The organism is Gordonia crocea (assembly GCF_009932435.1).
Taxonomy (GTDB): Bacteria; Actinomycetota; Actinomycetes; order Mycobacteriales; family Mycobacteriaceae; genus Gordonia; species Gordonia crocea.
Genome location: NZ_BJOU01000001.1, coordinates 1,983,263 through 2,040,689, shown reverse-complemented (window position 1 = coordinate 2,040,689; position 57,427 = coordinate 1,983,263). Strand labels below are relative to the sequence as shown.

Here is a 57,427-nt window from a genome sequence, read left to right as displayed (position 1 = left end):
GTCATGAGGGATCGTCCTTTCGGGCACTCGGCCCGGTCTCGAGGGTGGCCAGGACCGCCTCGACCACGTCGGCGACCGACTGGTCGGCGTCGACGGTGGCCGCGGCCAGCGTGTCGTACAGGGCCGCGCGCTCGTGCAGCAGCGCGGCGTAGGTGCCCCGCGGGTCGTCGCCGGCGAGCAGGGGGCGGTCCGAACCCGCGACCCGCGCGAAACCGGCCGCCGGGGACACCCGCAGGTACACCAGGTGGTGACCGGCGAGTGCGGCACGGATGGCCGGGACCGTCACCGACCCGCCGCCGAGGGCGACGACGCCGTCGAATTCATCGAGCACGCGGGTCACGGTCGCCGCCTCCAGGGCGCGAAAGGCCTGCTCGCCGTCGGTGGCGAAGATGTCGGGGATGCGCCGGCCGGTGTCGCGTTCGAGTTCGACATCGGTGTCGAGGAAGCCGACGCCCAGGCGGTTGGCCACCGTCCGGCCCACCGACGACTTGCCGGCGCCCATGAACCCGGCGAGCACCACGACCGGTCGACGACCGGCGGTGTCCGTCCCGGCGCTCCCGCTCACGGTCGCGGCGGGCGTGCCGCGATCCGCGACTGGTACGCCTGCAGGTTCGCCGCGGTCTCGGTGATCGAGTCGCCGCCGAACTTCTCCAACAGCGCCTGCGCGACCACGAGGGCCACCATCGCCTCGGCGACCACTCCCGCTGCCGGTACCGCGCACACGTCGGATCGTTGGTGGATGGCGCTGGCGGTCTCCCCCGTCGCCATGTCGACGGTGGCCAGCGCCCGCGGGACCGTCGAGATCGGCTTCATCGCCGCGCGCACGCGCAACGACTGACCGTTGGTCATGCCGCCCTCGAGGCCGCCGGCCCGGTTGGTCGAGCGCGTGACGCCGTCTGGTCCGGGCACCATCTCGTCGTGTGCCCGGCTCCCGCGACGGCGGGCGGTGGCGAATCCGTCGCCCACCTCGACGCCCTTGATGGCCTGGATGCCCATGAGTGCGCCGGCCAGGCGGGCGTCGAGCCGCGTCTCCCCGCTGATGTGGGAGCCGAGGCCGATCGGGACGCCGGTGGCGACGACCTCGACGACGCCACCCAACGTGTCGCCGTCCTTCTTGGCCGCCTCGATCTCGGCGATCATCGACGCCTCGGCCGCCTCGCCGAAGGCCCGGACCGGGCTCTCGTCGATCGCGGCGAGGTCGTCGGCGTCGGGGGCCGGTCCGTCGTAGGGGTCGCTGGCACCGATCGAGATGACGTGCGACACGACCTCGATCCCGGCGACCTGCCGCAGGAACTGCCGCGCGACGGTACCCGCGGCGACCCGCGCCGCGGTCTCGCGCGCACTGGCCCGCTCCAGGATCGGGCGCGCGTCGTCGAACCCGTACTTGAGCATGCCGGCGTAATCGGCGTGGCCGGGCCGGGGCCGGGTGAGCGGCGCGTTGCGCGCGCTTTCGGCCAGTTGCTCGTCGTCGACCGGGTCCGACGCCATGACCTGGTCCCACTTGGGCCACTCGGTATTGCCGATCTCGATGGCGATCGGGCTGCCCAGGGTCAGGCCGTGGCGCAGCCCGGCCAACACCGTCACCTCGTCGGCCTCGAATTTCATCCGGGCCCCGCGCCCATAGCCGAGGCGGCGCCGGGCCAATTGCTCGGCGATATCGGCGGTGGTCACCTCCACTCCGGCGACCATTCCCTCCACGAGCGCCACCAAGGCGCGCCCGTGCGATTCTCCTGAGGTGATCCAGCGCAACACGGTTCCCAATTCTTCCATGCGCACCACATCGGGCAGCACTCGGCCGACCCACTCCGGCCCGGCGGCCTCAGCCCGCCACCGCGCAGACCGCGCCGACGGCACACATCGCCGGTCCGTGCGGCTGCCTCCGGCGCCGCGAACCCGCGAATCCGACCAGCGCGACCACTTGGACCAGCACGACGGCGACGGCGGCGAGGACCGGATCGGCGGCGAGGGCGCCGATCACGAAGGCGAGCTTCACATCACCGCCGCCGACCTGCCCCATGAGGTGGGCAATCGCATAGGGAAGCACCGCGACCAGACCCGAGACCAGCACGACCGGGTGAGTCCCACCGACTGCGGCGCCGCCGGCGATCCCCGGCCACAACACCGCGGTCGGCAGCCTGCCGGTCCGACGATCCCCCTCGCCCAACGCGAGCAGCCACAGCGCCACCACCATCCCCATGCGGACCAGCGTGTCGGACTGCGGACCGCAGTCGACGGCGGCAGGCCGGCGCGCACGGCACAACTGGGGACGGCGGCAAACTGTGGACGACGACTCAGGCCAGCGCGGCGGCCATCGCCTCGCGGGGCGCGGCCATCCCGGTGAAGAGTTCGACCTGCCGGTACGCCTGGTTGAGCAGCATGACGAGTCCCCCGGCCACCGTCCCGCCGGTGGCGGTCACGTGGGCCGCCAACGGCGTCGGCCACGGGTCATAGATCGCATCCACCAGGCGCAGCGGGTCGACCACCGCGTCGACGAGGGCGGCTGCGGCCGCCGCCGGCACCGTCGACACCACGGCGGTCGCCTCGGCGAACGGGGCGCGCACCGCCTCGGCGTCGAACGGCACCACGCGCGCGGTCAAGGACAGTGCCGCGGCCAATGCCCTCGCGTCTCGCGCCCGTGCCTCCTCGCGCACGACGATCGCGACCTCGTCCGCCCCGGCCGCGGCCAGCGCCGCCAGCGCCGGGCGCGCCGTTCCGCCGGCGCCAAGCACGACGGCCGTGCCGCCACCGGTGAAATCGGCGCCGACCGCGGCCAACGCGCCGGCCACGCCGTCCACGTCGGTGCAATCAGCAGACCAGCCGTCGACCCCGCGCACCAGTGTGTTGGCCGATCCCACCAGGCGGGCCCGGTCGCTGACCGAAGTGGCGTACGCGAGGGCCTGCGCCTTCCCCGGCATGGTCACCGACAAGCCGACGTACTCCTCGTCGAGCCCGTCGACGATCCCGGCGAGCTCGCCCGCACGGCATTCGATGCGCTCATACGTCCAGCCGGTCAACCCGAGCGCGCGGTACGCGGCCCGGTGGAGATCCGGCGAGCGCGAATGCTCGATCGGGTAGCCGAGCACGGCGGCCCGGCGCAGGCCGCGCGCCTCAGCAGCCGGTCTTGAGGAACTTGTTCGCACAGGCGATCTTGCGGTTGCGCAGGTGTTCCTGGAAGGTTGCGGAGAACTTCGTGGTGCCCTGCTTGTCGACCGTGATGAAGTACAACCAATCTCCCTGCGGCGGGTCCAACATCGCCTTGAGGGCGAGCTCCCCGACCGTGGCGATCGGCGTCGGCGGCAGTCCGGTGACGCGGTAGGTGTTCCACCGCGTATTCGCCTTGTAGTTGTCGCCGTGGACGTCGATGTTCGTCTCCGCGGCGGTGTAATTGGTCGTCGAGTCCATTTCCAACCGCTGCTTCTTCGCCAACCGGTTCAGGATGACCCGGGCGACCTTCGGCAGGTCGGCGGTGTCGCGGACCTCCCGCTCGGCCACCGACGCCGCGACGAGCACTTCGTACGGCTGCAGTCCGCTGCGGTTATTGGTCAACAGGCCCCACGACTCGTAGCGCTGCGCACTGTCGGTGATCAGCTTCTTGAGGATGTCGGCGGCACCGGCCTGCGGGTCGACGGCCTCCCAGGTGCCGGGGGCGATCAGGCCCTCGATCCGGCGATAGTCACCGGGAAGTTTGTCCACGGCCTCCCGGGCCCAGGTGGGGACGCCGAGCGCATCGGGAGCGGCGGACTTGGCCGCAGACTCGAGGTCGGCGACACTCACCCCGACCTGCTGCCCGTTCACCGTGGCAGCAGTCGCGTCGGCGATCAGGCTGAACACCCCGGGGATCGTCTTGCCGTCGACTCCGCGCTTGGATTCCAGCTGGACGCCCTCGGGCACCACCAGCCGGCCCACGCGATGGGTGGAATCGGTCATCATGCCCACCGCGGTGGCGGCCGAAACCCCTTTGCGCAGTTTGTAAATCCCACCGGAGAGCGGCTGGCCGTCAGCGGCCCGGATGAAGGCCTTCGAGGAGCTCACCACCCCGTTGTCGGTCAAGATCTCGCCGAATCGGGTCAGCGTGGAGTTATCCGGGATCGTCACCAGGACATCCGCGGACCCGGCCGTGTCGGAGTAGTCCGAGGCCAACAGACCGAACCGGTCGGCGGCGAGATAGCCACCACCCAGCACCGCCACGAGACCGACCACCGCGGCGGCGATCCAGCCACGCCGGCTCCGGCGCTGGGGCATCCGATCGGGATCGGTGCCCGACGCCACCGCCCGCCCCGCCTCGAGTTGTTCGACGAGGTCGGAATGCCACACCGGGACCTTCGGCGCGAGGGGGATGTCGTCACTGTCGGTTGTGGCAGGACTGGCGGGTTTCACAGGCTCGCTTTCCGGGGCTGGTTGGTCTTCGTGCTCGGGCAGTTCGGGGGTGGCCTGCGGTTGTTGCTCGGGCAACGCCTCGGCCTGCTCATCGGCTATCTCCTCGGTCGTCGCGCGGTCGACGTGGCGGACGATGTTCGGCGTGGCAGCCTGCTCGGCGGCGCCTCCCGCGCGGGATGGCTCCGCTTGAGATGGCTCCGCGTCGTCATCGACCCGGTCGACCTGCCCGGTCATCCACACCGGAGCCCCCGCTGGGCCACTCGACTGCCCGCGTCGAGCCCGATGGCGAGTGGAGCCGACCGTCCGGTCGTCCCGCTCCTCGGAGCCACTGGAGGCTCCCGCGTCGTCAGTCACGCAAGTGTCCCTTTCGTCGGCCTACAGACCGGAGTCCAACCATCCTTGCAGAATAGCCACCGCGGCGGCCTGATCTATCACTCCGCGCGAAGAACGCGCATCGCGCCCGGCCGCGCGCAGCGACCGCGCCGCGCTCGCCGTCGACATCCGTTCATCGACGAAGACTATCGGCACCGGATCGATTGCCGCCGCAAGAACATCGGCGAAGGCGCGCACCGCCTGCGCGGCGAACGACTCCTCCCCCCGCAGATCCCTGGGGAGGCCGACGATCACCTCGAGCGCCTCATATTCGGCAACCAGGGCGGCCAACCGTTCGACGGCGGTGCGATCGTCGGGGCGCGCCACGGTTTCCACCGGGGTCGCCAGAATCCCGTCCGGGTCGCACACCGCGACGCCGATCCGCACCGTGCCCACGTCGACCCCGAGGCGGCGCCCGCGCGGGGCCAGCATCAGCGGTCTCCGGCCAACTCGACGATCCGGTTCATCGCCGCGGCGATCCCGTCGGGATCGGTGCCGGCGCCCTGGGCAAGGTCCGGCTTGCCGCCGCCCCGGCCGCCGACGAGTCCCGCGATCTCCTTCACGACGGCACCCGCGGCGATCCCGGCGTCGCGCGCGCCGGGTGTCGTGGCGATGACGAACGGCACCTTCGCCGGGTCTCCCCCGTCCCCGGGGGTCACCGAGAACAGTGCGACGACGGCGGTGTCCGACGCCCGGTTCCGCAGATCCGCGGCCAGCTCGCGCAACTCGTTGGCACCGAGTCCGTCGGCGACCCGGCCGCCGACGATGTCGACGCGGCCGGCCCGGCGCACGGAGTCCAGCAGGTCGGCCGCGGCGGCCCGCGCCTGCTCGGCGCGCAGGCGGGCGACCTCGCGCTCGGCGTCGCGCAGCCTGGTGACCAGCTGCTCAACCCGGCCCGGAACCTCGGCGCTGGGCACCTTCAACGACGAGGCGAGACCGGCCAACAAGGCCCGCTCGGTCGACAGGTGGCGGAACGAGTCCATTCCCACGTAGGCCTCCACCCGGCGGATACCCGAGCCGACCGACGATTCGCCGATGACCGTGATCGGGCCGACCTGCGAGGACGCCGCCACATGCGTGCCGCCGCACAGCTCCATCGAAAACGGCCCGCCGATCTCGACGACGCGGACCACGTCGCCGTAGTTCTCGCCGAACAGCGCCATCGCGCCCATGGCCTTCGCCTCGGCGAAGCCGGTCTCGAAGGTGTTGACCGGGTAGTTGGCCTCCACCGCGGTGTTGGAGATCTCCTCGATCTCGGTGCGCTGCTGCTCACTGAGCGGCCCGCTGGAGTGGAAGTCGAACCGCAGGTACCCGGGCTTGTTCAAGGAGCCCGCCTGCGTCGCGGTGGGGCCGAGGACCTGGCGCAACGCCGCATGGACGAGGTGGGTGCCCGAGTGCCCCTGGGTGGCACCGTGGCGCCACGCCGCATCGACCGAGGCGATGACCTCGTCGCCCTCGGCGATCTCTCCGGCCTCCACCACGCCGCGGTGCAACCAGACGGCCTTGCCGACCTTCTGCACATCGCTGATCGCAACGCGTACGCCGGTGCTCGTGGTGATCGTGCCGACGTCGGCGAGCTGGCCGCCGCTCTCGGCGTAGAGCGGGGTGCGATCGAGGATGATGTCGACCTCGGCCCCCGGACCGGCATGACCCAATCGGCGCCCCTCGCCCACCACCGCGAGCACGGTGGCCTCGGCGACGAGCTCGGTGAAGCCGACGAACTCGGTGGGATGGGTGTCGACGAACTCGCGGTAGACGCTGACGTCGGCGTGCCCGCTCTTGCGGGCGTTGGCGTCGTCCTTGGCCCGCTTGCGCTGCTGGGCCATCAACTCGGCGAACCCATCGGCATCGACCTTGAGTCCGGACTCGGCCGCCATCTCCAGGGTCAGGTCGATCGGGAAGCCATAGGTGTCGTGAAGGGTGAACGCCGCGGCGCCGCTGATCTGGTCGCTGCCGGCGGCCTTCGTCTCGGCGGCCGCTTCGGAAAACAGTGCCGAACCCGCCACCAACGTCTTGGCGAAGGTGTCCTCCTCGCCGACGGCGACGGTGAGGATGCGTTCGCGGCCGGCGGCCACGTCGGGATAGGACGAGCCCATCACGTCGATCGCCGTGCCGATGAACGCGCCCATCGTCGGGCCGGAAGCGCCGAGTAACCGGGCCGATCGCACGATTCGGCGCAACAGCCGGCGCAGGACGTATCCCCGGCCCTCGTTGCCCGGGAGCACGCCGTCGGCGATCAACATCGCCGCGGTCCGGGTGTGATCGGCGATCACGCGGAACTTCACGTCGTCGGACGCACCGGTCGGGCCGCCGGCGCCGTACGCGCGTCCGGTCAGGGTGACCGCCTCGTCGATGATCGGCTTGAGCAGGTCGGTCTCGTACACGTTGTCGACGCCCTGCAGGATGCAGGCCACGCGCTCGATGCCCATCCCGGTGTCGATGTTGCGCTCGGGCAGCGGGCCGAGGATCTCGTAGCCCTCCTTGGCGCCACCGGGTCCGCGCAGGTTCTGCATGAAGACGAGGTTCCAGATCTCGATGTAGCGGTCCTCGTCGACCTCGGGCCCACCCTCGGTCCCGTATTCCGGGCCGCGGTCGTAGAAGATCTCCGAACACGGGCCACACGGCCCGGGAACACCCATCGACCAGTAGTTGTCCTTCATGTCGCGCCGCTGGATCCGCTCCGCCGGCACCCCGATCTCATCGCGCCAGATGGCCTCCGCCTCGTCGTCGTCGAGGTAGACCGTCGGCCACAGCCGCGTCGGGTCGATGCCGTAGCCGCCCTCGGCGACCGGATTCGTCAGCAGCGACCACGCGAAGGTGATGGCCTCGCGCTTGAAGTAGTCGCCGAAGGAGAAGTTGCCCGCCATCTGGAAGAAGGTGTTGTGCCGGGTGGTGATCCCGACCTCTTCGATGTCGAGGGTGCGCACACATTTCTGCACGCTGGTGGCCCGGCGGAACGGGGGGGTCTGCTCGCCGAGGAAGTAGGGCTTGAACGGGACCATCCCCGCGTTGACGAACATCAGATTGGGGTCGTCGAGGATCAGCGACGCACTCGGCACCTCGGTGTGACCGGAGGCGATGAAGTGGTTCAAGAATCGCTGTCGGATCTCGTGCGTCTGCACTGGATGGCTGTCCTTCGTCGGGGGCGAATCGTGCCGGGCGCGACGGTTCGCGCACCAACACTCGATTCTACCGGCGGCGCTCAGCGGCGCAGACGGCGGATGATCGCCCGCAGCCGGGGCAACCGGGCGGCGAGTTCCCGCTCGGCCCCGCGCTCGGTCGGCGCGTAGTAGTCGACGCCGATCAGTTCGTCCGGTGGATACTGCTGCGCGAGGACCCCGTCGGGGTCGTCGTGGGGGTACCGGTACCCCACCGCATTGCCCAAGTCGGCCGCCCCCGAGTAGTGGCCGTCGCGCAAATGCAGCGGCACCGCACCGATGCGGCCGGCCGAGATGTCGGCCATCGCCGCCCCGATCGCCGCCACCACGCCGTTCGACTTGGGGGCGGTGGCCAGGTGGATCGTGGCCTGCGCCAACGCGAGGCGGGCCTCGGGCATTCCCACCAGCGCGACCACTTGGGCCGCGTTGACCGCGGTGGTCAGCGCCGTCGGATCGGCCATCCCGATGTCCTCGCTGGCGTGGATCATCAGCCGCCGGGCGATGAACCGCGGGTCCTCCCCCGCCGCGATCATCCGGGCCAGGTAGTGCAGCGCCGCGTCGACGTCGGACCCCCGGATCGACTTGATGAAGGCACTGGTGACGTCATAGTGCTGGTCACCGTCGCGGTCGTAGCGGACCGCAGCCTGGTCGATCGTCGATTCGACATCGCCGACGGACAGTTCCACCGGCCCCTCGTCGTCCGGCGACCGGTCGGCCGCGCCGGCGGCGGCGGCCTCCAACGCGGTGAGCGCCCGGCGGGCATCCCCGCCGGCGACCGCGATCAGGTGCTCGCGGGCCTCGTCGGACAGGGAGACGGCCCCGGCGAGACCGCGGTCGGCGGCCACCGCCCGGTCCAGCACCGTGCCGATGTCGGCGTCGGAGAGCGGCTGCAGCGCCAGCACCAGCGAGCGGGAGAGCAGCGGGGCGACCACCGAGAAGGACGGGTTCTCCGTCGTGGCCGCCACCAGCAACACGATGCGGTTCTCGACGGCGTCGAGCAAGGCGTCCTGCTGGGTCTTGGAGAAACGGTGGACCTCGTCGATGAACAGGACGGTCTGCTCGCCGTGGACGAGCCGGCGGCGTGCGAGGTCGATGACGGCGCGCACCTCTTTGACGCCCGCCGACAGCGCCGACAGGGCTTCGAACCGGCCACCGGTGGCCCGCGAGATCAGCGATGCCATCGTGGTCTTGCCGGTTCCGGGCGGACCGTACAGCAGCACCGATGCGGCACCCGATCCGCCGATGAGACGGTTCAGCGGCGATCCGGGTTGGAGCAGGTGGCCCTGGCCCACCACGTCGTCGAGCCGCTGCGGGCGCATGCGGACGGCCAATGGCGCCGACGGGCCCGGCCCGCGGCCCAGGCCGGCGGCGGAGGTCTCCTGCGCGTCGTCTGGCTCCGGGTCGAACAGGCTGTCCATGGGGTTGCTAGGACAGCCACTCGCGCCGCAGGGCCGCGGCGAATGCCGCACTGAACGTGCCCAGGTCGCGCAGACGCGGGTTGCGCCCGGCGGCCCGCTCGGCCGAATCCGCGAGATCGAGCCACCGTGCGCAGGCCACCCGAGGATCGGTGGTGCTGATCGCCCAGTCGTGCGCCAGCATCATCTGCTCGAGGCCTTCGGCGGGCGTGTCGTCGGCCACGCCGACGAACACCACGGTCGACAGCCACACCCACAGCAGACGCGCCGAGGCCACCAGATCCGCGATCGCGGCACCGTCGGCCATCGCCGGCCAGACCGCCTGGGCCTCCGACCGCCACCCGTCGACGAGGGCGGTCTCCAGTGCGGCGCGCGCCGCAGCCGGGCGGGACCCGAGGTGCTCGGGGAAGGTGACCAGCCCGTACGCGACGTCGAGCGTCGCGTCGCGGAACCCGCCCCACTCGTAGTCCATGAAACGGACGCCGTCGGCGTTGATCAGGATATTCTCCGGCCCGACGTCGGACGGGCTGAAGCTGCGGAAGTCTCCCTCGTCGAAGAGCCGCACCGCATCGTCGAGGCGGGCGATGACCGACTCCGGCAGGTCGACGCCGAGCGACTGCGCCACACCGGGGAGTTCGGCGGCGACCCGGGCCGCCCAGGTGGTGGGGGCGCCGTGGAGGATGCGCGCGTGCGAACGCCGCACCAAGGCGTTGAAGTCTTCTTCGCCGCCGATGGTGGCTGCATGCATCCGGCCGAGGGCCTGCCCCCACGCGCTCACCGCACGGGAGACCTCTTCGACGTCGGGGCCGGCCAGGAGATCGGCCATCGACCGCCCGGTACCCAGGTCCGACAACACGATGACCCGCCGGGCCGCGTCGTAGGCGATGAGTTGGGGGCCGGGACGGCTGTCCCCCGACAGCGAGGTGGCGTACTGGTACGCGGCGATCTCGCGGTGGAAGGACTCCGCCTCGTCGTCGGCGCCGAGCGCCTTGATGACCAGGGTGCGATCCGGCGAAACCGGGTTGCGCGAAGCGCGGACGCGCACCACCACGCTGCGCCCGCTACCGCCGAGGTCCTCGGGATCCGACAGCGAAACCGGTGTCCCGGCGCGTGCCGACAAGACCGTTTCGGCTGTGGTCAGCGCGCTCTCGATGGGAGCGTCCACGATAGCCGTCATGATTAGTCCAACCTACCGAACAAAGTCGGGCGAGTCACTCGCCAACCGTCGCCGAGGCCGTCGTCACATCCGCGCCGCCGGCGGGGGCCGCCGCCTTGGGCTTGGCGTCGATCCCCGACTCCTTGCGCTGCGCCGCGGTGATCGGGGCCGGCGCAGAAGTGAGCGGATCGACACCGCCGCCGGACTTCGGGAAGGCGATGACCTCGCGGATGGAGGACTCCCCGGCCAGCAGCGCGGTGATCCGGTCCCAGCCGAAAGCGATGCCGCCGTGCGGGGGTGCGCCGAAGGCGAAGGCGTCGAGCAGGAAGCCGAACTTCTCCTGCGCCTGCTCCTCGTCGATGCCCATGATCGCGAACACCCGTTCCTGGATGTCGCGGCGGTGGATGCGGATCGAGCCGCCGCCGATCTCGTTGCCGTTGCACACGATGTCGTAGGCGTAGGCGAGTGCCGAACCGGGATCGGATTCCAGGGTGTCCAGCGATTCGGGCTTCGGCGAGGTGAACGCGTGGTGCACCGCGGTCCAGGCGCCCGACCCGACCGCGACGTCGCCGGCCGCGGCCGCCTCGTCGACCGGCTCGAACAGCGGCGCGTCGACGACCCAGGTGAAGGCCCAATCGGCCGTCGACGGATCGACGGTGTCCCCGGGTGCGGGGATCAGCCCGAGCCGGGTGGCGATCTCGACGCGGGCCGCGCCCAGCAGGGCGCGCTGCGCCTTCGCCGGACCGGCCGCAAAGAAGACGCAGTCCCCCGGCTTGGCGCCGACGTGTGCGGCAAGACCCGCGCGCTCGGCGTCGGAAAGGTTCTTGGCCACCGGGCCGCCGAGGGTGCCGTCCTCGCCGACGAGGACGTAGGCGAGGCCCTTGGCCCCGCGCTGCTTGGCCCACTCCTGCCAGGCGTCGAGGGTGCGGCGCGGCTGTCCGGCCCCACCCGGCATCACCACGGCACCCACGTACGGCGCCTGGAAGACCCGGAAGGGAGTCTCGGCGAAGAATTCGGTGCACTCGACGAGTTCGAGCTCGAACCGCAGGTCCGGCTTGTCGGTACCGAACCGGCGCATGGCCTCGGCGTAGGTGATCCGCGGAATCGGCGTGGTGAGGTCGACGCCGATCAACTTCCACAGCGCGACCAGGATCTGCTCGGCGAGCGCGATGACGTCGTCCTCGTCGACGAAGCTCATCTCGATGTCGAGCTGGGTGAACTCCGGCTGGCGGTCGGCACGGAAATCCTCGTCGCGGTAGCAGCGCGCGATCTGGTAGTACCGCTCCATGCCGGCGACCATCAGCAACTGCTTGAACAGCTGCGGGCTCTGCGGCAGCGCGTAGAAACTGCCCGGCTGCAGCCGCGCGGGCACCAGGAAGTCGCGCGCCCCCTCCGGCGTCGACCGCGTCAGCGTGGGGGTCTCGATCTCGACGAAGTCGCGGTCGGCCAAGACGCTGCGGGCCGCCGCGTTGGCACGTGACCGCAGCCGGATGGCCGCGGCCGGGTCGTCGCGACGCAGGTCCAGGTAGCGGTAACGCAGCCGCACCTCTTCGCCGGGGTGTTCGTCGAGTTGGAACGGCAGCGGGGCCGACTCGTTGAGGACCTCCAACTGCGCTGCGCTGATCTCCACCGCACCCGACGCCAGGTTCGGGTTTTCCGACCCCTCCGGCCGCTGCTCGACGACACCGGTGACCGCGATGCAGAACTCGGCCCGCAGCCGGTGTGCGGCGGCGGCAACCGATTCGTCGCGGAAGACCACCTGCACCAATCCCGACGCGTCGCGCAGGTCGATGAAGACCACGCCGCCGTGGTCGCGGCGGCGGGCCACCCAACCAGCGACCGTGACGGTCTGCCCGGCCGACTCCGAACGCAGTGAACCGGCGAGATGAGTGCGCAGCACTGAAAGTCCCTCCCAAGGGTGATCTGAGAACTCTGGTCGTGGGGAATCGGCGTCGCGACGGGTGCCGCCGGGGCGGCGGCCCCATACGCGATCAACCACGGATCAACGTCCGAGTCTACGGTCCCGACCACCCAAAGCGCGAAACCGCCCTCGCCCGCACGCGACGCGGCCGGCCAGGGAAACACCGGTCGCGCGGGGCGCTGCCGAATATGCTGGAATTCAACGACTGCGATGACAGGAGAACAATGACTTTCCAAGGCAGCGGCCCGCTCGACACCTCGACGGTCTCCAGCGGCGGCGGAGGCGGCCTCGGCGGCGGCTTGGGCGGTGGCGGTCTCGGCGGTGGCGGTCTCGGCGGGGGTCGCATCGCAATGGGCGGCGGCCTCGGCCTGATCGTCACGCTGATCGCCCTGTTCCTCGGTCTCAACCCCGGCAGCCTGCTGGGCGAGACCGGCTCCCCCGCACCCAACTCGGGAAGCGCCAACGACGCGATCGCCGCACACATCAAGCAGTGCACCATCGAGAAGGCCAACACCGATTCGATCTGTCGCATCGTCGGGACCGTGAACAGCCTCGACAAGGTCTGGCCGCAACTCCTGCAGGGCTATGAGCCGCCGGCGACCAAGATCTTCAGTGGCTCGGTCAACACCGCGTGTGGCGCGGCCAGTTCGGCGATGGGCCCGTTCTACTGCCCCGCCGACCGGACCGCCTACTTCGATCCGTCGTTCTTCGACACGCTCAAGCGCATGGGCGGCAGTGACGGCCCCCTGGCGCAGATGTACGTCGTGGCCCATGAGTACGGCCACCACGTCCAGAACCTGACCGGCGCCCTCCGCAAGGGCAACCGGATGGGCAACAACGGCTCGGTGCGCGTCGAGTTGCAGGCCGACTGCCTCGCCGGCGTCTGGGCCGCCCACGCCGACAAGGGCCCCGACGCGATGCTCGCCCCGCTGACGCAGGACCAAATCCAGTCGGTCATCAAGACCGCGAAGGCGATCGGCGACGACACGATCCAGGGTTCCAACTCCAACCCTGAGGGGTGGACGCACGGCTCGGCGCAGCAGCGCGCGCGCTGGTTCACCATCGGCTACCAGTCCGGCGACCCCCGCCGGTGCGACACGTTCGCGACGAACGACCTGTAGGTCGGTGCGACGAACGACCTAACGGTCGGGGTCAGATCCCCTGCTCGATCTCGGCGACGAGCAGGCGGATCTCCTCCACGGCGTTGGACAGCGACACGCCCTCCTGACCGCCGGTCTTCAGGTTCTTCAGTTCGATCCGGCTCTCGGCGAGCTCTCGTTCCCCCAGGACGAGGGCGTAGTCGGCGCCGGAGCGATCGGCGGCCTTCATGGCGCCCTTGAGTCCACGGTCGCCGTAGGCCAGGTCGACGGCGATCCCGACGGCACGCAGCTTCGCGGCGATCACGACGAGTTCCGCCTTCGCCGCGTCGCCCATTGCCACCCCGTACACCCGGCAGCGCGGCGGCTCCGTCTGCGCGACGCCCTCGGCGGCCAGGGCCAAGATGGTGCGGTCGACGCCGATGCCGAATCCGATTCCGGAGAGGTCCTGCTTCCCGCCGAGCTGGGCCATCAGCCCGTCGTAGCGGCCGCCGCCGCCGATCCCCGACTGGGCGCCGAGGCCGTCGTGGACGAACTCGAACGTGGTCTTCGTGTAGTAGTCCAAGCCGCGCACCAGGCGCGGGTTGATCTCGTAGGCCACCCCCAGCCGGTCGAGGTGGGCGCGGACCGCGGCGAAATGCTGCGCCGACTCGTCGGAGAGGTGGTCCAGGAGGAGCGGCGCATCGGCGGTCAGCTCGCGGACCTCGGGACGCTTGTCGTCGAGGACCCGCAGCGGGTTAATCTGCGCCCGTGCGCGCGTCGCCTCGTCGAGCGGGAGGCCGTCGAGGAAGTCGGTGAGCAGCGCCCGGTACGCGGGCCGATCCGCGGCGGTCCCCAGCGACGACAGCTCCAACCGGTACCCGGACAGACCGAGACGGCGGTAGCCCTCATCGGCGATGGCGATAACCTCGGCGTCGAGCGCGGGATCATCGACGCCGATCGCCTCCACTCCCACCTGCTGGAGCTGGCGATAGCGGCCCTCCTGCGGCTTTTCGTAGCGGAAGAAGGGACCCGAGTAGCAGAGCTTCACCGGGAGCTGCCCCCGGTCCAGGCCGTGCTGCAGAACGGCGCGCATGACCCCCGCGGTGCCCTCGGGCCGCAGTGTGACGCTGCGGTCGCCGCGGTCGGCAAAGGTGTACATCTCTTTGGACACGACGTCGGTGGACTCGCCCACCCCTCGGGCGAACAGTGCGGTGTCCTCGAACACGGGCAGCTCGATATGCCCGTAACCGGCCAACCGGGCAGCCTCGGTGAGGGTGGTGCGCACGCGCACGAAGTCGGCCGAGCGCGGCGGGTAGTAGTCGGGGATGCCGCGCGGCGCCTGGAACTGGCTCACAGTCCGTAACGTCCTTTCGGGGTAGCGGTCGAGCCACCGGATCCACCGAGGTCGACGAGGAAGGGATTGGTCGCCCGCTCGGCGCCAATCGTGGTTTGCGGGCCGTGTCCCGGCAGCACGACGGTGTCGTCGGGCATCGGCAGCAACTTGGCGGCAATCGAGTCCAGGAGTTGCTGATGGTTCCCGCCGGGAAGGTCGGTGCGCCCGATCGACCCTTGGAACAGCACGTCGCCGGAGAAGCAGAGGCGGGCACCGGGAGCGCTGGAGCCCTCGTCGTCGGGCGGCAGGTCCAGACCGAGCAACACCGAACCTTGTGTGTGGCCGGGGGCCAGGTCCACGGAAAGGCGCAAGCCGGCGAGTTCGACCTCTTCACCATCCTCGAACTCGATGACCTTCTCCGGCTCGTGGAAGGTCAGCGCGCCGATCACGGCGCCCAGCGTGCGGCCCACGCCCTTGCCCGGGTCGGTCAGCATCGGCCGGTCTGCCTCGTGGATGTAACAGGGAATGCCGTACTTCTCACAGACCGCCGCCGCATTCCACGTGTGGTCGAGGTGGCCGTGGGTGAGCAGCACCGCCACCGGCACGAGGCCATATTGTTCGCACAACTCGTCGATCCGGGTCGCCGAATCCTGACCGGGGTCGATGATGACCGCATCACCCCCCGGCCCGCCCGGCGAGGCGTCCGCGGAGACCAGATAGCAGTTCGTCTGGAACATGCCCGCGGGGAATCCGGTGATCAACATGGCGCCATTCTCGCAGAAACCCATCCGGCGGGTCTGACGCGGCCGACACCCGGTGTCACCGTTGGCGGCGGGGAACTGGCAGTATGGCACGAGACCTACGACCACTCCGAGGAGAGTTGCCGCACGTGACCAGCAACGACGAGCAAGTGACCAGCAACGAGGATCGCCGTCTGGCCGCCAAGCGCAAGCTCGAGGCAAGACTGGAGGCCGAGCGCGCGCGTCGGCGCCGCAGCCGCAATATCGTCATCAGCGTGCTTTCGGTGATCGCCTTGGTAATCGCCGCAACCGCGGTGTGGCTCGCCCAAAACTTCATCGGCACGGTCACCTGCGATTGGGGCAAGGCGCAGAGCACACTCGCCGACACTCTGAAGGAACGCGACAAGATCATCGCGCAACAGCAGCCGCAGCGCCGCGCCGAGGCCGCCAAGTACCTCGACACCCTCGCCGCCGGGCTGTCCAAGGAGCGCACCTCACCCAAGCCGTCGTCGAACGTGCCGGTTCCGTTCCCGGGCGCCGACCGGTTCATCAAGACCGGCTCCTGGTTCGCGAGTTCGTCCACCCCGGTGACGTTGAACACCAATCGCGGCGATCTGCCGATCACGCTGACGCACGCGTCCGCGCCGTGCAACACCGCCGCCATCGAGTCGCTCATCAAGAACGGGTACTACAACGGCACCGACTGCCACCGCCTGACTCGCAGCGACAACCTCAAGGTGCTCCAGTGCGGCGACCCGACCGGTACCGGCTTGGGCGGCCCCGGGTGGACCAGCCCGGATGAGCCCCCGACCGACTTGAAGCCCGTTCCCGGCATGCAGAGTTCGATGATGGGCTCGGCACCGGTCATCTACCCCCGCGGCACCGTCGCGGTCGCCAACGCCAACAACCCGATGATGGGCCGCTCCAACACCGGCGCCGCCCAGTTCTTCATCGTGTGGTCCGATTCCCAGCTGACCCCCGATTTCGCCGTCGTCGGGCATCTGGACGAGGCGGGCATGAAGACCCTCGACGCGATCTCGAAGATCCCGACGGTCCCCGGCCCGGACGGCAACAAGGACGGCGGCAAGCCGAAGGACGCGGTCACCATCAAGAGCGCCGTCATCCGCTAGCCGCGCTACCCCGCCGGGGTTGGTCGGAGCCGTTCATGCGCCCGGCACTATCTGTCTCGGCGTAGTGGACCGGCCCCGACCGGGCCGCTTTCGCTATGGAGTTCTCAAGGTACGTGCGCAGCCCCTTCGGAGGAGGCCGCTCTCATCGGGCCGCGGCTGTTGTTAGGCGGCGGCGTGGTCGGCGAGGGTGAGGGTGCGTCGGTGGTGGCAGCGGATCCAGTCACCTCCTCCCGGAGGCTGGAACCAGGGGTGTCCGTCGAACCCGATCTGGATCTTCCAGCCTTTGCCGTGGACATAGGTGTGGTGGTGCAGCGAGCGCACGTGAAATCGCCGCGGTGTCAGCTGATACCGAGCCGGTGAATCCCAGCCGTGCGGCATGCGCCTGACCCAGTGGACTGGTCGGTACCAGCGTCGGCAGTGGGACGGTCACAGTGATGTGCGGGACGATTCGGCCCACGGTCGGACGATTTTGTGATGCCAGGTATGCGGTGATCACGCTGACTAGAGCATCGGCGGTGCGTTGGGCCCGGGGACGCGGATCCGGGGAGCCATCGGGCGCGTGGATCGGCTTGGCCAGGGCTTTCTCTATGACTTGGGCGGCCGAAGCCGACGCCAGCAACGCACCCAGTCCTGTTCCGCTGGACACCGCCGCCGATGCCAAATCGTCGGCCAGCGTTGTGACGAATACGGCGAGTTCGTCGTGGTTCATGTGCCCCCCGAGCCCGGGTTCGCATCATATTGTGCGGACTCGGTTAGAAACTGTGTGCTGATGTCCTTCTATCTACATCTTAGACTAGATCAGAGGTCGGACAACCACAGATTTATGGTTTGACCTGCATAGATGATGAGGCACATTCGCCATTCATACTGTGCCGTCCACGCTGCCGGCCGGCCGTCACGCCGGCAGCCACGGGGCCCGCTCAGGCCGCCGAAGTCACGCGATAGACGTCGTAAACGCCCTCGATGTTGCGCACCACGTTGAGGACATGGCCCAGGTGCGTCGGATCACCCATCTCGAAGGTGAAGCGGCTGACCGCGACGCGGTCGTTGTTGGTCGTGACCGAGGCCGACAGGATGTTGAGCCGCTCGTCGGCGAGCACCTTGGTCACGTCGGAGAGCAGCCGATGCCGGTCGAGCGCCTCCACTTGGATGGCGACGAGGAAGACCGACGAATCCGACGGCGCCCAGACGACGTCGATCAGGCGCTCGTCCTGCTGGCGCAACGCGTCGGCGTTGGTGCAATCGGTACGGTGCACACTCACCCCGCCGCCCCGGGTGATGAACCCGAGAATTTCGTCGCCGGGGACGGGAGTACAACACTTGGCCAACTTGATCAGCACGTTGTCGACGCCTTCGACCACCACGCCGGGGTCGCCGCCCGCCCGTCGGCGCGGCGGGATCGTCGACGGGGTGGTGATCTCGGCGAGTTCCTCCTCGGCACTGTCCAGCCCGCCAAGCTGGGCCACCAGGCGGCTGACGACGCGGTGCGCGGTGACCTGGTTCTCCCCGACCGCCGAATACAGCGCGGTGACATCCGGATAGCGCAGTTCGGCGGCCACCGCGCTCATGTTCTCGCTGGTGAGCAACCGCTGCAGGGGCAGCCCGCCGCGGCGGACCTCCTTGGCGATAGCCTCTTTCCCGGCGTCAAGGGCCTCCTCGCGGCGCTCCTTGGCAAACCACTGCCGGATCTTCGTCTTGGCGCGCGGAGAGACGACGAACTTCTGCCAGTCCTTCGACGGTCCAGCATTGGGCGCCTTGGAGGTGAACACCTCCACCACTTCGCCGTTGTCGAGTTTGCGTTCCAAGGCGACCAGCCGCCCGTTGACGCGCGCGCCGATGCACCGATGGCCCACCTCGGTGTGGACGGCATAGGCGAAGTCCACCGGGGTGGACCCGGCCGGCAGCGTGAAGACGTCGCCCTTGGGACTGAAGACGAAGATCTCTTTGACCGCCAGGTCGTACCGCAACGACTCGAGGAACTCCCCCGGGTCGGCGGCCTCGCGCTGCCAGTCCAACAACTGGCGCATCCACGCCATGTCGTCGATCTCGGCCAGTTCGGCCCGCTTGTGGCCCTTGCGGTCGCTGCGGTACCCGCTCTCCTTGTAGCGCCAATGAGCCGCGATGCCGAACTCGGCGGTCCGGTGCATGTCGCGGGTACGGATCTGCACTTCAAGGGGCTTGCCCTCGGGGCCGATCACCGTGGTGTGCAACGACTGGTACACGCCGTATCGGGGCTGGGCGATGTAATCCTTGAACCGCCCGGCCATCGGCTGCCACAGCGAGTGGACCACGCCCACCGCCGCATAGCAGTCGCGCACGTCGTCGCAGAGGATCCGGATGCCGACGAGGTCGTGGATGTCGTCGAAGTCGCGGCCCTTGACGATCATCTTCTGATAGATCGACCAGTAATGCTTGGGCCGGCCCTCGACGATTGCCGACAGCCGCGCACCGGCGAGTGCGGCGCCCACCTCGTCGCGGACCTTGGCCAGATAGGTGTCGCGCGAGGGCGCCCGATCGGCGACGAGGCGGACGATCTCCTCGTACCGCTTGGGATGGAGGATCGCGAACGACAGGTCTTCCAGCTCCCACTTGACCGTCGCCATCCCGAGCCGGTGCGCCAGCGGCGCGATGACCTCGAGGGTCTCCCGGGCCTTGCGGGCCTGCTTCTCAGGCGGGAGGAAGCGCATCGTCCGCATGTTGTGCAACCGGTCGGCGACCTTGATCACCAGGACGCGCGGGTCACGGGCCATGGCAATGATCATCTTGCGGATCGTCTCCGCCTCGGCGGCCGTGCCGAGCGCCACCTTGTCCAACTTGGTCACACCGTCGACGAGGTGGGCGACTTCCGGCCCGAAATCGTCGGTGATCTGTTGGAGGGAGTAGCCGGTGTCCTCGACCGTGTCGTGCAGCAAGGCGGCGACCAGCGTCGTCGTATCCATGCCGAGATCGGCGAGGATGGTGGCCACCGCCAGCGGATGGGTGATGTAGGAGTCCCCCGACTTGCGGAATTGGCCCTCGTGCTGGGTCTCGGCGATGTCGTAGGCGCGCTGCAGCAGCGTGACATCGGCTTTCGGGTAGACCTCCCGGTGCAGGGTGGCCAACGGCTCGAGGACCGGCCGCACCGATGAGCGGGTCGCCGTCATCCGCCGGGCCAGGCGGGCTCGGACCCGCCGTGTCGCCGATGACTGGGGTTGCGCGGCCTCCGCCGGCGGAGCGGCCTGCGCAGCCGCGTCCGGCGCGGGCGCGGGCGGTTCCGCCGGCACGACCGGAGCGTCTTCGGTCCGCGACGCCTCGTCCATGGCTACACCCCTCTCCCCTGCGGCCGGAACTTCCGGTTACTCCAGTTGTTCCAGTCTAGACAAGGTCGGGCGGGTTCATCCGGTGACGAGGGCGCGGATCGCCGCACCCTCGGGAAGCGCCGACTCCACCGCCGCGCGCCCCCCGAGCCCGTCGAGTTCGAGGACCACCGCCGTTCCGGCCACCGCGGCCCCGGCCTGCGCGAGCAGACTCGCGGTCGCCGCGATCGTGCCACCGGTGGCCAACACGTCGTCGATGATCAATACCCGCGCGCCGTCGAGGTCGAGTGCCGACGCCGGGATCTCCAGCGTCGCCGTGCCGTATTCCAAGTCGTAGGTACAGGCGAGGACCGGGGGCGGGAGCTTGCCGGTCTTGCGCACCGCCACGACGCCGACACCGAGCCGGTGCGCAATCGCGCCGCCCAAGAGGAATCCGCGCGCGTCGATGCCGGCAACCGCGTCGACCTCGAAACCCTCGCTCAACGCCTCGACGACGGCGGCGAAACCCTCGGCGTCGGCCAGCACCGGCGTCAAGTCCCGGAAGATGACACCGGTCGTCGGGAAATCAGCCACCGACCGGGTCAGCGCACCGATCGCGTCGCGGGCCCGTTGCGCCGCGGTCAGCGCGACCACCGGTCCATGTTCCAGCCGGTACCGTTGCGCGCCCGGCCGGCGATGACCCCGCTGAGCTTCTCCGACCAGGTCTGCTCCCGCGGCGTCGCGAACAACGGCAACGACGCGAGGCCGCGCCACGCCGCCGTCTCCATCGCCCGCTGTTGGGCCAGTTGGTCGGCCGCCACCACGGTCACCGACAACCGGGTGACCCCGTCGGTCGCCTGCGGCTCCCGGAAGTCACCGACGTTGAGCGGATCCCCGCCGTACAGCGTGTAGGCGTCACGGATCACGTCGGCCGCACCCGCCGCGGCAAAGCTGCTCCCCGAGTTGATCAGCAACGCGTCGACGCTGCGCCCCAACGCGGCAGGACCCAGATCGGGGCGCGCCGCGTCGACGACCTCGATCCCGGCCCGTCGGCAGGAGTCGGCGATCAGCGCGACCATCGCCTTGCGTCGGTCATCCGGCCCCAGGTAGCCCACCCGCACCCGCAGCGGTCCGGCTCCGCCCGGTCGCTGATCGGCGAGCTCCCGGGCCCGCGCCGGGTCGGGGCGGGCGTAGCGCTGGCCGAACTGATTGTTGATCGGATAGGACAAGTCGCTGGCCGGGGTCAGGACGTGCAGATTCCACGGTTGCGTCCCGAAACCGCTGCGCCGGACCAACTCGTCGCGCGGGACGCACGTCGCGAAGGCCTGCCGGGCCTGTATCGAGCCCAGGGCGCCGTGCTGCGCCAGCACGAGTTGCTCGACCGACAGCGATTGTCGGGCCACCGAGACCTGCGGCTTGGGCGCCTCGCCCGCCGCCGGCGGGGCGTCGATGCCCACGGCGGAGTCGGTGACGTCGAAACCGCCGTCGCCGGCGCGTGCCGCGGTGTCGGTGTTGCGGCCGTAGACGTTGACGGTCGGCTGCTTGGCCTGTTCGCCCCACCAGCGCTCATTGCGCACCAGGTGCAGGCCGGTCTTGGCGTCGAAGGATTCGGCACGATACGGGCCCAGCGACACGAATCGGGCCGGGTCGAGGGTGCCCGTCGGCAGCGTGAACCCGGTGTTCCACGATTTGGCGACCGCCGCGACGACGGCGGGCTTGCGTGCCCGGACGGCCTCGGTAATCGATCCGACGCCGGCGTCGCGGGCGACGACGTGGGCCGGCATCATCGACCCCGCGCCGAACAGGGCGCGCCAGTCACGGTAGGCGCGGCCGCGGGCGAACCGGACCACGGCGGTTGACGCGCCGGGTTCACACTCGACCCGGTCGATGTCGCGATACCCGGCCCGGGTCGCCGGGGTGAAACCCGGAAACCTCCCACTCTGGGCCGCCCAGGCGAGCACGAGATCGTCACAGGTCGGCTTGACCCCGTCGGAGTACACCGCCTTCGGCGCAAAGGTGTAGCGCACCGTCAACGTCGGCCCGGGGACGGCCTCCGCCACGCCCACGTCGCGGTCGGAAACAACCTGGCCCTGCGGCCCGAGTAACGAGAATCCACCCAGAACCCGCGTCAACGCCATCAACACGCCGTCGGCGTTGCCGGTCTCCCCGGCCGGGTTGTAGGTACTCAGCCGAGCGTCGGTCCGGTAGTGGACCGGCGCATCCTTGTTTGCGCCACATCCGGCGAGGAGGGCCGGAGCCACCACCGCCGATGCCGCGACCAGGGCCAGCCCCCGGGCCTTGCGCTTCGTGTTTCGCACGGTCCGAGATTAGCGCGAACGCCGCCGTTTCCCGGTGGGGCGCGCGGCATCGGAGTCCCCCGCCGCCGCGGCATCCGATCCCTCTACGGCATGGCGCCCCCGCGTGCGGGACACGACCGGCTCACCGGCGTCGGCGCCGGCCCGGCGGGCCAGGACCTTCTTGGTGTGCGCGGCGATCTCGGGATTGCGCTCCTTGAGCGAGACCAGCAGCGGCGTCGCGAGGAAGACCGACGAGAAGGTGCCCACGACCACGCCGACGAGCTGGATCAACGCCAGGTCCTTCAGCGTGCCGACGCCGAGCATCCAGACCGCCACCACCATCAGCGCGATGATCGGCAGCACCGAGATGATCGTCGTGTTGATGGAGCGCATCAGCGTCTGGTTGACCGCCAGGTTCGCCTGCTCGGCGTAGGTGCGGCGGAAGGTCCGCGTGAACGACCGCGTGTTCTCCTCGACCTTGTCGAACACGACGACCGTGTCGTAGATCGAGAAGCCCAGGATGGTGAGCAATCCGATCACCGTGGCCGGGGTGACCTCGAAGCCGACCAGCGAGTACACGCCGGCGGTCACGACCACGTCGAAGAACAGCGAGGCCAACGACGCAATCGACATCTCCTTGTCGAAGCGGACCGCGATGTACACCGTCACGATCACCAGGAACACGATGAGCGCGATCAACATTTTGCGGGTGATCTCCGCGCCCCACGTCGAACTGACGTCGGACGACGACACATCGGCACGAGTGAGATCGGGGGCAAACGCCGCCGCCAGCGCGTCGAGCACCTTGTTCGCCTGCGCCTCATCGAGGTGCTCGGTGCGCACCTGGATCGTCTTCGCGGCGCCCGAACCGGCGGTCTGCGTCGTTTCCGGGGCCTGGCCGAGGGTGTCGGAGAAGACCTTCTCGACCTTCTCCACGGTCACCGAGGAACTCGTCGCCGGGATCGACACCTGCGTGCCGCCCTCGAAGTCGATGCCGAAGGTGAACCCGCGCAGGACCATCGACAGCAGACAGATCAGCAGGATGACGCCGGTGGCGATATACCACTGCTTGCGGTGGCCGACGACCTCGAAGGCACCGGTGCCGGTGTAGAGCCGGGACAGGAACGACCTGTTGGTGTCGGCCTCGAAATCGGCATCGGCCACCAGGGTGTCTACGGCCACGGCCCGATCCGACAGAGTCTTGTCGAGCCTGAATCCGGCGGGCAACGGATCGTCGCCGCCCCCGGTGGCGCGCTTGGACAGGCCGTCGACGCTGTCGCTGCCCATTCCTCCGGCTCTGAAACTCATCGCTGACCTCCTCGAGCCGCGGTGGACCGGTCCTCGGCGGAATCACCCGCGGCGATGCCGACGGCTGCCCGGGCGGCCTCTCGGCGCTGGCGCGCCACTTCACTGACCGCGCCGAGGCCGTTGACCGACGGCTTGGACAAGAACGACGACCGCGTCGCGTAGACGACCAGCGGATGGGTCACCAGGAACACGACTGCCACGTCGAGAATGGTCGTCAGACCCAGGGTGAACGCGAATCCGCGAACCGAACCGACGGCCAGCAGGTAGATGACCACCGCGGCGATCAGGCTGACCGCGTTACCGGTCCACACGGTTCGGCGCGCACTGGCCCAACCGCGCGGTACCGCCGAGCGGAAGGATCTGCCCTCGCGCATCTCGTCCTTGATCCGTTCGAAGTAGACGACGAACGAGTCGGCGGTCATGCCGATGCCGATGATGAAGCCGGCCACGCCGGCCAGGTCCAGGGTGAACCCGATCCAGCGGCCGAGCAGCACGATCAGGCCGTACGACATCGCACCGGCGAGAACCAGCGCGAAGAAGGTGAGCACGCCCAGCATCCGGTAGTACGCGAGCGCGTAGATGAGCACGGCGATCAGGCCGACCAATCCGGCGACCAGACCGGCCCGCAACGCCGAGAGTCCCAGCGTCGACGACACGGTCTCGGCATCGGAGGACTCGAACGACAGCGGCAGCGAACCGTACTTCAACACATTCGCCAGGTCGCGCGCTTCGTCTTCGGTGAAACCGTTCCGGCCGCCGGAGATTTCGGTGGCCCCGGTAATCGTGCCCTGGATGGCCGGCGCCGACACGACCCGTGAATCCAGGGTCATCGCGGTCTGCCGCTGGATGTTCTTGGCGGTGTATTGCGGCCACAAACTCTTCGCCGCGCCCTTGAATTCCAGCGATACGGTCCACTGGTTGCTTTGCGGGGACAGCACCGCCGACGCCTTCGCCACGTCGCGGCCGTCGATGATCATCGGCTCGAGCAGATACACCTCGTTGCCGTCGGTGCTGCACGCGACCAGGTACTGGTTGGGGTCGTCGTTGCCCAGCAGCGGGTCGTTGGCCTTCGGATCGCAGTCGACTTTCGCCATCTGGGCCTGCAGGGCGGCCAACTGCTGCGGAGTCGCACCCTTCGGCGCCTGGCGCAGCTTGCGCTGCTCCTCGACGGCCACCCGCTGCTGCTCGGGCGTCAACGCCTCGCGCTTCTCCTCGTCCTTCTTCTCGTCGTCCTTCTGCTTGTCCCCCGACTGCTTGGACTTGTCCACCTGCATCACGATGGGCTGCCCGGTGGGGGTTGTGGCGACCGGCCGGATGTACAGGCGGGCCGTCTGTCCCAGGTTGCGGGCCTGGCGGCCGTCGTCGCCTGGAACGGTGATCACCAGGGTGTCGCCGCTGACGACGACTTCCGAGCCGGCCACGCCGAGTCCGTCGACGCGCTGGCCGATGATCTGTTTGGCCTTCTCCAGCTGGTCGGCCTCGGGGCGTTTGCCATCCGGGGTGCGCGCGGTCAGGGTGACGCGGGTGCCGCCCTGGAGGTCGATGCCGAGTTTTGGCTCGGGTGAACGGTCTCCGGTGAAGAAGACCAGCCCGAACACGATGGCGAGCAGGGCGCTAAAGGCGAGCAGCGGCTGCCACGGCGGGGTCTCCCGGGCCGAGGAGCGCTTCGCCGCTGGGCGACGCGGAGTGGTCACGGTGGTTGGGTCTCCTACAGGCTATTTCTCGTCGGCCGGGTCGTCGGACTGCTCCGCGACGGCCTCGGCATCATCGTCAATGGTGTCGGGGTCGGCCGCGTCCGCCGCGACAACGGCCCCGACATAGGTGTCGGCGGCCTCATCGGTGGCCACCACGCCGCGGACTGCAAGTTTGTTCCATCGGGTGACGACGCCGGGGGCGATCTCCACGTCGACGAAATCGTCGTAGGAGTCGATGACGGTTCCGAAGAGACCCGACATCAACTGAATCCGGGTCCCGGTGGTGAGCGATGCCTGCATCTCCTGCATATCGGCCATCTGCTTCTTCTGCTTGCGCGTGCCCATGAACAGCATCACGCCCATCAGCACCAGTAGCGCTGGGATCACGAATTCCATGCTTGACAGTCTGCCAGACGCGCTAGTCCAACCCGTCGAACAGGTTGGGTTCCTCGCCCAACCCGCGCACTCCCCATGTCGCACTCAATGCGCCGGCCGGGGGCACCAACCCCAGGTGGTGCCAGGCGGCGGCGGTGGCGACCCGGCCCCGCGGGGTTCGGGCGATCAGCCCCGCGCGGACCAAGAACGGCTCGCACACCTCTTCCACCGTGGCGGGTTCCTCCCCCACCGCGACGGCCAGGGTCGACACCCCGACCGGTCCCCCGCCAAAGCCCTGGACCAGCGCAGACAGCACTGCCCGGTCGAGCCGGTCGAGCCCGCGGTCGTCGACGTCGTAGACCGTGAGCGCCGCCCGGGCGATCGGCAGCGTCACCGCGCCGTCGCCGCGGACCTCGGCGTAGTCGCGGACCCGGCGCAACAAACGGTTGGCGATGCGCGGGGTGCCGCGCGAGCGGCGCGCCACCTCCACCGCGGCGTCGGCGTCGAGGGAAACCCCCAGGATCCCCGCGGAGCGGGTCAGTACGGCCACCAGCTCGTCGGTCTCGTAGAACTCCATGTGCGCGGTGAACCCGAACCGATCGCGCAGCGGCCCGGTCAGCGCTCCCGACCGGGTCGTGGCGCCGACCAGGGTGAACGGCGCGACGTCCAGCGGGATCGAGGTGGCCCCCGGCCCTTTGCCGACGACGACGTCGACCCGGAAGTCCTCCATGGCCAGGTAGAGCATCTCCTCGGCGGGGCGGGCGATGCGGTGGATCTCGTCGATGAACAAGACGTCGCCCTCGACCAGGTTCGACAGCATCGCGGCGAGGTCCCCGGCCCGTTCCAGCGCGGGACCGGAGGTGACCCGGATCGCCGACCCGAGCTCACCCGCGATGATCATCGCCAGCGAGGTCTTGCCCAGTCCGGGCGGCCCGGACAGCAGGATGTGGTCGGGGGTGCCCCCGCGTCCCTTCGCGCCGCGCAACACCAGTTCCAACTGCTCGCGCACCTTCGACTGGCCGATGAAGTCGGCCAGCGAACGGGGCCGCAGGTTCGCGTCGAGCTCCCCGTCAGCCGATACCCGGCCGGCGCTGACGGTCCGCTCGCGGTCCTGCTCGTCGTCGGTCATCGCCCTACTTCTTTCCCAGCAGCGCCAGGCCGGCGCGCAGTACGGCCGCCGAGTCGGCGTCGGGGTTCTCGGCCACCACCGCGGCCACGGCCTTCTCCGCCGCGGCCGCCGGGAATCCGAGTCCGACGAGCGCCTCGGTCACATCCGCCCCGACACCACCGCCGACCGCGGCCGCGGCCCCGCCGCCGGCGACCGGGCCCACCTTGTCGCGCAACTCCACGACGAGGCGTTCGGCCACGCGCTTGCCGATCCCCGGCACGGCGGTGAGCGCTTTAGTGTCCGATGCGGCGAGCGCAGCGGCGAGATCGGCGGGATCGTGGACCGCCAGCGCCGCCAACGCCAGTCGCGGTCCGACACCGGTCACCGTCTGCAGCAGCACGAACAGATCCCGCGCGGCACCGTCGGTGAACCCGTACAGGGTCATCGAGTCCTCCCGCACGATCATCGTCGTGAGAAGGGTCGTCTCCGCCCCCCGGGCCAGCGACGAGATGGTTGCCGGGGTGACCAGCACCCGGTACCCGACACCCGCGCAGTCCACCACGACGTGGTCGAGGGCGATGTCGATCACCGGGCCGCGGACCGAGGCGATCATCGTCGGGCCTCCAACGCCTTGGCGTGCGCGGCTTTCAGCCGAGCCCGGTGGGCGCGCGCGAGTTCCTCGGCCTTGGCCTGTGCGGCGACGATCCGGTCATCGGTCGGCCCCCGCCAGCATTGACAGATCGCCAACGCGAGCGCGTCGGCCGCATCCGCGGGCTTGGGGCGCGTCTGCATCCCGAGAATCCGGGTGACCATCGAGGTGACCTGGGCCTTGTCGGCGCGACCCGAGCCGGTGACCGCCGCCTTGACCTCACTGGGCGTGTGGAACCGCACCGGGACGTCGCGCTGCGCCGCGGCAAGGGCCACCACCCCGGCCGCCTGTGCGGTCCCCATGGCGGTGCTCACCTGCTGCTGGGCGAAGACGCGCTCGATGGCCACGACGGCCGGTTGGTGCGTATCGAGCCAGTGCACCGCGGCGTTGTGCACGGCGAGCAACCGATCGGCGAGATCCATCGACGCCGGCGTGCGCACGACGTCGACGTCGAGCGCGGTCACCGCGCGACCCGCCCCGGCCTCGACCAGGGCGATGCCGCACCGGGTCAGCCCCGGATCGACACCCATCACGCGCATCGGCCACCCTCTCTCATAACGAACAACTGTTCGAGATTCTAGAGGGCGGGCCCGACAATCCGTCGGACCGACACGCTGCGCGTCAGTCGTCGAGCTCCGCGAGCACCTCGTCGGAGATGTCGACATTGCTATAGACGTTCTGGACGTCGTCGGAGTCCTCCAGCGCATCGATCAGCTTGAACACCTTGCGTGCGCCGTCGGCGTCGACCGGGACCTCGACCGATGCGCGGAAATCGGCCTCGGCAGAGTCGTAGTCGATCCCGGCCTCCTGCAGGGCGGTGCGGACCGCGACGAGGTCGGTCGGCTCGCAGACGACCTCGAAGCTCTCGCCGAGGTCGTTGACCTCCTCGGCGCCTGCGTCGAGCACGGCCATCAAGACGTCGTCCTCGCTCTGCCCGGCCTTCTCCAGGGTCACCACGCCGCGGCGGGTGAACAGATAGGCGACCGAGCCGGGGTCGGCCATGTTGCCGCCGTTGCGCGTCATCGCCGTCCGGACCTCGCCGGCCGCGCGGTTGCGGTTATCGGTCAGACACTCGATCAGCAGCGCGACGCCGTTGGGCCCGTAACCCTCGTAGGTGATGTTCTGCCAGTCGGCGCCGCCGGCTTCCTCGCCCGCGCCGCGCTTGCGGGCCCGCTCGATGTTGTCGTTGGGCACCGACGACTTCTTGGCCTTCTGGATCGCGTCGTAGAGCGTCGGGTTTCCACCCGGATCACCGCCGCCGGTGCGCGCCGCGACCTCGATGTTCTTAATGAGTTTGGCGAACATCTTGCCGCGCTTGGCATCGATGACAGCCTTCTTGTGTTTGGTGGTCGCCCATTTGGAGTGTCCGCTCATGGGGGAAGAGCTTACCGGGCGCCGGTCACGCGGTGAGCGGAGCCGACCTAGGACCGTCGCACGAGGTCGACGAAATACTCGTGCACGCGCAGGTCGCCGGTGACCTCCGGGTGGAACGAGGTGGCGACCACCGGCCCTTGTGCCACGGCGACGATCCGCCCGTCGGCGCGGGTGTCCGGCGTCGCCCCCGGCGGGACGGTGGCCAGTACCGTCACCCCCGGGCCCGCCGTTTCCACCCAGGGCGCGCGGATGAAGACCCCGCGCAGCGGCGCGGCACCGGGGCGGTCGGTGATCCCCGCGAAGTCCAGGTCGGTCTCGAAGGAATCGGTCTGGCGGCCGAAGGCGTTGCGCCGCACCGTGATGTCGAGGGCATCGAGGTGGCGGGCGTCGCTGCGGGTGTCGAGGATGCGCGAGGCGAGCATGATCATTCCGGCACACGATCCGTATGCCGGCAGCCCCTGCGCCAGCGCGTCGCGCAGCGGGTCGAACAACTCGAATACGCCCAGCAGACGCGACATCGTCGTCGACTCCCCGCCGGGGATGATGATCCCGGCCAAGCCGTCGAGTTCCTCGGCCCGGCGCACCGGCCGCGGGGTCGCCCCCAACGCCGTCAGGGCGGCGACGTGCTCGCGCACGTCGCCCTGGACCGCCAAGACCCCGATCGTCGGCGAACTCACGATTCGTCGGTCCGCATCGGGATGCCCTGCACGTCCGGATCGGAGATGATGCGCGCCAACCCCTCCTGGACCACCGCCGCCACCATGCGGCCGCGCTGGTCGAACAACCGCCCCTGGGTGAGCGCCCGACCATGTCCGGCCGACGGCGACGTCTGGTCGTAGAGCAGCCATTCATCGGCCCGGAAGGGTCGCAGGAACCACATCGCGTGGTCCAGCGACGCGGACTGCACCCGCTCGTCGCGGTGGACCGACGACGCCGAACCCAGCAGGGTCATGTCGCTCATGTAGGCCAGCACGCACACGTGCGAGACGTGGTCGTCAGGCAACCGGTGCCGGTAACGGAACCACACCCGCTGCTGCGCGGCGAAGTAGTCGGAGAGTTGCATCTGGTCGCGCGGCACGATCCGGATGTCGAAGTTGTCCCACTCGGCGAACAGTTTGCGGTTCGATTCCGATTCCGCCTCCCGACGGTCGAGCAGGGTGTCGGGCGCGACGACCGGGGGCATCCGGTCCTGGTGTTCGATCCCCTCATCGCTGCCGATGTGGAACGACGCCGACATCGAGAAGATGGCCTCGCCGTTCTGGACGCCGGTGACGCGCCGGGTGACGAACGAGCGCCCGTCCCGGATGCGGTCGACGAGGAAGACCGTCGGCTTGTCCGGGTCTCCCGGACGCAGGAAGTACCCGTGCAGCGAGTGGACGCCGTACTCCGCCGGCACCGTCCGCGTCGCTGCGACCAGCGCCTGGCCGGCGACCTGCCCACCGAAGGTGCGCCGCAGCACGCTGGGATAGGACGGGCCGCGGTAGATGTCGGTCTCGATCTGCTCGACGCGCAGAATCTCCTCAATCGTGGGCATGCCTGCGATTATCGCTGATCCCATAACGACACCAGCGGCCTCCCCCGTCTCGGGAGAGGCCGCCGGATGTCTGAGGAGAGCTCAGAGCTCTTCGAGGGAGATGAGCTCGTCCTGCACGGCGCGGGCCACCAGACCGGCCTTCGTCGGCGCGGGGCGTCCGAGGTCGGCGTACTTGGCCCGGATCCGGGTCAGGTGGGTGTTGACGGTGCCCAGCGAGATGCCGAGCTCGCCGGCGACGGCGGGCTTCGAGTCCAGCAGCAGCCAGGTGCGCAAGACCTCGACTTCGCGGGCGGTCAGCGACGGGCGGGGCAGCTCCAGGTCGGCCGCGGCGGTCAGTCGCGCGGTCTCGGCGCTGGCCTGCTCGGACGTCATCTCCTCGACGGCCGGCTCGAAGACGACCACCCCGCCGGGAAGGCGGCCGATGGCCCGGGCGGCGAACTCGAAGTCGACGTCGCGGCGGGCGTCCGCATGCCCCTGACCGGGCAGCGCCATGCGGCGGGCGGTCAGATCGGCGAGGGCCTGTCGGCGACGGGCGGCGGCCTGGGCCGCCCGGCGACGGGCGCCCTCCTCGGCGCGACGGATCTCGTCGCAGGGGCGGTAGGTCGGGTTCCACGGGGCGGCTGCGGTCATCTGTCTTGCTCCTGTCTCGTGCGACTCACCGGGGGATCTCGCGGTGTCGCCAATGACGTTAGGAGCAGGACAGGGATCGGGAAATGGGGAGAACTACCCATGGTCTATGCGCAGGTCAGCGCAATTTCACGGCGCCGATACCCCTGGGGTACCCCAATCAGGCGGAGTTGCGCTCCGCTTCGGCATCCAACAGCGGCAGGTCGGCGCGGGAGACGATCTGCGACGACAAGGCGAATTCGACGAGCCGCGCCCGACGATTGGTGGCGAGCTTTCCACCACCCGCGCGCATACCGGAAACACCGAGCTGGTCAAGCTTGTCGCAGACGTTGTCGAGCTTGCGGTTGAACTTTGTCAACGCCCAGCCCAGCCGGGCGGCGGCCTGGGCGGATGTCGGGATGGAACTCGAGCCGCTGCCGTCGTACCGCAGGCTGGGCTCGGCCAGGACCAGGATGAGCAGCCGTTGGCTCTCGGTCAGGGTCGGGACCCCCACCGTCGTGTCGCCGACCGGCGTCGACGCGGTGGTCACCCCGGCCGCCGGCCCGGGATTCGCGTGGATTTCGAACTCGTAGGTCGTCGGACCCGCGGTGAACACCACGACGGTGCGACCGAAGACCAGGGGAAGACTCGCCCCCGGCGCAATCTGGCCGGAGAAACCCGCCTCCGCGGCGACGACGGTCGCCGACAGGTGCGACCCGACGTTGGACAGGTACCAGAGGTCACCGGCCCCGCGGTGGATCAGGAGGAAGCGCCGGTGCAGGTACCGGTTGTCGTCGACCGCGAGGTCGCCTTCGCGTCCGACCGTGAACCGGCCGTCGGAGCCGATATCGAACCGCTCGCCGCAGAACTCGACGAAGACGTCGGTCGTCGCGTCAGGCATCGTCGGTGTCGGCTTCCGGGTCGTCGGACACCGGCTCGTCGGACTCGTGGTCGTCGGACTCGTGGTCGTCGGACTCGTGATCGTCGGAGTCTGGCTCGCCGGCCCCTTCGTTGTCGGAATCCACCGGATCCTGCGCCGCGGCACCCGAACCGACATGCACGACGACGACGGTGACGTTGTCATGCGCGCCGAGCGCCAGCGCGCCCTCCACCAGGGCGTCCGCAGCCTCCTGGGCACTCTCGCTGTCAGCGAGGATCGCCCCGATCTCCGCATCGGGCAACTCGCCGGTCAAGCCGTCGGAACACAGCAGCAGCTGGTCGCCCGGCTCAGTCTCGAACAAGAAGTAGTCGGCGCGCGGCGGCACGATTCCGGCCCCCAGCGCGCGGGTGATCACGTTGCGACGCGGGTCGACGCGGGCCTGCTCGGCGGTCAACATCCCGGCATCCACGAACTCCTGGACCTGCGAGTGGTCGACGGTCACCTGCTCCAGCACGCCGTCGCGCACACAGTAGGTCCGCGAATCGCCGATGTTGAACACCAACCAGTGTGGTTGATCGTCGTGGCTGATGAGGACCGCGCCGGTGGCCGTCGTGCCGGCGCGCCGCTCGCTGGAGGTGTCGATCTCGCCGATCTGGTCCTGCGCGCGGACGAGGAGCTGCTCCAGTTCGTCGCGGGTCTCCTCCTGGCCGCCACCGACGGGCACCTCGGCGAGCACCGTCAACGCGACCTCGCTGGCCACCTCGCCGCGCTCGTGTCCGCCCATACCGTCGGCGAGGAGGAAACGGCCCGGTCCGACCAGGGCCGCGTCCTCGTTCGCCTCGCGGACCATCCCGACGTTGCAGGCGACCGCCCAGTCCAGCCGCAATCCATCGACGTCATCGCTCCCGACGACGACATCGTCGCGGATGAACCCCGACTCGCTCACGCGAGCTATCACCAACCCCGCTCGGCGAGCCGGTGCGGCGCGGGAATGTCGTCGACGTTGATCCCGACCATCGCCTCGCCGAGGCCGCGCGACACCTTCGCCAGCATGCCCGGATCGTCGTGGAAGGTGGTCGCCTTCACGATGGCCGCCGCACGCTGGGCCGGATTCCCCGACTTGAAGATGCCCGAGCCGACGAACACGCCCTCGGCGCCGAGCTGCATCATCATCGCGGCATCCGCCGGGGTGGCGATCCCGCCCGCGGTGAACAGCGTCACCGGGAGCTTGCCCTCCCGCGCGATCTCGACGACGAGGTCGTAGGGGGCCTGGAGCTCCTTGGCCGCCACGTACAGCTCGTCCTCGGGCAGCGAGGTCAACCGTCGGATCTCGTCGCGGATCTTGCGCATGTGCGTCGTCGCGTTCGACACGTCACCGGTGCCGGCCTCACCCTTGGAGCGGATCATCGCCGCACCCTCGGTGATGCGCCGCAGCGCCTCCCCGAGGTTGGTCGCGCCACACACGAAGGGAACGGTGAACGCCCACTTGTCGATGTGGTTCGCATAGTCGGCCGGGGTCAGGACCTCCGACTCGTCGATGTAGTCCACGCCGAGGCTCTGCAGGATCTGGGCCTCCACGAAGTGGCCGATCCGGGCCTTGGCCATCACCGGGATGGACACCGCGTTGATGATGCCGTCGATCATGTCCGGATCGCTCATGCGCGATACGCCGCCCTGCGCGCGGATGTCCGCGGGGACCCGCTCCAGCGCCATGACGGCGACCGCGCCGGCGTCCTCGGCGATCTTTGCCTGCTCCGGCGTGACGACATCCATGATGACGCCGCCCTTGAGCATTTCGGCCATGCCTCGCTTCACCCGGGAGGTGCCGACGTTCTCACTCACTAAACCCACTCCTGCAGTTGCAACCACCAGTACCCGAACAGTCTAGGCCAGCCGCAGGTCACCGAACCGATCCAGGGGCGTTTGACGGCCGCTCAGGTACTGACGCGCTCGATGATCTCGAAGTATTCGGGCAGCTTCGCATGCCCGCCGAGGCGCAGCCAGCGCACCCCGCGCCGGGTCTGCAACGCCCTGGTGTCACGCACCGCGTCGTTGTAGAACCGGCGGGCCAGGATCACCCGCGTCTGGGCGTCGGAGATCTCCGCGATGAGCTCGGTGGGGTGCGGCACGATGCCCCGGGTGGCGCTGGCGACCCGGCTGAGCACCAGCGACACCTCGTTCTCCGGTGTCTCCCGCTCGGCGAACGGCGCGGCCTCGGCGCGGTCGGCCTCGATGACGAGTTTGCCGCCCAGCGCCACCAACTCCTCGTCGTCGCGCTCGCGCAACGCCGCGGCAATGGCGCGCGCGACGACGGCGCGCCGGTCCAGCGCAGCTTCGAGCGCTTGGGTCGCCAAGTCGGTCCGGACGTGCAGCCGATCCAGGCGGTGGGCCACGCGATAGGCCCACACCAAGACCGCGGCCACCAGCACGCCGACCACAATCAGCGTGATCGCAATCGGTTCCACGTGTATTCCCCTTCCGCCCTGCGGTCAGTCCACCAGCGCAACCGGGTCGGCGCCGACGGTCACCGTCTCGTAGACCCGCATGATCTGGTCGGCCACCCGCGACCAATCGAATCGCCAAGCCTGTTCCGCCCCGATGCGGATCTGCTCGGTCCTCGACTCGTCGTCGGTCAGCAGGGCGATGACCTCGGTCGCCAGGTCATCGGCCGACCCGACTTCGAACAACCGGCCGGCCCGCCCGTTGTCGAGCACGCGGCGGAAGGCGTTGAGATCGCTGGCCACGACCGCGGCGCCGGCCGCCATCGCCTCCACCAGCACGATGCCGAAGCTCTCCCCGCCCAGGTTCGGCGCGCAGTACACATCGGCCGAGCGCAGGGCCCGCGCCTTGGTCTCGTCGTCGACGAGTCCGAGGAACACCAGGCGCTCGGCCAAGTCTCCGGCGCGGCGGCGCAGTGCCGACTCGTTGCCGCCGCCGACCACCAGGACGGTGACGTCGGGGAACTCCTCGACGATGCGCGGCAAGGCGCGCATCAGGATGTCGATGCCCTTGCGCGGTTCGCCGTAACGCCCGAGGAACAGGATGGTGCGCCCCTCGCGGGGGTAGCCGTCGAGCGGCTCGGCGTCGGCGAAGAACGGGACGTGGATCCCGTTGGGGATCTCCACCGCGTCGGACCCCAGCGATTCCATCTGCCAGCGCCGGGCCAGCTCGGAGACGGCGATCTTGCCCTTGATCCGCTCGTGATAGGGCCGCAGCACCCCCTGGAAGATGCTGAGGACGAGGGACTTCGTCGTGGACGTGTGGAAGGTCGTCACGATGGGACCGTCGGCAACCATCAGCGAGAGCATCGAGATCGACGGCGCATTGGGTTCGTGGACGTGCAGCACGTCGAACCGGCCCTCCTCGATCCAGCGGCGCAGCGCCCGGTACGCGTGCGGCGAGAAGGTCACCCGCGACACCGAGCCGTTGTACGGGATGGCCAGGGCCGGGCCGGCCGAGACCACGTAGTCGGGCAGGGTGACCTCGGTGCCCGCCGGAGCCAGCACGCTCACCTCGTGACCGCGCTCGATGAACACCTGGGCCAATTCCACGACGTGGGCCTGGACCCCGCCCGGAATGTCGAACGAGTAGGGGCAGATCATCCCGATCTTCACGACGCCCCGTCCAGCCGTGCGCGCCGCGCCTCGCTCCAGTCGGCCTCCCAGAGCGGCTGCAGCATGTGCCAATCCGCCGGGTGGGCCGCGATGTTGGCCTCGAACACCGATGCCAGCGCCTGGGTGGTCGCCTCGACCCCGCCGCTGACATCGATTTCCGGCCCGCAGGTTGCGGCCGACCGCGGCGCCTCCTCAAACCAGTGGTGCACCGGGAGCAGTGCCGCACCCGTCTCGATCGCCAGCTTCGCCGGCCCGGCCGGCATCCGCGTCGGCTCGCCGAAGAAGGTCACCGGCACCCCGTGCTTGGCCAGGTCGCGTTCGCCGAGCAGGCACACCACCCCGCCCTCGCGCAACCGCTGGGCCAACCTGCCGAACGGCGGCTCCTCGCCACCGGAGAGGGGGAAGATCTCGAAGCCCAGGCTCTCGCGGTAGTCCACAAAGCGGCGGAACAAGGATTCGGGCTTGAGCCGTTCGGCCACCGTGGTGAGCGTCCCGTGCCGTTGAACCAGCCACAACCCGGCCATGTCCCAGTTCCCCGAATGCGGGAGGGCCAGCACCGCACCCTTGCCCCGGGCCAGCGCGTTGTCGAGGTTCCCCTGATCCTCATCGGAGAGATACATGGTTTCGGCCGTACTCACCGGATCCATCGAAGGCAGGCGAAAAGCCTCACACCAGTAGCGCATGTAGGAGGTCATCGACTCGACGAGCAGTTCGTCGGGCACCTCCTGCGGCGTCGTTCCCAGCACCCGGGCGAGATTGCGGCGCAGTTGCTCCGGGCCGCCGTTGCGACGACCGGTGAATCCGCCGATCTGGTCGAACAAACCCCGGGCGACCCGGTCGGGGGTGTAGCGCAGCGCCGCCCAACCGGCCGCATACCCGGCGTCGGCGACGCGTTCGGCGATCCGCGCGGAAAGGTTGGGCACGCCGTCAGCCCCTTTCCTCGTCGGCAGTCGGCTCGTCGTCGGCCGGCGTCGCGACGAGCGGCTCGCGCGCGCCCGGCGAATGGTAGATGCTCCACATTCGCTGGCCGACGGTGACGATGCTCAAGACGGCCAACACCCACATCGCGATATGGATCGCCCAGGTCCAGTGCAGTCCGGGGAAATCGGTCAGGCCGGCGCCGGTGAGGACGATGATGAGGCGCTCGGGCCGCTCGATCAAGCCACCGTCGCCGTTGAGCCCGGCGGCCTCCGCGCGCGACTTGGCGTAGGAGATCACCTGTGACGTGACCAGACAGATCAAGGTCGCGACCAGCAGCAATCGGTGAGGCGCGACGACAGCCGCCCACCACGCCAACGCGCCGAAGATCGCCCCGTCGGCGATCCGGTCGCAGGTCGAGTCGAGCACCGCGCCGAAACGCGTCCCCCAGCCCCGGGCGCGCGCCATCGCACCGTCGATCATGTCGAGCATGACGAAGGCCCAGCACGCGAGCGCACCCGCGAAGAGGTAGCCGTTGCCGAACAAGACGATGGCCGCGGCCACCGTGACCACGGTGCCGCCGACCGTCATCAAATCGGGGGTCAAACCCACGCGGAGCAGTCCGCGGGCGATCGGCCCGGTGACCTTGGAGACCGCCTCACGGCCGCCGCGGAAGCTGATCACGCGGGTTCTCCCGTCCGGGCCCACTCGTCGGCGAGGAGGCGTCGGGTATCGGCCAGCAACTGGGGCAACACCTTGGTGTCGCCGACGACGGTGATGAAGTTCGCGTCGCCGGTCCAGCGGGGCACGATGTGCTGGTGGATGTGTTCGGACAGGGAGCCGCCCGCGGCCGCGCCGAGGTTCAACCCCACGTTGAACGCATCCGGCGAGGAGACGGCCTTGATGACCCGGATCGTCTTCTGGGTGAAGGCCATCAGCTCGCGCGACTCGTCGTCGGTGAGGTCCTCGAGGTCGGCGACCTGCCGGAACGGGATGATCATCGTGTGGCCCGGGTTGTACGGGAACAGGTTGAGAACCGCGTACACGGTCTCACCGCGGGCGACGATCAGCCCGTCTTCGTCGGACAGCTTCGGGATGTCCAGGAAGGGATGGCCGGTGGCGTCCGCCGGCCGCGGCGCAGCGGTGATGTAAGACATCCGGTGCGGGCTCCACAGCCGCTGCAGCTGGTCCTTCATCGCCGCTTCCTGGCCGCCTCGATCACGACGCCCATGGTCTCCGCCGTCGGCGAATCGTTGCGGCGCGACTCTTCCCACTCGTCGATGGCGACGACGGCCTCGTCGACGGGGACGCCGTTGAGCTGGGTCCCGTCGCGGAAGCGGAAACTCACCGCGTCGGCCTCCACGTCGCGCTCGCCGGCCAAGAGCATGAACGGCACCTTGGCGGTGGTGTGGTTGCGGATCTTCTTCTGCATCCGGTCATCGGAGTAATCCACCTCTGCGCGGACGCGGCGGTTCTTGAGCCGGTTGACCACCGACTGCAAATGCGGTGCGAACGCCTCGGCCACGGGGATGCCGACCACCTGGACCGGGGCGAGCCACACCGGGAAGGCCCCGGCGTAGTGCTCGGTCAGCACGCCGAAGAAGCGCTCGATAGACCCGAACAGGGCGCGGTGGATCATGACCGGCCGCTGTTTGGTGCCGTCGCTGGCGGTGTAGGAGAGGTCGAACAGTTCCGGCAGGAAGAAGTCCAGCTGGATGGTCGACATCTGCCAGGTGCGCCCGAGTGCGTCTTTGACCTGAACCGAGATCTTGGGCCCGTAGAAGGCCGCCCCACCCGGATCGGGCACCAGTTCCAGACCGGAGGCCTCGGCCACGGTCCGCAGCGTCTGCGTCGCCTCGTCCCACAGTTCATCGGTGCCGACGAACTTCTCCGGATCCTTGGTCGACAGCTCCAGGTAGAAGTCGTCCAGGCCGTAGTCCTTGAGCAGTTGGAGGACGAAGTTCAGCGTCGTGCCGAGCTCCTCGACCACCTGGTCCTGCGCGCAGTAGATGTGCGCGTCGTCCTGGGTGAAGCCGCGGGCCCGGGTGAGGCCGTGGATGACGCCGGACTTCTCGTAGCGGTAGACCGACCCGAACTCGAAGAGCCGCAGCGGCAGTTCGCGATAGCTGCGCCCGCGCGAGTTGAAGATCAGGTTGTGCATCGGGCAGTTCATCGGCTTGACGTAGTAGTCCTGGCCGGGTTTGCGCACGGTGCCGTCGTCGTTGTACTCCGCATCCAGGTGCATGGGCGGGAACATGCCGTCGGCATACCACTCAAGGTGCTTGGAGGTCTCGAACAGCTGCCCCTTGGTCACGTGCGGGGTGTTGACGAACTCGTAGCCCGCGGCGGCGTGCTGCTCGCGCGAGTAGTCCTCCATCTCGCGGCGGATGATGCCGCCCTTTGGGTGGAAGACGGGCAGGCCCGAACCCAGTTCGTCGGGGAAGCTGAACAGGTCCAGCTCCGCACCGAGGCGGCGGTGGTCGCGCCGCTCGGCCTCGGCGATCCGGTCGAGGTAGAGGTCCAGGGCCTCGGTGGACTCCCAGGCGGTGCCGTACACGCGCTGCAGGTCGGCCAGGTTCTGATCGCCGCGCCAGTAGGCGGCGGAGCTACGGGTGAGTTTGAACGCCGGGATGTACTTGGTGGTCGGCACGTGCGGACCACGGCACAGATCTCCCCAAATCCGTTCTCCGGTACGGGGGTTGAGGTTGTCGTAGGCGGTGAGCTCGGCGCCGCCGACCTCCATGATCTCGTCGTCGTCGGCGGCACCCTTGTCGTCGATCAGCTCGAGCTTGAAGGGCTCCCCCGCCAGTTCCGCGCGCGCCTCGTCCTTGGAGTCGTACACGCGTCGGGAGAACCGCTGACCCGACTTGATGATCTGGCGCATCTTCTTCTCGAGCGCCTTGAGGTCGTCGGGCGTGAACGCCTCGTCGACCTGGAAGTCGTAGTAGAACCCGTCGGTGATCGGCGGGCCGATACCCAGCTTCGCGTCGGGGTTGATGTCCTGCACCGCCTGCGCGAGCACATGGGCGGCGGAGTGGCGGATGACGCTGCGGCCGTCCTCGGTGTCGGCGGCGACCGGCTCGACCTCGGTATCGGTCTCCGGCGCCCACGACAGGTCACGCAGATTGCCCTGCGCGTCACGCACCACAACGATGGCCTGCGGGCCCTTGTTCGGTGCGTCGACCTCGCGCAACGCCGCGCCGGCCGTCGTCCCCGCGGGCACCCGGACGGTAGCGGGCACAGCGGATTCGGGTTGCGACGACACGGACGGACTCCTCGAGCGTTGGGCCGGGTGGGGCGGCGAATGTCAGGTTCGCCCTAGATCGTATCCGTGAAGCGGAGAGGTTCGACGTGGTGGTCCCAGCTGGGTTCGAACCAGCGACCTCTCGCGTGTGAGGCGAGCGCTCTTCCGCTGAGCTATGGGACCGCGGGCACCGGGCGCATGGAGCCCGCGAGCATCCGATGTTCACAGGTGCCGTGGTGCGCGATACAGGGATTGAACCTGTGACCTCTTCCGTGTCAGGGAAGCGCTCTCCCGCTGAGCTAATCGCGCGGGTATGGAGTTGGTGGGTACTACCGGTGGAGGTGGCGACGGGAATCGAACCCGTGTACACGGCTTTGCAGGCCGTTGCCTCACCACTCGGCCACACCACCATGCGAGGAACTCGCCTCGAGCGGATGACGGGATTCGAACCCGCGACCCTCACCTTGGCAAGGTGATGCGCTACCAGCTGCGCTACATCCGCATTCTCGCTCCGCCGCCCGCCGGTTTCCCGTCGTGCTTGCGGTGCGAGAGGAAACACTAGCCGACGTTGCGAGACAACACCAAATCTCCTGGTCAACGCAGTGGCGATGGAATCACAACGATCGGATTCGACAGGGCCCAGTCGACGGATTTCAGGGCCCAGTCGGCGGGATCGAGGGCCCAGTCGACGGATTTCAGGGCCCAGTCGGCGGGATCGAGGGCCCAGTCGGCGGGGGGAGGCGAGACGATCTGGGAGACTGCGGGCATGCCCCTGGTTGAAACGGTCACCGATCCCGGCCTCGCCGACGAGGTGTCCGCGGTGGCGGCCGCAACCTTCCCCCTCGCCTGTCCCCCGCACGCGCACCCCGACGCCATCGCGGAGTTCATCAAGGCGAACTTGTCCACGGCCGCATTCGCCGGACACATCACCGCCGCTGACTCCGACGTGCTGGTCGTCCGGAGCGGGCCCGGCGGGCCCGTCGTCGGCTACAGCCTGCTGCACCACCGCCCACCGACCGATCCCGAGGTGGCCGCGGTCGTCGTCGAACCGTCGTCGGAGATCTCCAAGATCTACGTCCGGCCCGATCACCATGCACACCGCACGGGAGCCGCCCACTCGCCCGCACAGGCCCTCATGGCGGCAGCGGTGGCCCGGGCCCGGGAACGCGGCAGCGCGGTCGTCTGGCTGGGCGTCAACCAGCAGAACGAGCGCGCCCAGCGCTTCTACGAGAAATCCGGCTTCACCCGTGCCGGAACGAAGACCTTCAACCTGGGCGGCAACATCGAACACGACTACGTGCTCGTCAAACCCGCGGGGACGGACTAAGCCGCGTCGACCTCGGCGAAACGCGACAGCGCGAGCAGTCGCGAGGTGGCGCGCAGGTACTTCTTGCGGTACCCGCCGGCCAGCATCTCCTCGGTGAAGATCTCGTCGAGCTTGCACCCCGACGTGGTCAGCGGGACGCCGGCGTCGTACAACCGGTCGGCCAGGACCACCAGGCGCAGCGCCACCGACTGGTCGGTCGTCGGCGTGACGTCGGAGACGCACACCAGCGACACCCCGTCCACCAGCGCCTTGTACTTCGACGGGTGCAGCGTGCTCAGGTGTTCACACAGCGCGGTGAAATCGTCGAGGGTCGCGTTCGGCGTGTTCTCCGCCAACTCGACCAGCGCATCATCGGAGCGCGGCTCCGGCGCCGGCGGCAGATCGCGGTGGCGGTAGTCGGGGCCATCCACCCGTACCGGCTCGAAGATCGACGACAGCTTGCGGATCTCGCGCAGGAAGTCCTGGGCGGCGAACCGGCCCTCGCCGAGCTGTCCCGGCAGGGTGTTGGAGGTGGTCGCGATGGACACGCCCTTGCCGCTGAGCTCGGTCAGCAGCCGCGAGACGAGCATGGTGTCGCCGGGGTCGTCCAGCTCGAACTCGTCGATGCAGATCACCGTGTGGTCGGCGAGCCGCTCGACGGTGTTGATGAATCCGAGCGCACCGACGAGCTGGGTCAACTCGACGAAGGTGGCAAAGGCCTTGGGTCCGGGCATCGAGTGGTAGATCGACGCCAACAGGTGGGTCTTGCCGACGCCGAACCCGCCGTCGAGGTACAGGCCGATCCCCTGCGCCGGGCTGCTCTTGCGGCTGAACAAGCCCCGCTTGCCGCCGCCGCCGCGCACCTTGCGGGCGCGCTCGGCGAAGTCGCGGGCCTTGGCCAGGGCGGCCGCCTGGCTGGGCTCATCCGGACTCGGGATGTAGGTGTCGAAGCTGACATCGTCGAAGGTCGACGGTGGAACCATCTCGGCGATGAGGGTCTCGGGGGCGACGATCGGGTTGCGATCACACAGGTGCTGCGTCATGACAAGCAAAGGATATCCGGAGCAGCCACAATGGTGAGGTGCACATTCTCCGCAAAGCGAGCCACGTCACACCAGAGGACCTGCATACGTTGTACGCCTACCCCGGCGACGGGACGTGGGTCCGGGCGAACATGATCGCCAGCATCGACGGCGCCGCGGGGTTGCAGGGGCGTTCTGGCGATCTGGCCGCCGACGGCGACCGACTCGTCTACCGGGTCCTGCGGGATCTCTCCGACGTCGTGGTGGTCGGGGCCCACACGGCCCTGACCGAGGGCTACGGCCAACCCGACGGCCCCGCCTTCGCCGTCGTGTCCCGATACTTGGACATCCCGCCCGACTATGCCCCGATCGCCGATCCGCGCACCGTCGTACTCACGTGTTCGGCGGCACCGACGAGTCGGCGGGAGGCGCTGGCCGCCGCCGGGGCGCAGCTGGTCGACTGTGGCACCGACACCGTCGAACCCGCCGCCATCGCCGCCGAATGCGAGCGCCGCGGCTGGCCGCACATCCTGCTCGAGGGCGGCCCCCGGCTGCTGGGTTCCTTCGTCGCCGCCGATGCCCTCGACGACCTGTGCCTGACGACCAGCCCGATCCTGCTCGGCGGCACGGCGAGTCGGCCGCTGGACCACGACGACGAACTCGCCCGCGGGATGGTCGTCGCCCATCTGCTCACCGACGAGGACGGCTATCTGTTCGCCCGATGGGTGCGCGCCACCCCGACGTTCGGGTGACGGGAGGCCGCGCCGCGCCGCGCCGCCCGGCTAGTCTCGGAGCCATGCACTTGCACGGCGCGCGCCTGGGCACTGCAGCCCGACTCTTGATCCTGCCCCTGAGTGGCCTGTTGGCCGTCGGATGCGCCGTCGGGCCGACGACCGGACCCGCCGTCGTCCGCGACGGCGGCTCCCCCGGCGTCGAATCCAGCACCGCCAAGCAAGCACCCCCCTTCCCCGCCCTGTCCGGGGTGAAGGCCGACGTGTCCTGGCGCCCCTGCCCCGCGGCAACCGTCGAGCGGTACGGCGCTGCCCCCGGCACCGGCATCACCGTGCAGTGCGCGACGATGATGAACCAGGCCGATCCCGGCACCGGCGGGGGTGAGTCGGTGAGCGTGCCGCTCGTCCGCATCCGGGCATCCAATACGCCGGCCGACGCCGCGCCGATCGTCCTCGTGACCGGGGCGGATCTGCCCGCCCCGCAGCTGGCCCTGACACTGGCCGGCGGACCCGCCGCATCCGCGCTGCTGGCCAAGCACCCGCTGGTCGCGGTCGAACAGCGCGGCTTCCTCGACGTCGACTGTATGACCCGCGCCGATCGCCGCACCCTCGCCGACGGCGGCCAATCCGGCCCCGGCGACAACGCCAAGGCCCGGGTGCAGCGGGTGGCCGAGGCCGCCCGCAGCGCGGCCGACTCCTGCACCGACACGCTCGACGGCAACGCCCTCGCGTTCACCTACGCCTTGGCCGCCACCGACATCGAAGCGCTGCGCCGCACCTGGGACGTCGACTACCTCGCCCTGATCGGCGTCGGGTCGGGCAGCCGCGTGGCCCTCTCCTACGCCGCCCAGTACCCGAACCGGGTGGGTCGGCTCATCCTCGACTCGCCCACCCCGTTCACCGGCTCCGCCAGGGACCGGGAGACCACCCGCGTCCGCGGCGTGGAACAGGCGCTAGACACCTTCACCCGCCGCTGCACCACCAATCCCGGGTGCCGCGGCCGCGTCGACAACCCGCCGGCGGTCCTCAAGTCCGTCTTGGACAAGGCCCGGGCCGGCACGCTCAACGGACTCACCGATGCGGCGGTGGCCGAGACCGTGACACTGCGCATCGGGCTCGCCACCCAACCGGAGGCGCTGCGCACCCTCGTCGCCGCGCTGGCCGCCGCCGACCGCGGCGACACCGGCGCCCTCGCCGAGATGACGCGGCGGACCGCCGCGCTGCAGAGCGCCGACGGGGTGCACGTGAGCCGCTGCAACAACGTGACCGGAACCGCCGGGATCAACGAGATCGAGGCGCTGACCGGCGACTGGGCCAAGCAGTATCCACTGGTAGGCCAGACGTTGGCGGTCTCGCTGGCCCAGTGCACCGGGTGGGGCACCTCCGCCCCGGCCCCGGCCCCGACCGCGTTCGCGGTGCCGCCCCTGGTGTTCGGCGCCGGGTCGGACCCGGTCAACGGCAGCGATCCGACGGTCCTGAACCGCCTCTTCGCCGCTGCGAAGACCCAGCCGGTGTCGGTGTCCTGGGACGGCGTCGGCTACTCCGTGGTCGCCCACAGCACCTGCGCGGCCGGGATCGTCAACGAGTTCCTGGCGGCCAAGGCACTGGGCACCGCGCGCAGCCGGGCCTGCCCCGCCGAATAGCACCACCGCGTGTAGTACGGTTCGCTCGTGACGATTGCAGACCGTTACCTGTTCCCGCCGGTATCGACCGAACGCATCATCAAGGCGATCCTCTGGCCGATCAGCCTGATGATGATGTTCCACAAGAGCGTGGTGCTCGGCATCAACGGCGACCGCACCGACGATTTCAAGCCGGTGTACGAGGCGGCGCTGCGATTCCTGAACAACCAGCCGGTGTACGCCGAGAGCTACCTGACGGTGGAACCCCACTACCTGTACCCGCCGTCGGGAACCCTGCTCATGGCCCCGATCGCCTACATCGACCCGGAGCGGTCGCGCTGGGTGTTCATCGCGCTCTCGGTGGCGGCGCTGGTCCTCTCGGCCTACCTGCTGACGCGACTGTTCGGCTACAGGGCGTCGTCCTGGGTGTTTCCCACCGTGCTTTTCTTCTACTTCCTCTCCGAGTCGGTGGCCAACACGCTGATCTACACGAACTTCAACTCGTTCGTGCTGCTGAGCCTGGTGCTGTTCCTGTGGTTGCTGAAATCGGATCGGCCGTGGCTGGCCGGCATCGCGGTCGGCCTGACCATCGCGGTCAAACCCGTGTTGCTGCCGGTGCTGCTGTTGCCGTTGCTCAAGCCCCGGATGTGGCGCGCATTGATCCCGGCGCTGGGCATCCCGGTGGTGCTCAACCTGATCGCCTGGTCGATGGTCCCCGATACCGACAACTTCATGGCGAACACCTTCCCGTACCTGCGCGAGACCCGCGACTACTACAACAGCGCGATCGGCGGCCTCGGCACCTTCTACGGCCTGTACCCGTGGCTGATCCTGGTGCTGCGCGTGATGTTCGTCGCGATGGCCGCCTTCGGGGTCTGGTTCCTCTGGCGCTACTACCGCGACAAGGACGAGGTCCTGTGGTTGACGGCCTCGTCGGGCATCCTGCTGACGACGTCGTTCCTCGTCGGCCCGTTGGGCCAGGGCTACTACTCGATGCTGCTGTTCCCCCTGGTCATGACGGTGATCCGGACGGGCTCCCCGATGCGCAACTGGCCCGCCTGGCTGGGTGTGTACGGGTGCATGACCTTCGACATCTACTACACGATCCGCAACCCGCTCTCCGAGCACCTGCCGCAGAACTGGGAGAGTTTCGGCCGCAACATGGAGTATCTGACGGTCACCTGGGGCTGGTCCCTGCTCATGATCGCCGTCTTCTTCTCGCTGCTGTGGCGCTACCTGGACCTTCGCGAATCCCAGGCCCGGCCGCTCGCGGCTACTGTGGAGGCGTGACCTCCGATCCGACCGATTTCACCGCACTCTCCGACGAGGAGTGGGCCGCACGCCTGACCCCCGCGGAGTTCCGGGTGCTGCGCCGCGCGGGTACCGAGCCGGCCTTCACCGGCGAGTACACCGACACGAAGACGTCGGGGGTGTACCGCTGTCGGGCGTGCCACGCCGAACTGTTCCGCAGTGACGCCAAGTTCGAGTCGCACTGCGGGTGGCCGTCCTTCTTCACCCCGCTGGCCGGTGACCGCATCATCGAGCGCCGCGACGCCTCTGCGGGAATGGTGCGCACCGAGGTGCTGTGCGCCAACTGCGGCAGCCATCTGGGACACGTGTTCGCCGGCGAGGGGTACGACACCCCCACCGATCTGCGCTACTGCATCAACTCGGTGTCGCTGACGCTGGAACCCGACGCCGAGTAGGGCCCCTCCCCGCCCGGGCCGTTAGGCCAGGACTGTTTGGGCAGGACCGTTAGGGCAGGGCTGCGACGAGGGCTGCGGGCTCGACCCGCGGGCCGGTGAAGAAGGGGATCTCCACCCGGACGTGGCGGCGCGCCTCGGTGGCACGCAGATCGCGCATGAGGTCGACGATGCGGTAGAGCTCGGGCGCCTCGAAGGCCAGGATCCACTCGTAGTCGCCGAGCGCGAACGCGGGCACGGTGTTGGCCCGCACGTCCTTGTAGCCGCGGGCCGCCATGCCGTGGTCCGCCAGCATCGTGCGGCGCTCCTCGTCGGGCAGCAGGTACCAGTCGTAGGACCGGACGAACGGATAGACGCAGACGTAGGCGCCGGGATCCTCCCCCGCCAGGAACGCCGGGATGTGGCTCTTGTTGAACTCGGCCGGTCGGTGCAGCGCCGCCCCGCTCCAGAACGGGTCGCAGGCCCGACCGAGCGCGGTCTCCCGCCGGAACCGCTGGTAGGCGGACTGGATTTCCTCGATGGTCTCCGCATGCCACCAGATCATGAAGTCGGAGTCACCGCGCAGACCGGCGACGTCGTACACACCCCGGACCACCAAGCCGTCGCGGGACACCTCGTCGAGGTAGGCGCTGAACTCGGCGCCGGCCGCGTCCCGGTCGGCCGGCATATCGGCCGGACGCACGGTGAACACCGAGAACATCAGGTAGCGGATGGTGTTGTTGAGTTCGTCGAAGTTCAAACGTGCCATGAACCCACGCTACAACGCGGCCAGGTGCGCGCGAACAGCGGCCGCGGCGGCGCCCGCCTGACCGATGCAGGCCGGGACGCCGACCCCGGCATAGGCCGAGCCCGCCACCGCGACACCGGCCGGCAGCGCCGCCTCGACCGCGGCGATGACGGCGTCGTGTCCGGGCGCATAACACGGCAGACCACCGGGCCAGCGCTGCACCGCGGCGTCGACCACCACCACATCGGCGCCCCCGCACACCTGCGACACGGCCGCGGTCGCGGTGGCCACGAGTTCGGCGTCGGTGCCCGTCACCGGTTCCCCGAGTCGGCCGAAGGACGCCCGCAGGCGCAGATCGGCGCCGGGGCCGCCAAAGTGCTCCCACTTGCGCGAGCTGAGCGTGACCGCCTTCACCGGGTTCGGGCCGGTGCCGCGGCCCAACTCCTCCCCGGTGGCCGCCAACACACCGGAGAGCTCCGGCAACGGGGTGTCGTGCGGCACCGCCATCGCCACGACCGCCGACGGCGCGGTGGCAATGCCGGCCAGCCCCTCGGATGCGACCGGGGCGGCGGTGCGCAACTGCCGCGCGGCCACCGGTGCGGGGGTGGCCACCACCACCGCGTCGAAGTCGTCGTCGTCGACCGACCACCCCGACGACGTCCGCGCCACCCGGGCCACCGGATGCTCGAGGCGCACCTTCGCCGACGCCGAGTCGAGCAAGGCGTCGACCAACCGCCGGTAGCCGCCGCGCAGCGCCCCGAACACCGGGGTCCGCGGCGCGTCCGGCGCCGGCAGTAGCGCCGCGACCGCGGCGGTCAAGCTCGGCGCACCGTCGTCGAGCAGCCGCGCCAGGGCCGGGACCACCGCCCGCAACCCGGTGTCGCCCGACAGGCACGAGTACACCCCGCCGATCATCGGGTCCAGGCTGCGGGCGACCACCGAGGGGCCGAAGCGGTCGGCGACGAATGCACCCAGCGAGCAGTCCTCGCCCGGTGTCCAGGCCAACGGCCTCGTCGACTCGGCGGCCATCCGTCGCAGGTCGTCTGCGTCGGCGAGGTCGGCCATGGCCTCCGCGCCCGCCGGGATCCCCATCCAGGCGGGGGCGGGCAGTGCGTTGAGCCGCTCGTCGGCCCACACCGCCGGACGCGCGCCGGAGGGGACCACCAACTCGTCGTCGAGTCCGAGCTCGGCGACCAGGGCCCGGGCCTCCGGGCGGCGCAGCACGAAGGCCTCGGCCCCGACGTCGGTGTCACGGCCGGCCACCGGCAGCGAATGCAGCAGGCCGCCGACCCGGTCGGCCGATTCGAAGACCTCGATGGTCACGGCAGGGCCCAGCGTCGCGCGCAATCGGTGGGCCGCGACCAGGCCGGAGAGCCCGGCTCCGATGATCGCGACCCGGCTCACGCGGAATGCACCAGATCGACGACGCGGGTGATGGTGTCGGGATCGGTGTCGGGCAGGACGCCGTGGCCGAGGTTGAAAATGTGGCCGCGGGCGCCGGCGGCGATCGCGTGATCGGCGTCGTCGATGACCCGCGCGACGTGGGCGGCGATCACCTCGTCACCGGCGAACAGCACCGTCGGGTCGAGGTTGCCCTGCAGCGCCGGGCCGGGGCCGATCCGGCCGATCGCCTCCTGCAGCGGCACCCGCCAGTCGACGCCGACGACATCGGCGCCCACCCGGGCCATCGGGACGAGCAACTCACCGGTCCCGACCCCGAAGTGGATCCGCGGAATCGCCGCGCCGCCGGCACCGGCACCGTCGAGTTCGGCGAACACCCGGGTGCTGTGCGGGGCCACGTACTGCTCGTAGTCGCGCCGGGACAGCATCCCGGCCCACGAGTCGAAGAGTTGGACCGCCTGCACACCGGCCTGGATCTGCACCCGCAGGAAGGTGACGGTGATGTCCACCAAGCGCCCCATCAGGTCGTGCCAGAGCTCGGGGTTGCCGTACATCATCGCCTTGGTGTGGGCGTAGTGGCGGCTCGGACCACCCTCGATCAGGTACGACGCCAGCGTGAAGGGCGCACCGGCGAACCCGATGAGCGCGGTCGGCGTCGGGTCGAGCTCGGCCCGCAGCATCGACACCGCGGCCGCAACGGCACCGACGGCGTCGGGTTCGAGGCGGGCGATCGCGGCGACGTCGGCCGCCGTGCGCACCGGGTGGGCGATCACCGGCCCGGTCCCGGCCACGATGTCCAGGTCGATGCCGGCCGCCTTCAGCGGGACGACGATGTCGGAGAACAAGATGGCGCCGTCGGTGTCGTGCCGGCGCACCGGCTGCAGGGTGATCTCGGTGACCATCGCCGGGTCGAAGCAGGCCTCCAGCATGCCCCGGTCGGCGCGCAGCGCCCGGTACTCGGGCAGGGAACGGCCGGCCTGACGCATGAACCACACCGGTCGGCGTTCGGGTCGACGCCCCGCCGCCGCGGCCAGTAAGGGCTTGACCGCCCCCATTTCACTCACGCCGACCACTGTGCCACACCCCCCGACCACAGCTGCCACCGAGCGGTCGATCCGGCGCGCCTCCCACCGGCGGCGCCAGGTCCGTCCTACGTTGAATCAGTGATCGGTTCCCATACCACCGGTGGCGAGAACCCGCCCAACCGCTCGGGCGACCCCGCCGACTTCAGCCTGGCGGTGGAATCGTTGCAGGCCGCGACGGTCCGCTCGGATATCGAGGTCTCCCCCATTCGTCCGCCGCAGCGACTCGCGCCGTACAGCTATGCGCTCGGCGCCGAGGTCGCCGTGCCGGAGACCGACGACATCCCGACCGACTCGTCCGGGTCCGCATTCGGGCGACTCATCGTGCTGTACGACCCGGAGGGACACGAGGCCTGGAACGGCACGATCCGGCTCGTCGCCTATATCCAGGTGGATATGGAAGCCGACTTGGCCACCGACCCGATGCTGCCCGAGGTGGCGTGGAGCTGGTTGACCGACGCGCTCGGCGTTCCCGAGGGGGAGAACTCGTCGTCGGCGCACGAGTCAACCGGGCAGGCACCGGTCCTCACCGCGCTGGGCGGTACCGTCACCTCGACGACCTCCGTCCGCTACGGCGACATCGCCGGCCCGCCGCGCGCCCACCAGTTGGAGCTGCGCGCCTCCTGGACCGCCCTCGAGGTGTCGCTGAACCCCCACCTGGAGGCCTTTTGCGACGTCCTGGCGACGGCTGCCGGCCTTCCCCCCACCGGGATCACCGCACTCAAGCCCACCGACTGACGCCCCGGTACACCCATGTCCACTGATCCCGCTCCGGCCCCCGACGACGCCGAGGAGGCCCCCGAGCCGCTGCTCGCCCCCGCACAGGGCGTTCCCCCGGTCATCGTGGCCCCCGGCGAGTTCGCCGACGCCGCGCGCGAACTGCGCGCCGGCACCGGCCCGATCGCGCTCGACACCGAACGCGCCTCGGGTTTCCGCTACTCCCAACGCGCGTACCTCGTCCAGATCCGCCGTGCGGGCTCGGGCACCTATCTGATCGACCCGATCGACCATCCCGACGGACTCGCCGGGGTCATCGAGGCCCTTGACGGACCCGAGTGGGTGCTGCACGCCGCCGACCAGGACCTGCCGTGTCTGCGCGAACTCGGCTTCACCTGCGCAACGCTCTACGACACCGAGCTCGCCGGTCGGCTGCTCGGCCTGCACCGGGTGAACCTGGCCGCCATGACCGCGCACTTCCTCGGTCGCGGCCTGCGCAAGGGGCACGGCGCCGCCGACTGGTCCAAGCGGCCCCTGCCCGACGACTGGCTCAACTACGCGGCCCTCGACGTCGAGCTGCTGGTCGAGTTGCGCAACGCGATGGACGCGCAGCTGCGCGACGAGGGCAAGGACGGGTGGGCGGCCCAAGAGTTCGCCCACATTCTGACGCGCCCCGCCCCCGAGCCGCGCCCGGACCGGTGGCGGCGCACCTCCAACATCCACAGCCTGCGCACCCGCCGCCAACTCGCGGCGGTCCGCGAGTTGTGGCTGGCCCGCGAAACGCTCGCCCAGGCGCGCGACGTGGCCCCCGGCCGCGTCCTGCCCGATGCGGCCATCATCGATGCGGCGCAGGCCAATCCGACGACCATCGACGAACTGACCCGGCTCAAGGTCTTCGGCGGCCCCCGGCAGCGGCGCCACGCCCACCGCTGGTTGTCCGCCCTCCACCGGGCCCAAGCGCTGTCCGACGACGAGCTGCCGCCGCGCAGCACCCCGTCGACCGGGCTTCCCCCGATCAACCGCTGGGAGCAGCGCAACCCCGAAGCGGCGGCCCGGGCCGCGGTGGTGCGGCCCGCGATTGTCCAGATCGCCGAATCGGTGACGGTCCCGGTGGAGAACCTGCTCGCACCCGAACTCGTGCGGCAGCTGTGCTGGACCGGGGTGGCCGCCACCGCCGACGCCGTCGACGAGGCGTTGGCCGCCGGTGCGGCCCGTCCGTGGCAGCGGGAATTGACCCGCGACGCGATCGCCGCGGCCCTGCGCCAGCTCTAGGAGGGCTCAGCCGGCGTCGCCGGGGGTGCCGACCTCGGCGTCGGCGTCGATCGGCGACTCCATCCGCTGCGACACCGTCTCGGTGATGGTGCGCGACAACTCCTGGGCGGTGAGCCCCAGCGCGGCGAGGATCTCCCCGCGTGAAGCCGGGGCGATGAACTCCTTGGGGATCCCCCGCTGCATGACCGGTACCGCGACCCCCGCCGCGGCCATCGCGTCGAGGATGGCCGAACCGACGCCGCCGTCGAGAAGACCGTCTTCGAGCGTCACCACCAAGCGGTGATCGGCGGCCATGTCGACAATCGAGCCCGGGACCGGCAGCACCCAACGCGGATCGACGACGGTGGTGCCGATACCGTGCTGGGCGAGAATCGCCGCCGTGTCGCACGCGGTGGCCGCAAACGCACCGACGCCGACGATCAGGACGTCGCCGGCCGGACGTGCGGTACCGGTGTTGCCCCGCCGAAGGATGTCGACACCGTCGTCGGTGCGCTCCACCGCGCGAATGTCTTCGGGGACCGTCCCTTTGGCGAAGCGAATCGCAGTCGGGCCGTCGTCGACGGCCAGCGCCTCGTCGAGTTCCTCGCGCAGCCGGACCGCGTCGCGCGGCGCGGCGACCCGCAAACCGGGGACCATCGCCATCAGCGACAGATCCCACATCCCGTGGTGGCTCGGTCCGTCCGGCCCGGTGATACCCGACCGGTCGAGCACCAGGGTGACCGGTTGGCGCAGCAGCGCCACATCCATCAGCAACTGGTCGAAGGCCCGGTTGAGGAAGGTCGAGTAGATCGCGACCACCGGGTGCAAGCCGCCGAGCGCGAGACCCGACGCCGACGCGATGGCGTGTTGTTCGGCGATTCCCACGTCGAAGAACCGTTCGGGGAAACGGCCGCCGAAGGCTGCCAGGCCGGTGGGGCCCGCCATCGCCGCGGTGATGGCCACCACGTCGTCGCGGCGGGCACCGGCTTCCACGAGCGCCGCGGAGAACACCGACGTCCAGTCCGGGGCCGTGACAGAGGCGGCACGCCCGGTGATCGGGTCGATGACGCCGATCCCGTGCATCTGGTCGGCCTCGTCGTTCTCGGCCGGCGCGTATCCGTTGCCCTTGCGGGTCACCGCGTGCACGATGACCGGACCGCCGAAGGCCTTCGCGTGCCGCAGGGCGCCTTCCATGGCCGCGATGTCGTGCCCGTCGACCGGGCCGACATACTTCAAGCCCAGGTCGGCGAACAGGGCCTGCGGTGCCAATAAGTCCTTGATCCCGCTCTTCACGCCGTGCACCACCGCGTAGGCCTGGTCGCCGACGACGGGGAGTTGCTTGAGGACTTTGCGCCCCTTGTCGAGGATGCGCTCGTACTCCGGCTGCAGCCGCAGCCCGGACAGGTGCTGGGCGATCCCGCCGATGGTCGGCGCATAGGACCGGCCGTTGTCGTTGACGACGATCACCAGGGGACGGTTGGCGGCGGCGATGTTGTTCAACGCCTCCCAGCACATGCCGCCGGTGAGGGCGCCGTCGCCGACCACGGCGACGACGGTGCGGTCCTCGCCGCGGATCTCGAATGCCTTGGACAGGCCGTCGGCGTAGGACAGCGCGGCCGACGCGTGGGAGGACTCCACCCAGTCATGCGGGCTCTCGGCGCGTTCCTGGTAGCCGGTCAAGCCGTCGCGTTGGCGCAGCGAGTCGAAACCGGCGGCACGGCCGGTGAGGATCTTGTGGACGTAACACTGGTGGCCGGTGTCGAAAATCACCGGATCCTCGGGCGAGTCGAACACGCGGTGGATGGCCATCGTCAACTCGACGACGCCCAGGTTGGGGCCGAGGTGTCCGCCGGTGGCCGAGACCTTGGCGACGAGGAATCGACGGATCTCACCGGCCAGTTGGGCCATTTCGTCGCTCGTCAGGCCGGACAGATCATCCGGGGAGTGGATCGACTCCAACAGACTCATCGTCGAGTCCTCCTGTCCAAATTCGGTTCGCGGGCTGGGCGAGTGGGTCCAGTCTACGGACGTTTCACGCGCGCACGAGAAGGGCCATCGCCTCGACGTGGTGCGTCAGCGGGAACGCGTCGAATGCCCGCAGCGCCGTCAGCCGGTAGCCCGTGCCGACCAGCCGCCCGATGTCCCGCGCGAACGCGGCGGGGTCGCAGCCGACGTGGACGACGGCCGCCGGCCCGGCCGCGGCCACTGCGTCCATGACGGCGTTGCCCGCCCCGCTGCGCGGCGGGTCCAGGACCACCACATCCGGATCGGGCAAGCCGGCCACCGCCGCGGGGCTGACGGCCGCGCGGTGGCTGCGCACCCGATCCCCGAAGACGGTTTGCGCCGCCGCGAGCGCCGCTGGCGCGGTGTCGACGAGGTGGATCTGCCGGGCGCCACCGTCGGCGGCGGCCCCCGCGAAGACCCCGGCGCCGCCGTACAGGTCCCAGACGACGCCGTCGGGGGCCCACGGCGCCAGCCACCCCGCCGCAGTGTCGGCATACACCCCGGCCGCGCCACGATGGGCCTGCCAAAACGCGTCGACGGGCAGCTCCCACCGGCGGTTGCCGACCCGGTAGGACACGGTGGCCTCCCCCAGTACGGGCCGTGGCGGGCCGGCCGGCGCCGTGCGCTTGGCCCGGCGCCGCTGCGTGGTGACCCGCGCCGGGCCGCGCGTCGGCCGCGGCGGCACCGCACCGGCCGCTTCGGCCAGGTGGATGCGCCCCGCGTCGTCGTGAACCGCCCACACCTCGGCGCCGGGACGCAACGAGGACGGGTCCAGTCCGGCCACGGCGTCGGCCAGCTCCACGGTGAGCGCCGCGCAACGCTGTGCGACGACGGCGCTGCCGTGCACCTGCCGGAAGCCCACCGCCGACCCGTCGTCGGCGACGCCGAGTCGGGCGCGGATCCGCCAGCCGTGGCCCGACTCGCCGCCGGGCAGTGCCTCGACCGCCAGGTCGGCCGGCGGCTCGATCCGGCCGATCCGGTTCAACGCGTCGGTCAGGACCGTCGCCTTGGCCGATCGGATCACGGCGGCGGTGCCGAAAGCCAAATCGCAGCACCCCGCGCCGGCCGCCGCCGACGGACAGGAGACCGGCGTCCGATCCGGCGAGGGCTCCTCGATCTCCACCGCGCGGGCGCGCCAGAAGGCCTCGCGCGAGTCGTCGGTGACCTCGGCGAGCACCGTCTCCCCCGGCAGCGCACCGGACACGAACACGACCCGGCCGTCGACCCGGGCGACCCCGGCACCGCCGTGGGCCAGCGCATCCACCCGGCACCGCAGGCGGGCGCCGGCCGGCATCAGCTGCCGACCCCGCGCCGGGTCTCCCCCGGCGCGACGTAGTGCGGTGCGTCTTTGCGCCGGTCCGACGAGCTGAGCAACCACGGCACCGAGGTCACCATGACCCCGGACTCGAAGAGCAACCGCCCCTTGAGGCGCAGGGCGGACTGGTTGTGCAGGATCTGTTCCCACCAGTGCCCGACCACGTACTCCGGGATGAAGACCGTGATGACGTCGCGGGGGTTGTCCCGCCGCACCCGCCGGACATACTCCAGAACCGGTCGGGTGATCTCCCGGTAGGGCGAGGCGATCACTTTCAGCGGCACCGTGATGTCGCTCGCCTCCCATTCCGCGACGAGTTTGCGCGTGTCGCGGTCGTCGACGTTGACGGTGATCGCCTCGAGGGTGTCCGGCCGCGTCGCCCTCGCGTATCGGACCGCCTGCCGGGTCGCCAGGTGCAGCGACGACACCAACACGATGGAATGCGTCCGCGGCGGCAGCACCTCGTCCTCGTCGACCGCCGCATCCAATTCCGCCTGCACCGTGGCGTAATGGCGGTGGATGAGCCGCATGAGGATGTACAGGGCGGTCATCGCCAGGATCGCGATCCAGGCCCCGGCGAGGAACTTGGTGATCAGTACGACGACCAGAACGGTCGCGGTCATCACCAGGCCGATGGCGTTGACCACCCGCGACCGCAGCATCCGGGCGCGCGACGCCGGATCGGATTCGATCCGCAGCAACCGGGTCCAGTGCCGCACCATCCCGGCCTGGCTCAAGGTGAAGGAGACGAACACGCCGACGATGTAGAGCTGGATCAGCGTGGTGACCTCGGCGCGGAAGATGACGATGAACACGATCGCGGCCATCGCGAGGAAGACGATGCCGTTGGAGAACGCGAGCCGGTCGCCCCGGGTGTACAACTGCCGGGGCAGGTACCGGTCCTGGGCCAGTACCGAGCCGAGCACGGGGAAGCCGTTGAAGGCGGTGTTGGCGGCCAGCAGCAGGATGAGCGCCGTGGCGACCGCCACCACGTAGAACGCCGGGGTGAACCCGCCGAAGACCGCGTGCGCCAGCTGCACGATCATCGACCGTTGGCGATACCCTTCGGGCGCCCCGGTCAGTTCGGTGGCCGGATTGGCCACGTACTTCACCCCGGCCTCGCGGGCGAGCAGCACCAGTCCGATGAGCAGGGTGATCGCCAGCCCGCCGAGCATGAGCAGCGTGGTGGCGGCGTTGCGCGACTTCGGCTTGCGGAACGCCGGGACGCCGTTGCTGATGGCCTCGACCCCGGTCAGCGCGGCACAGCCGGAGGAGAAGGCGCGAGCCAGGAGGAAGACCATCGCGAATCCGGTCCAATGCCCCGGTTCCGCGCGCAACCCGAAGTCGGCGGTCTCGGCGTGCACCCCGTCGCCGAACAGCACCTCGGCGAACCCCCAGGCCAGCATGACCACGATGCTGAACACGAAGAGGTAGGTCGGCACCGCCAGCAGTGCACCGGACTCGCGCAGCCCGCGCAGATTCACCGCCGCGATCAGGACGACCGCGGCGACGGCGAACCAGACCCGGTGGTGGTGGACCACGTCGATCGCCGAGCCGATGTTCTCCACCGCCGACGCGACCGACACGGCCACGGTGAGGACGTAGTCGACCAGCAGGGCACTGCCGACGACCAGCCCGGCGCGCGGCCCGAGGTTGACCGTGGCGACCTCGTAGTCGCCGCCGCCGGACGGATAGGCGTGCACGTTCTGGCGATAGCTGGCCACGACGACGGCGAGCACGACCGCCACGGCAACCGCCACCCACGGCGTGAACGCGTAGGCACTCAGCCCGGCCACCGACAGCACCAGGAAGATCTCCTGCGGTGCGTAGGCCACCGAGGACAGTGCGTCAGAGGCGAAGACCGGCAAGGCGATCCGCTTGCGCAGCAGCGTCTGACCCAACCGATCGCTGCGGAACGGGCGGCCGACGAGCAGTCGCTTCAGGACGACCGGCACCTGGGACACGGTGGACACCAGGCCACATTAGGCCCAACCGCGCCGCGGTGCTAACCGGTCGGTGCCACGCCGAGCGTGTACGTTCATCAACGTGCGGATAGTCATCATGGGCTGCGGCCGCGTCGGAGCGTCGTTGGCCGAGGCGATGGAGCGGCGCGGACACCACGTGTCGGTCATCGATCGGGACCCGGCGGCCTTCGCGCGACTTGCCCCCGAATTCGCCGGAACCACGACGATCGGGATGGGATTCGACCGCGACGTGCTGGTCCGCGCGGGAATCGAGACCGCCGACGCCTTCGCCGCCGTCTCCTCGGGCGACAACTCGAACATCGTGGCCGCCCGGGTCGCCCGCGAGACGTTCGGCGTCGAGCGCGTCGTCGCCCGCATCTACGATGCCGGACGCGCGCAGGTGTACGCTCGGCTCGGCATCCCCACCGTCGCGACCGTTCCGTGGACCACCGAACGCTTCGTCGCCGAACTCGACGACGACGTCGACGCGGTCGCGTGGCGCGACCCGACCGGCAGCGTCGACCTCATCCAGCTCGAGATCGACGAGTCGTGGATCGGGACGTCGGTCGCCAAGTTCGGCGAGGAGACCGGCTGCCACGTCGTCTTCCTCAACCGCGTCGGCCGCGCCATCCTGCCCGAGCCGCGCACCGCGATCCAAGACGAGGACATCGTTTACGTGGCGGTGCGGTCCAACGACCGCGAAACAATCCGAGAACTCGCCGCCGCACCCCGGCCGGTACACGACTGAGCCGTAGGAGGACCACGTGAAAGTCGCGATCGCCGGTGCCGGCGCCGTCGGGCGCTCCATCGCCCGGGAACTCCTCGCCAACCGCCACGAGGTGACTTTGTTCGAGCGGGAGTCGCGCAAGGTCGACCCCGAGGCTGTCCCCGGCGCGGAGTGGGTGACCGGCGATGCGTGCGAGCTGGCCATCCTCGAACGCGCCGGGCTGCAGGACTACGACGTGATGGTCGCCGCGACCGGTGACGACAAGGCCAACCTCGTCGTCGCGCTGCTCGCCAAGACC

54 protein-coding genes, 4 tRNA genes and 1 pseudogene (2 of these 59 cut by a window edge) are annotated in these 57,427 nt (G+C 69.8%); 11 read left to right on the top strand and 48 right to left on the bottom strand.

All coding sequences use genetic code 11. The features are described 5' to 3' along the window. From aroB to aspS, 11 genes are all read right to left on the bottom strand, one after another. Positions 1–5, bottom strand: partial view of a 3-dehydroquinate synthase gene (aroB, locus tag nbrcactino_RS09660; protein ID WP_161927153.1) — the start only. 1,075 nt of this gene lie to the left of the window's left edge; only the first 5 of its 1,080 coding nucleotides appear in the window; it begins with the start codon at positions 3–5; the stop codon falls past the left edge of the window. Next, positions 2–502, bottom strand: coding sequence for a shikimate kinase (locus tag nbrcactino_RS09655; protein WP_161927693.1), 501 nt, complete (start codon positions 500–502; stop codon positions 2–4). The genes aroB and nbrcactino_RS09655 overlap by 4 nt, the downstream gene beginning before the upstream one ends. Before the next feature lie 59 nt (positions 503–561). Then, complete coding sequence (aroC, locus tag nbrcactino_RS09650) at positions 562–1,770, bottom strand: chorismate synthase (protein WP_161927152.1); 1,209 nt, start codon at positions 1,768–1,770, stop codon at positions 562–564. Positions 1,771–1,819: 49 nt separating this feature from the next. Next, positions 1,820–2,197 carry a prepilin peptidase gene (locus nbrcactino_RS09645; RefSeq protein ID WP_161927151.1) on the bottom strand — a complete coding sequence of 126 codons (378 nt, stop codon included), beginning with the start codon at positions 2,195–2,197 and terminating at the stop codon, positions 1,820–1,822. 94 nt (positions 2,198–2,291) lie between these two features. Further along, entirely contained in the window at positions 2,292–3,140 is an 849-nt protein-coding gene (locus nbrcactino_RS09640; protein ID WP_161927150.1) for a shikimate dehydrogenase, read from the bottom strand. After that, positions 3,109–4,611, bottom strand: coding sequence for an endolytic transglycosylase MltG (mltG, locus tag nbrcactino_RS09635; protein ID WP_161927149.1), 1,503 nt, complete (start codon positions 4,609–4,611; stop codon positions 3,109–3,111). Before mltG ends, nbrcactino_RS09640 begins: the two co-directional genes overlap by 32 nt. A 141-nt stretch (positions 4,612–4,752) precedes the next feature. Then, on the bottom strand, positions 4,753–5,181 hold the full coding sequence (gene ruvX, locus nbrcactino_RS09630; protein ID WP_161927148.1) for a Holliday junction resolvase RuvX: 429 nt from the start codon (positions 5,179–5,181) through the stop codon (positions 4,753–4,755). Further along, positions 5,181–7,871 (bottom strand): alanine--tRNA ligase, encoded by a 2,691-nt coding sequence (gene alaS / locus nbrcactino_RS09625; RefSeq protein ID WP_161927147.1) that lies wholly within the window; start codon positions 7,869–7,871, stop codon positions 5,181–5,183. Before alaS ends, ruvX begins: the two co-directional genes overlap by 1 nt. Before the next feature lie 80 nt (positions 7,872–7,951). After that, on the bottom strand, positions 7,952–9,325 hold the full coding sequence (locus tag nbrcactino_RS09620; RefSeq protein ID WP_161927146.1) for a replication-associated recombination protein A: 1,374 nt from the start codon (positions 9,323–9,325) through the stop codon (positions 7,952–7,954). A gap of 7 nt (positions 9,326–9,332) precedes the next feature. Next, the gene (locus nbrcactino_RS09615) at positions 9,333–10,499 is read right to left on the bottom strand and encodes a protein kinase family protein (protein WP_161927145.1); all 1,167 of its coding nucleotides are present in this window, start codon (positions 10,497–10,499) and stop codon (positions 9,333–9,335) included. A 34-nt stretch (positions 10,500–10,533) separates the two neighbouring features. After that, complete coding sequence (gene aspS, locus nbrcactino_RS09610; protein ID WP_161927144.1) at positions 10,534–12,378, bottom strand: aspartate--tRNA ligase; 1,845 nt, start codon at positions 12,376–12,378, stop codon at positions 10,534–10,536. Positions 12,379–12,623: 245 nt separating this feature from the next. Between aspS and ypfJ the strand changes: the two genes are divergently transcribed. Then, positions 12,624–13,520, top strand: a complete 897-nt coding sequence (gene ypfJ / locus nbrcactino_RS09605; RefSeq protein ID WP_161927143.1) for a KPN_02809 family neutral zinc metallopeptidase — start codon at positions 12,624–12,626, stop codon at positions 13,518–13,520. Between the two features lie 31 nt (positions 13,521–13,551). Here ypfJ and hisS read toward each other — a convergent pair whose 3' ends face one another. Both hisS and nbrcactino_RS09595 read right to left on the bottom strand, forming a co-directional pair. Beyond that, positions 13,552–14,832, bottom strand: a complete 1,281-nt coding sequence (gene hisS / locus nbrcactino_RS09600; RefSeq protein WP_161927142.1) for a histidine--tRNA ligase — start codon at positions 14,830–14,832, stop codon at positions 13,552–13,554. Continuing rightward, positions 14,829–15,575, bottom strand: coding sequence for an MBL fold metallo-hydrolase (locus nbrcactino_RS09595; protein WP_161927141.1), 747 nt, complete (start codon positions 15,573–15,575; stop codon positions 14,829–14,831). The genes hisS and nbrcactino_RS09595 overlap by 4 nt, the downstream gene beginning before the upstream one ends. A gap of 125 nt (positions 15,576–15,700) precedes the next feature. On the opposite strand from nbrcactino_RS09595, the gene nbrcactino_RS09590 reads away from it, so the two are divergent. After that, positions 15,701–16,681 carry a peptidylprolyl isomerase gene (locus nbrcactino_RS09590; protein WP_308470341.1) on the top strand — a complete coding sequence of 327 codons (981 nt, stop codon included), beginning with the start codon at positions 15,701–15,703 and terminating at the stop codon, positions 16,679–16,681. A gap of 162 nt (positions 16,682–16,843) precedes the next feature. Here nbrcactino_RS09590 and nbrcactino_RS18170 read toward each other — a convergent pair whose 3' ends face one another. The 28 genes and pseudogenes from nbrcactino_RS18170 to nbrcactino_RS09455 all read right to left on the bottom strand — a co-directional run bounded on the left by nbrcactino_RS18170 (position 16,844) and on the right by nbrcactino_RS09455 (position 40,059). Next, a complete protein-coding gene (locus tag nbrcactino_RS18170; RefSeq protein WP_228460838.1) occupies positions 16,844–17,002 on the bottom strand; it encodes a hypothetical protein in 159 nt (52 codons plus the stop codon). Positions 17,003–17,078: 76 nt separating this feature from the next. Continuing rightward, positions 17,079–17,390 (bottom strand): annotated as a pseudogene (locus nbrcactino_RS09585) (DUF222 domain-containing protein); the annotation flags it as partial. Between the two features lie 211 nt (positions 17,391–17,601). Further along, entirely contained in the window at positions 17,602–19,980 is a 2,379-nt protein-coding gene (locus nbrcactino_RS09580; protein ID WP_308470340.1) for a RelA/SpoT family protein, read from the bottom strand. A gap of 75 nt (positions 19,981–20,055) precedes the next feature. Continuing rightward, positions 20,056–20,610 (bottom strand): adenine phosphoribosyltransferase, encoded by a 555-nt coding sequence (locus tag nbrcactino_RS09575; RefSeq protein ID WP_228460756.1) that lies wholly within the window; start codon positions 20,608–20,610, stop codon positions 20,056–20,058. Further along, positions 20,598–22,274, bottom strand: coding sequence for an ABC transporter substrate-binding protein (locus nbrcactino_RS09570; RefSeq protein ID WP_161927139.1), 1,677 nt, complete (start codon positions 22,272–22,274; stop codon positions 20,598–20,600). Before nbrcactino_RS09570 ends, nbrcactino_RS09575 begins: the two co-directional genes overlap by 13 nt. Positions 22,275–22,283: 9 nt before the next feature. After that, positions 22,284–23,561, bottom strand: coding sequence for a protein translocase subunit SecF (gene secF / locus nbrcactino_RS09565; RefSeq protein WP_161927138.1), 1,278 nt, complete (start codon positions 23,559–23,561; stop codon positions 22,284–22,286). After that, positions 23,558–25,255: a protein translocase subunit SecD gene (secD, locus tag nbrcactino_RS09560; protein ID WP_161927137.1), complete on the bottom strand. Its 1,698-nt coding sequence runs from the start codon at positions 25,253–25,255 to the stop codon at positions 23,558–23,560. Before secD ends, secF begins: the two co-directional genes overlap by 4 nt. Positions 25,256–25,276: 21 nt before the next feature. Then, positions 25,277–25,651, bottom strand: a complete 375-nt coding sequence (gene yajC, locus nbrcactino_RS09555; protein WP_161927136.1) for a preprotein translocase subunit YajC — start codon at positions 25,649–25,651, stop codon at positions 25,277–25,279. Positions 25,652–25,673: 22 nt separating this feature from the next. Continuing rightward, positions 25,674–26,759, bottom strand: a complete 1,086-nt coding sequence (ruvB, locus tag nbrcactino_RS09550) for a Holliday junction branch migration DNA helicase RuvB (RefSeq protein WP_161927135.1) — start codon at positions 26,757–26,759, stop codon at positions 25,674–25,676. Positions 26,760–26,763: 4 nt separating this feature from the next. Next, positions 26,764–27,351: a Holliday junction branch migration protein RuvA gene (ruvA, locus tag nbrcactino_RS09545; protein WP_161927134.1), complete on the bottom strand. Its 588-nt coding sequence runs from the start codon at positions 27,349–27,351 to the stop codon at positions 26,764–26,766. Beyond that, on the bottom strand, positions 27,348–27,926 hold the full coding sequence (gene ruvC / locus nbrcactino_RS09540; protein ID WP_161927133.1) for a crossover junction endodeoxyribonuclease RuvC: 579 nt from the start codon (positions 27,924–27,926) through the stop codon (positions 27,348–27,350). Before ruvC ends, ruvA begins: the two co-directional genes overlap by 4 nt. Positions 27,927–28,008: 82 nt before the next feature. Next, a complete protein-coding gene (locus nbrcactino_RS09535) occupies positions 28,009–28,761 on the bottom strand; it encodes a YebC/PmpR family DNA-binding transcriptional regulator (RefSeq protein WP_161927132.1) in 753 nt (250 codons plus the stop codon). A 47-nt stretch (positions 28,762–28,808) separates the two neighbouring features. Then, complete coding sequence (gene pdxT, locus nbrcactino_RS09530; protein ID WP_186343332.1) at positions 28,809–29,438, bottom strand: pyridoxal 5'-phosphate synthase glutaminase subunit PdxT; 630 nt, start codon at positions 29,436–29,438, stop codon at positions 28,809–28,811. Beyond that, a complete protein-coding gene (locus nbrcactino_RS09525; protein WP_186343331.1) occupies positions 29,435–30,295 on the bottom strand; it encodes an acyl-CoA thioesterase in 861 nt (286 codons plus the stop codon). The genes pdxT and nbrcactino_RS09525 overlap by 4 nt, the downstream gene beginning before the upstream one ends. Before the next feature lie 81 nt (positions 30,296–30,376). After that, entirely contained in the window at positions 30,377–30,925 is a 549-nt protein-coding gene (locus nbrcactino_RS09520) for a helix-turn-helix transcriptional regulator (protein ID WP_161927130.1), read from the bottom strand. A gap of 157 nt (positions 30,926–31,082) precedes the next feature. Further along, positions 31,083–31,802 (bottom strand): hypothetical protein, encoded by a 720-nt coding sequence (locus nbrcactino_RS09515; protein ID WP_161927129.1) that lies wholly within the window; start codon positions 31,800–31,802, stop codon positions 31,083–31,085. Continuing rightward, positions 31,795–32,727, bottom strand: a complete 933-nt coding sequence (locus nbrcactino_RS09510) for a PP2C family protein-serine/threonine phosphatase (protein ID WP_228460755.1) — start codon at positions 32,725–32,727, stop codon at positions 31,795–31,797. Before nbrcactino_RS09510 ends, nbrcactino_RS09515 begins: the two co-directional genes overlap by 8 nt. Positions 32,728–32,735: 8 nt before the next feature. Continuing rightward, entirely contained in the window at positions 32,736–33,623 is an 888-nt protein-coding gene (pdxS, locus tag nbrcactino_RS09505) for a pyridoxal 5'-phosphate synthase lyase subunit PdxS (protein WP_161927128.1), read from the bottom strand. Positions 33,624–33,715: 92 nt separating this feature from the next. Next, a complete protein-coding gene (locus nbrcactino_RS09500) occupies positions 33,716–34,246 on the bottom strand; it encodes a LemA family protein (protein WP_161927127.1) in 531 nt (176 codons plus the stop codon). 24 nt (positions 34,247–34,270) lie between these two features. Then, positions 34,271–35,395: a glycosyltransferase family 4 protein gene (locus nbrcactino_RS09495; RefSeq protein WP_161927126.1), complete on the bottom strand. Its 1,125-nt coding sequence runs from the start codon at positions 35,393–35,395 to the stop codon at positions 34,271–34,273. Continuing rightward, positions 35,392–36,318 carry a phosphatidylinositol mannoside acyltransferase gene (locus tag nbrcactino_RS09490; protein ID WP_228460754.1) on the bottom strand — a complete coding sequence of 309 codons (927 nt, stop codon included), beginning with the start codon at positions 36,316–36,318 and terminating at the stop codon, positions 35,392–35,394. Before nbrcactino_RS09490 ends, nbrcactino_RS09495 begins: the two co-directional genes overlap by 4 nt. A gap of 4 nt (positions 36,319–36,322) precedes the next feature. Further along, a complete protein-coding gene (gene pgsA, locus nbrcactino_RS09485) occupies positions 36,323–36,997 on the bottom strand; it encodes a phosphatidylinositol phosphate synthase (protein ID WP_161927125.1) in 675 nt (224 codons plus the stop codon). Continuing rightward, positions 36,994–37,509: an ATP adenylyltransferase gene (locus nbrcactino_RS09480; RefSeq protein WP_161927124.1), complete on the bottom strand. Its 516-nt coding sequence runs from the start codon at positions 37,507–37,509 to the stop codon at positions 36,994–36,996. Before nbrcactino_RS09480 ends, pgsA begins: the two co-directional genes overlap by 4 nt. Beyond that, the gene (thrS, locus tag nbrcactino_RS09475) at positions 37,506–39,578 is read right to left on the bottom strand and encodes a threonine--tRNA ligase (RefSeq protein WP_161927123.1); all 2,073 of its coding nucleotides are present in this window, start codon (positions 39,576–39,578) and stop codon (positions 37,506–37,508) included. Before thrS ends, nbrcactino_RS09480 begins: the two co-directional genes overlap by 4 nt. 87 nt (positions 39,579–39,665) lie before the next feature. Beyond that, a tRNA-Val gene (locus tag nbrcactino_RS09470) sits at positions 39,666–39,740 on the bottom strand. A 51-nt stretch (positions 39,741–39,791) separates the two neighbouring features. Continuing rightward, a tRNA-Val gene (locus nbrcactino_RS09465) sits at positions 39,792–39,866 on the bottom strand. Between the two features lie 27 nt (positions 39,867–39,893). Then, positions 39,894–39,967 (bottom strand) — tRNA-Cys (locus tag nbrcactino_RS09460). A gap of 19 nt (positions 39,968–39,986) precedes the next feature. Then, positions 39,987–40,059 (bottom strand) — tRNA-Gly (locus nbrcactino_RS09455). Between the two features lie 264 nt (positions 40,060–40,323). Here nbrcactino_RS09455 and nbrcactino_RS09450 point away from each other — a divergent pair. Further along, the gene (locus nbrcactino_RS09450; RefSeq protein ID WP_161927122.1) at positions 40,324–40,884 is read left to right on the top strand and encodes a GNAT family N-acetyltransferase; all 561 of its coding nucleotides are present in this window, start codon (positions 40,324–40,326) and stop codon (positions 40,882–40,884) included. Here nbrcactino_RS09450 and zapE read toward each other — a convergent pair. Next, positions 40,881–41,906 (bottom strand): cell division protein ZapE, encoded by a 1,026-nt coding sequence (zapE, locus tag nbrcactino_RS09445; protein ID WP_161927121.1) that lies wholly within the window; start codon positions 41,904–41,906, stop codon positions 40,881–40,883. The genes nbrcactino_RS09450 and zapE overlap by 4 nt on opposite strands. A 38-nt stretch (positions 41,907–41,944) precedes the next feature. Between zapE and nbrcactino_RS09440 the strand changes: the two genes are divergently transcribed. From nbrcactino_RS09440 to msrB, 4 genes are read left to right on the top strand one after another with little or no spacing between them, the layout of a single operon-like run. Then, a complete protein-coding gene (locus nbrcactino_RS09440; protein ID WP_161927120.1) occupies positions 41,945–42,637 on the top strand; it encodes a dihydrofolate reductase family protein in 693 nt (230 codons plus the stop codon). Between the two features lie 44 nt (positions 42,638–42,681). Continuing rightward, positions 42,682–44,259 carry an alpha/beta fold hydrolase gene (locus nbrcactino_RS09435; protein ID WP_161927119.1) on the top strand — a complete coding sequence of 526 codons (1,578 nt, stop codon included), beginning with the start codon at positions 42,682–42,684 and terminating at the stop codon, positions 44,257–44,259. Between the two features lie 27 nt (positions 44,260–44,286). Further along, positions 44,287–45,528, top strand: coding sequence for a glycosyltransferase family 87 protein (locus nbrcactino_RS09430; RefSeq protein ID WP_161927118.1), 1,242 nt, complete (start codon positions 44,287–44,289; stop codon positions 45,526–45,528). Continuing rightward, a complete protein-coding gene (gene msrB / locus nbrcactino_RS09425) occupies positions 45,525–45,944 on the top strand; it encodes a peptide-methionine (R)-S-oxide reductase MsrB (protein WP_161927117.1) in 420 nt (139 codons plus the stop codon). Before nbrcactino_RS09430 ends, msrB begins: the two co-directional genes overlap by 4 nt. Positions 45,945–45,993: 49 nt before the next feature. Here msrB and hemQ read toward each other — a convergent pair whose 3' ends face one another. The 3 genes from hemQ to hemE are packed head-to-tail and all read right to left on the bottom strand — an operon-like array spanning position 45,994 to position 49,124. Then, positions 45,994–46,689 carry a hydrogen peroxide-dependent heme synthase gene (hemQ, locus tag nbrcactino_RS09420; protein ID WP_161927116.1) on the bottom strand — a complete coding sequence of 232 codons (696 nt, stop codon included), beginning with the start codon at positions 46,687–46,689 and terminating at the stop codon, positions 45,994–45,996. 9 nt (positions 46,690–46,698) lie between these two features. Further along, the gene (locus nbrcactino_RS09415) at positions 46,699–48,072 is read right to left on the bottom strand and encodes an FAD-dependent oxidoreductase (protein ID WP_161927115.1); all 1,374 of its coding nucleotides are present in this window, start codon (positions 48,070–48,072) and stop codon (positions 46,699–46,701) included. Next, on the bottom strand, positions 48,069–49,124 hold the full coding sequence (gene hemE, locus nbrcactino_RS09410; protein WP_161927687.1) for a uroporphyrinogen decarboxylase: 1,056 nt from the start codon (positions 49,122–49,124) through the stop codon (positions 48,069–48,071). Before hemE ends, nbrcactino_RS09415 begins: the two co-directional genes overlap by 4 nt. A 108-nt stretch (positions 49,125–49,232) precedes the next feature. Here hemE and nbrcactino_RS09405 point away from each other — a divergent pair, with 108 nt between their 5' ends. Both nbrcactino_RS09405 and nbrcactino_RS09400 read left to right on the top strand, forming a co-directional pair. Further along, positions 49,233–49,889: a DUF3000 domain-containing protein gene (locus nbrcactino_RS09405; RefSeq protein ID WP_228460753.1), complete on the top strand. Its 657-nt coding sequence runs from the start codon at positions 49,233–49,235 to the stop codon at positions 49,887–49,889. 15 nt (positions 49,890–49,904) lie between these two features. Then, complete coding sequence (locus nbrcactino_RS09400) at positions 49,905–51,140, top strand: HRDC domain-containing protein (protein WP_161927114.1); 1,236 nt, start codon at positions 49,905–49,907, stop codon at positions 51,138–51,140. Positions 51,141–51,146: 6 nt separating this feature from the next. On the opposite strand, the gene dxs is transcribed toward nbrcactino_RS09400, so the two are convergent. The 3 genes from dxs to nbrcactino_RS09385 form a co-directional block, all read right to left on the bottom strand. Further along, on the bottom strand, positions 51,147–53,087 hold the full coding sequence (gene dxs, locus nbrcactino_RS09395; protein WP_161927113.1) for a 1-deoxy-D-xylulose-5-phosphate synthase: 1,941 nt from the start codon (positions 53,085–53,087) through the stop codon (positions 51,147–51,149). A 64-nt stretch (positions 53,088–53,151) separates the two neighbouring features. Then, positions 53,152–54,417 (bottom strand): class I SAM-dependent RNA methyltransferase, encoded by a 1,266-nt coding sequence (locus nbrcactino_RS09390; protein ID WP_161927112.1) that lies wholly within the window; start codon positions 54,415–54,417, stop codon positions 53,152–53,154. Then, on the bottom strand, positions 54,417–56,411 hold the full coding sequence (locus nbrcactino_RS09385; RefSeq protein WP_161927111.1) for an APC family permease: 1,995 nt from the start codon (positions 56,409–56,411) through the stop codon (positions 54,417–54,419). The genes nbrcactino_RS09390 and nbrcactino_RS09385 overlap by 1 nt, the downstream gene beginning before the upstream one ends. 73 nt (positions 56,412–56,484) lie before the next feature. Here nbrcactino_RS09385 and nbrcactino_RS09380 point away from each other — a divergent pair, with 73 nt between their 5' ends. Together nbrcactino_RS09380 and nbrcactino_RS09375 are read left to right on the top strand one after the other, a co-directional pair. Then, positions 56,485–57,150: a potassium channel family protein gene (locus nbrcactino_RS09380; RefSeq protein ID WP_161927110.1), complete on the top strand. Its 666-nt coding sequence runs from the start codon at positions 56,485–56,487 to the stop codon at positions 57,148–57,150. 16 nt (positions 57,151–57,166) lie between these two features. Then, on the top strand, positions 57,167–57,427 hold the start of the coding sequence (locus nbrcactino_RS09375) for a potassium channel family protein (RefSeq protein ID WP_161927109.1). It continues 399 nt past the right edge of the window; only the first 261 of its 660 coding nucleotides appear in the window; its start codon is at positions 57,167–57,169; its stop codon lies off the right edge, out of view.

Coding starts and splice junctions, on each gene's coding strand:
- nbrcactino_RS09655 (WP_161927693.1), bottom strand. CDS start 502: ATGGGCGCCGGCAAGTCGTCGGTGGGCCGGACGGTGGCCAACCGCCTG.
- aroC (WP_161927152.1), bottom strand. CDS start 1,770: ATGGAAGAATTGGGAACCGTGTTGCGCTGGATCACCTCAGGAGAATCG.
- nbrcactino_RS09645 (WP_161927151.1), bottom strand. CDS start 2,197: ATGGGGATGGTGGTGGCGCTGTGGCTGCTCGCGTTGGGCGAGGGGGAT.
- mltG (WP_161927149.1), bottom strand. CDS start 4,611: ATGACCGGGCAGGTCGACCGGGTCGATGACGACGCGGAGCCATCTCAA.
- ruvX (WP_161927148.1), bottom strand. CDS start 5,181: ATGCTGGCCCCGCGCGGGCGCCGCCTCGGGGTCGACGTGGGCACGGTG.
- nbrcactino_RS09620 (WP_161927146.1), bottom strand. CDS start 9,325: ATGGACAGCCTGTTCGACCCGGAGCCAGACGACGCGCAGGAGACCTCC.
- nbrcactino_RS09615 (WP_161927145.1), bottom strand. CDS start 10,499: ATGACGGCTATCGTGGACGCTCCCATCGAGAGCGCGCTGACCACAGCC.
- ypfJ (WP_161927143.1), top strand. CDS start 12,624: ATGACTTTCCAAGGCAGCGGCCCGCTCGACACCTCGACGGTCTCCAGC.
- nbrcactino_RS09595 (WP_161927141.1), bottom strand. CDS start 15,575: ATGTTGATCACCGGATTCCCCGCGGGCATGTTCCAGACGAACTGCTAT.
- nbrcactino_RS09580 (WP_308470340.1), bottom strand. CDS start 19,980: ATGGACGAGGCGTCGCGGACCGAAGACGCTCCGGTCGTGCCGGCGGAA.
- secF (WP_161927138.1), bottom strand. CDS start 23,561: ATGAGTTTCAGAGCCGGAGGAATGGGCAGCGACAGCGTCGACGGCCTG.
- yajC (WP_161927136.1), bottom strand. CDS start 25,651: ATGGAATTCGTGATCCCAGCGCTACTGGTGCTGATGGGCGTGATGCTG.
- ruvB (WP_161927135.1), bottom strand. CDS start 26,759: ATGACCGACGACGAGCAGGACCGCGAGCGGACCGTCAGCGCCGGCCGG.
- ruvA (WP_161927134.1), bottom strand. CDS start 27,351: ATGATCGCCTCGGTCCGCGGCCCGGTGATCGACATCGCCCTCGACCAC.
- ruvC (WP_161927133.1), bottom strand. CDS start 27,926: ATGCGCGTGATGGGTGTCGATCCGGGGCTGACCCGGTGCGGCATCGCC.
- nbrcactino_RS09535 (WP_161927132.1), bottom strand. CDS start 28,761: ATGAGCGGACACTCCAAATGGGCGACCACCAAACACAAGAAGGCTGTC.
- nbrcactino_RS09525 (WP_186343331.1), bottom strand. CDS start 30,295: ATGCCCACGATTGAGGAGATTCTGCGCGTCGAGCAGATCGAGACCGAC.
- nbrcactino_RS09520 (WP_161927130.1), bottom strand. CDS start 30,925: ATGACCGCAGCCGCCCCGTGGAACCCGACCTACCGCCCCTGCGACGAG.
- nbrcactino_RS09515 (WP_161927129.1), bottom strand. CDS start 31,802: ATGCCTGACGCGACGACCGACGTCTTCGTCGAGTTCTGCGGCGAGCGG.
- nbrcactino_RS09480 (WP_161927124.1), bottom strand. CDS start 37,509: ATGAAGGACCAGCTGCAGCGGCTGTGGAGCCCGCACCGGATGTCTTAC.
- nbrcactino_RS09450 (WP_161927122.1), top strand. CDS start 40,324: ATGCCCCTGGTTGAAACGGTCACCGATCCCGGCCTCGCCGACGAGGTG.
- zapE (WP_161927121.1), bottom strand. CDS start 41,906: ATGACGCAGCACCTGTGTGATCGCAACCCGATCGTCGCCCCCGAGACC.
- nbrcactino_RS09435 (WP_161927119.1), top strand. CDS start 42,682: ATGCACTTGCACGGCGCGCGCCTGGGCACTGCAGCCCGACTCTTGATC.
- hemQ (WP_161927116.1), bottom strand. CDS start 46,689: ATGGCACGTTTGAACTTCGACGAACTCAACAACACCATCCGCTACCTG.
- hemE (WP_161927687.1), bottom strand. CDS start 49,124: ATGGGGGCGGTCAAGCCCTTACTGGCCGCGGCGGCGGGGCGTCGACCC.
- nbrcactino_RS09400 (WP_161927114.1), top strand. CDS start 49,905: ATGTCCACTGATCCCGCTCCGGCCCCCGACGACGCCGAGGAGGCCCCC.
- dxs (WP_161927113.1), bottom strand. CDS start 53,087: ATGAGTCTGTTGGAGTCGATCCACTCCCCGGATGATCTGTCCGGCCTG.
- nbrcactino_RS09390 (WP_161927112.1), bottom strand. CDS start 54,417: ATGCCGGCCGGCGCCCGCCTGCGGTGCCGGGTGGATGCGCTGGCCCAC.